We start from the raw sequence: 57,078 nt of genomic DNA, 5'->3' as shown, positions 1-57,078 counted from the left end.
AGCAGCAATGTGTGGATCGAACGCAACAGCGGCAAGAAGTACTAGGCAGACTTCATCGTCCTTGGCAAGGACGGTGTCCACTGGGTCGTCGAAGGCCAGTCGGACCGGAGGAAGCGCTCGACACCGATGGGCTCGAGGACCAGCGCGCAGCCGAAGAGTGGGCCCCGGTTCGTCCGCGACAAAGTCAAGTTCGGGGACCTGGCGATACACGTTCGTCACTGAGACCCATCTCAAGTCAGCCACGAGCCGGGAAGAACTGTTGGTCCGTACCAAAGCCATCCTCCAACTTCAAACTTGTCGGGCGGGGCCCTGCCCGGAGCGACTCGCGGAGCCCACCAACGAAGGCAAGCGAACGCTGCGGCAGCTGCGATCACAACTGCCGCAGCCGCTGCGAACCAAGCCGAGTACGAGGAGGCGAAGAAGGCCGCCGCGGACAAACGCAGCTGGGTCGACGTCGCCATCCAGGTCGGCGGCGACATCCTGCAGGAGATCTTCGGTGTGAAGGGCATCGTCGACAACTGCATCAAGGACTTCTACCTCGCCGCCTGCGGCTGGGAGGTACTGACCGCGCTGCCCTGGGGCAAGATCCTCAAGGGCGGGAAGATCGTCGAGAAGATCGTCACGGCGTTCAAGGACACGCTGTCGTGGATCCGGCGCCGGGACAAAGCGATGGCCGATCTGCGAGCGGTTGAAGCTGCAGAGCGGCGACTGTCGAGCATCCGTGGCTGCAACAGCTTCTCAGCCGGGACCCTTGTTCTCACGGGAGACGGCACCAAAGAGCCGATCGAGGACGTCAAGGTCGGCGACAAGGTCCGCAACGCCGAACCTGACAACCGGAACACCGAGATCCACACGGTCACAGCTCTGCACATCACCGACAACGACCGCGACTTTGTCGATGTCACCATCGCGACCCTGAGCGGCCCAGAGAAGATCACCTCCACGGCGCACCACCCGTGGAGGGACGTCACCACTCACACCTCAACCGATGCCACCGATCTCAAGCCTGGTGACCTGCTCGACACACCCGGTAACGGCAACGTCGCCATCAAGTCTCTCAACCGGTACACCGGCAGCCTCCGCACCTACAACCTGACCATCGGCACTACCCACACGTACTAAGTCTTGCGGGCGTCACGCCGGTACTGGTTCATAATTCCGGAGGTACGTGTGACGCAGGGCACCGAGGTTTCGGGTGGTGGCGGGTTGCGGGGGCACGTTGAGCTGCCGCGCCTGGGCCGGCACAGCCATCAACTGCTGCTCCAACTCGACTTCCTGCTCGAGCGGCTCGGCCGACTCGCTGCGCAGTTGTGCGGTGAGCTCGACCAGCTTTTCGCGTTCCTCGTCGCGCAGTCGGGTCGCGGACGCCACCCGAGCCGACATCGTGCTCATGGACGTGCGCATGCCCGAGATGGATGGCATCGAGGCAACCCGACTGCTGACCGAACGCGCGCCCAAGGTGCGCGTTCTGACTGTGAATCCTCAGCGGCGCCAGTGGCGGACGACGGCAGAGTCTGCCGTGAATCGTGGCCAGGGCGGCTCGGTGGCGGGGGTGCCGGTGCGGATGAAGCCGAGCCAGGCGGCGCGCAGGTGTCGGCCCAGTGTCTCGATGTCGTTCGGGTCCGCGCCGGCGAGCATCGGCGCGGTGGCCCAGTCGGCGTCGGTGCCGAACAGGAAGGGCAGCTCGATGCAATGGGCGGCCCCGAAGGGGGAAGCAGGCGCGGCGTAGTCAAATCGGTAGGCCCAGACGCGTGCCCCGCTGTCGTTGAGGCGGGCAGCCAGACGACGGGTGGGGCGGTTGAACACGGCGTCGCTCGCGAGACGTTCCCAGGTGTTGACGATCATTGGTCCCACGGCGGGGACTCGGCGCAGGCTGCGCAGCGCCGGATTCAAGGTGTAGAAGGCGCTCATCTCGCGTGCGGTGGTGCCGACGATGACGTCCAGCGTGGGCGCGCGGTTGACGAGGCAGGTGGTCCAGTTCGCCTCGTCCGGGAGTGGTCCGACTCCGGCGACGGGGCTGAACGGGGATGCGATCTTCAGCCCGAACCTGCCGGCAGCTGCGCGCGCGACCTCACTCTGGGCATCGAGGATGTCAGGCACCGAAGCGGCTCGCGGGTCCTCGCCGAGCCGGGTGAGGAACCGTTGGGCGGCACGCTGGGCGGTGCGGGCACTAGTGAGGTCGAAACGCGGCGAACTTTGGAGGATAGCCCGGCGAAACAGGTTCTCGGCGGCGGGCATGCCCAGTAGAGACTGCACGGTGTGGCCACCTGCGGACTGGCCCGCCACCGTCACCGCGTCCGGGTCACCGCCGAACGCGGCGATGTTCTCGCGCACCCACCTCAGCGCAGCAAGCTGGTCGGCAAGGCCCAGGTTGCCCTCGGAAATCCCCGGGGCACGCAGATAACCGAGCACGCCCAGCCGGTAGCTGACCGAGACGACGACCACGTCACCTTCCCGGGCCAGCCGATGGCCGCCGTACCACTTCCACGAGCCGGCGCCCGAGATCCAGGCGCCACCGTGGAACCACACCAGCACCGGCCGAGCATGATCGTCGGCCCCAGGGGTGGTGATGGTCAGGTTCAGGCAGTCCTCACCCTGTTCATGGTGCTCCGGGGCACCCATGACGGGCTCCAGCCGGGACGGCCTCTGCGGGGCGATCGGACCGTCGACCGTGGCGTCCCGCTCCCCGCTCCAGGCGGGCACCGTGCGGGGCGGGCCGAACCGCTCGCAGGTGGCATAGCGCACACCCCGGAAAACGGTCAGGCCGTCCTCGACCCGCCCGCGCAGCACGCCATCGGCCGTCTTCGCCATGGTGAGCACAGAAACCTCCTCGGATCAGCCCAACGCAAGTCAACTTGCGTTAATTCCAGTGAAGCGCCCTTCCGGCCAGAACGCAACTAGACTTGCGATGATGAGAGGTATGGCACCACTCCGCCCGGCCCCCTCGCACCGTCGCGGCGCCGCCGTACGCCAAGCCGTCCTCGAAGCCACCACCGAACTCCTGGCCGCCGAGGGCCTGCCAGGTGCTCGCGTCGCCGACATCGCCGCCCGCGCGGGAGTCCACGAGACCTCCGTCTACCGCCGGTGGGGCACCCGCAACGCCCTGATCCTCGAGGCCCTCTCCGATCGTCTGGACGCTGAGCTGCCCCGTCCGGACACCGGCTCCACCCGCGAGGACCTGACGACCTTCTTCACCGACCTGGCAGCCTTTCTCGCCACGCCTACCGGCCGGGCGCTGGCCCGGATCACCCTCGTCCAACCGGACGACACACGGTTCGAGGAACTGCTCGAGCAGTTCTGGACTGCCCGCCTCGACCGCGTCGGCGCAGTCATCCAACGCGGCATCGACCGGGGCGAACTCCCCCGCGAAACCGACGCGGAACTCCTGCTGGAGGCCCTGACTGGCTCGCTTCACCTGCGCATCCTGGAACGCAAACTGCCGGCTGACCTCGACTACGTCCGCCGGCTCGTGGACCTCCTCCTGGCCGGAGTCCGCTCCACTGCACCGCCTGCCGAACGCGCGTAGTTTCGTGGACTCCCCTGGGCGCGCCAGCGTCGTCAACCGAGTGCACCGCCGGCGCCGTGCGCGGCCGGGTGCGCCACACCGTCCAACTCCGAGATCCACTCGGATGCGGCCTGCTCGTTGCCCTGACGTGGTTACGTCCTCCAGCGCCGCACATCGCTCTCCTCGGCGCGGACGAGATACTCCTGTTCGCCGGCGAAGGAGGCCAGCAGCCGCGAGAGGGCGAACGTCGCGGTCCAGACGTGGCCGGTCTCGCCGTCCGGCTGACGGTTGTGGGCGAAGTCCTTGGCGATCGCCAAGTTCTTCGTCCACGACATCCCCAAGCGCTGCTCTCCGGTGGCACCCCGTACAGCCGTTGCCGTCGCCACGGCCGCCGCGCGCGCCGCCCACTGGGATCTCCTGATCGCCAGGCGAAGTAGCCGGCGTGCTCGACCATCTGCCGCCACGCATCGGCACTGGCGAGCGGATCACGCCGCGGTCTGAACCGCCACACCGCGGGAAGCACCGCGGCCATGTCGTCCGTGGTCAGCTCTCCCGCCTGGAAACTCGCGTACAGCGTCTGGGCGTCCCCGACGTAGACGCCGTCGAGGAACATCTCGGGCCGGCGGGCGGCGAAAGAGCTCGGCGAAGGCAGCGCGCGGGAAGGTCGTGCCATCGATCATCTCCTCACCGGGGCGTCCGCCTCGAGTACACCGCCGAGGCCGGTAGCGAGTACTTCGCCGCGCCGCCGACACCTGGTTGATCCACTCGAACGTCGGCAACGCGCGGCCGATGCCCCGTCGGCGGTAGAAAACGTCGTACCCGCGTGTGATCGTTTGGTGACCGCCGCTTGCCCTGGAGGACACCGCTGATGCCCGCAGCCCGACCGACTCCGGAGCAGGAGGCCGCGGTCGACGCGTTTCGCCGCGGCGATCACCTGGCGCTGCAGGCCGGCGCCGGCACGGGAAAGACGACGACGCTGACCATGCTCGGCGCGGCCGCCACCCGCAGGCGGGGTCGGTATCTGGCGTTCAACAAGGCGATCGCGGCCGAGGCCCGGCGAAAGTTCGAAGTTGGTGTCACTGACCGATTAATGGCACACGGTGTTCATCAGGGCGGATCTTTTCGAACTGGCCGCCGGCACGGTGGTGCGATGGCACCCGATCCCGGCGACCCGGCCAAGGGCCACACTGGGAGGCCTCGCATGCGCGTCTTCGTTCGTTCGGTCACCCGGTCTGGGCCGCTGTCGCGCTGGTCGGTGGTGGCATCATCATCACCGGCGGCGTGGCGGAGCCGCGACCTGCCCGCGGTCGTACCTGCCACTGCCTGACCCGGTCTGCACCCCGGGCGTCTACTACTCGTCTGTCACCCAGTCCACCAGCCACAGCACCATCTGCGTGTCCGGCTGGACTGCCACCGTCCGACCCTCCACGTCCTACACGAACGCGCTCAAGGTCCAGGGCATCGCCGACTACGGCTACAGCGACACCAACCTGGCCGACTACGAAGAGGACCACATGGTCCCGCTCGAGCTCGGCGGCTCGCCCAAGGACCCGGGCAACCTCTGGCCCGAGCCCTACTCCGGCACCCAGACCGCCCACACCAAGGACGGCACCGAGACCAAGCTGAAGAACGCCGTCTGCGCCGGCACCATCACCCTCTCCGCCGCCCGCTCGGCGATCAAGAACAACTGGACCACCGCCCTGCAGGTCACCGGCATCGGCTGACCCATCCAGCACCGCAGCAGCAGTCCCTGGCTACCAGCCCCGGCGCAAACGTTTCGCGGCCGCCGCGACGCCGACGCCTCGAATCCGAGGTGTGCTGCGGACGGCGACGGCGTTGGTTGGGGAAGGGCAGGCAACCGGGCGCCGGGTTCGCGCGTGGCAAGAGCATGACGACCAAGGCGCAACACGAGACGGACCACGGCTGGTTGGACTTCATGCCGTGGTCCGTCCGGCGCCGTGACCTTCGCGAACCCGGCGCGAAGCTGCCGTTGCCGGACCCGCCCGCGTGGCAGCGGGGCGGCGCGATCGTGGCCGACCTCGCCATCCACCTGACCATCGCGATCGTCGTCACGATGAACCTCAACTTGCCCGTTCTGCCCACGCTGATCGGGACGTACACCGTGGTGTCGTTCGTCCACCGGGTCCTGCTTCAGCGGTGGTGGGGTGCCACGACCGGCCGGGCGCTGTTCGTCCTGCGCTACCTCATCACAACCACGGGGGCGAAACCGAGCTTCGGTGTGCTCCTCAAAGCGTGGCTCGTCCTGGGGTACTTCGCCCTCTTCGGCGGCCTGGGGTACCTGGCCGAGGTGGCCGGGTACGTTGGCTAGGCCCCCGGACATGGTGATCCGTCGAGGGCCACCCGGCTGTAGTCGCGGCGTTTCGACGTGATCGCAGCTTTCACCGGCCACCCGGTTGCCCGCAGGACCAGCCGCCGCGGCGAGCCGGGAGAGGCATGCCGCGTCTTCCCGTAAGCGGCGGCGCCCCGACGCCGCCGAGCACGAGCTCCGCCGACGGGCCTTCTCCCCCGGCCTGGCGGCGGACACCAACCCCCCGGCAGGGCCCGCTCGCGTACAGCTGCGGTTGACGGCTGCGCCGCTGGTCAGCGGGATCCACTATGGACATGTGCCCGTGCCGGAACCGCCGCTGCGGCTCGCTATCGTCGAGCCGGCCCCGGCGCTCCCATGGGCTGGTACGAGTACTCGCCGAAGCTGGATGGGTGGCGGTGCGTGGTCCACGTGCCCGGCGGGGTGCTGCAATCCCGGACCGGCAGCGACCTAACCGGCCGGCTCCCCGGAGTCCTCGCGTCGGCGGCCGCGCTCGGCCGGGTGGTGCTCGCGAACGCCCGCAACGACCGCGAGTTGCGCATCCTCTGCTGGGCGGCGCACCAGGGTGGTTTCGGTCCGTGGGGGCAGGCCTCCCGCGCCGTCACGCACCTGACCGAGGTCGAACTGGCCCGGTTCACCGAGGAGTACAACGAGCTGGCGCAGCGCTACTACCTGCGCCGATCCGCGCCAACCCCGGGGACCCGGGAGCTCGCGATGCGGTTCTACGCCTTCCCGACCGAGTCCGAACTCGCGCTTCCAACAACCGGCCGGCTGACGGCCGTGATCACAGAAAGCAGAGCGGGCGCGGTGACCGCCCGGCGGGGTCCCGGTGGCCGACTACGACGACATGACCGTGACGTCGGCGCCCGTGCGACGTCCCATGTTCACCGACGTGACGAAGCTCGATGTGCTGGCGACGAAGATCCCGGGCGGGCAGCCGTCTGGCGACGCAACGCACAGCCACCCGCGCGCGACATTGTCCGATGTGACCGAAGATCAGTCGTTCCCGGCACCATCGGCGCCGGCACCAGTAAATCGAAGCTGCCGCTGAGCCCTCTGGCACTGTTCTGGACCATCGCGGGTGTCGTTCTTTGGCGGAGACAGCACGACGGAGGCGACCCTGCTGCACCAACAACAGGTGGCCGCTGAAACCCAACGCCACACGGAGGCGACCCTGGCGCATCAGCAGCAGGTCGCTGCCGAAACCAAACTTCACCAGGAACGTCTCGCCGATGACGCGCGCGTCGATGCCATAGCCCGACGAATCACCGACCTCTACACCAAAGCAGTCGAACAGCTCGGTTCAGAGAAGGCGCCAGTACGTCTGGGCGGGCTCTACGCGCTCGAACGACTGGGCCAGGACAACGCAGACCAGCGTGCAACAATTTTTAACGTACTTTGCGCCTACCTTCGTATGCCATTTCCTGTTCCCGTGGATGATTCTGGGCAGCCCTGCGAGGACGATGGACTTTATCACCAGGAAAAGCAGGTTAGATTGACGGCGCAACGGATTATTGCCAAGCATCGCACCCTTAAATTCAAGCCACGAGAGCCAGACGAGTTCTATTGACGTGGAGTCGACATCGATCTCACGGGCGCAGACTTGTGAGGAGTTCACTGGTCTCGTATCGACCTCACCGGTGCTCGGCTGGATCGAGCGAACCTCGATGGAGCACGTGTGACCAGTTCAAATCTGAGCCGGACTCACTTCAACGGGGCAAGTTGCGTAGGGGCCAACTTGACACGAAACGACTTCTCGATCGCAACTTTACTTGAAGTGGACCTACGCCGGGCAGATCTTATCGGGTCCAAGTTTGACAAGACTTCCAAAGGGGGGAGCAAATTTTACGCACGCGATTATGAATGGTGTGGATCTTCGGGGAGTAAGGACAATTAGACGCCTTGGACTCGAGCCCGATTTCACTAAGGTGAGAGGAAATCCCTCCCTGCCAGAAGGTGTCATGACGCCGGTTGTCAACCCGGACGACTTTGAAGAATCCCTGACGAGGGCGTCTAAGGGATGTCTCGTAACTGCTCTTGTGGTTGGTGGGACTGGTGTTGCGGATCAGTCTGCGAGGAGGATGTTGTGCAGGTGCGCGATGCCGGAGACCGTGTCGTTCAAGGTGCTGGCTGCGCGGCGGTAGTCGCGCAGGATCTTCCAGCACTTCATCCGCGCCAGCACCCGACGTTGGGGCAGGTGCCGCCGTACATCTCCGCCGACCGCTCGTCACGGCCACCCGCTGACCACTACGCCCCATCGTGGCGGCCAGCGTCTTCCCACCTCTGCCGAAACCGATCACGACAAGATCGAAGTGCACGGTGTCCACGTTCGGCATGACTCTCCTCCGAGCTGTCGCGGTCCAGGTCAGGGACCGGCAGAATGTACGTACATTTAATGTAGGACGAGGTCCGCGTGTTTGGTCTTGAGTGTGTTGGGCGTGACAGTTCGGACCCTGGGGAACGCCGGCGGTCGCTGGCGGAGCCGGCATGCGGGAGTCCGGCATCGAACCGGTCGTCGGACATGTCGTCGCCGACCCTTGTGTTCAACCCGGGTCTCGTGGCCCTGATGGTGTAACCGCTCTGCTGCGTGCGGCGTGGGCTGGGTCGGTCACCGGCTGGCTAGGCCAGCAGGCGGGGTCAGCCGGTGAGTCCGGCAGTCTTACGCCTGTGTCTGACGAAGCCAGGTGCTGATGCCGGCCAGAGCGCCCGGGTTGGTGGAGCCGACGTCGCGGGCCAGGTCCGCGATGGACACCGAGCGGAGCGCATCGCGCCACGCCTGTTCGGCGCCGGCCATGGCGCGAGCGATCGCGCAGGGTGCTGTGCAGGCCTCGGGCGGGGTGGCCAGCGGGCCGCGCTGGCGGATCTCCGTGCAGACGAAGGCCGGTGACGGCCCGTCGACGGCCTCGACGACGTCGAGCACGGTGATCGCCCCGGGGGAGCGAGCGAGGATGTAACCACCCGCCTTGCCCTGGACGGAGCGGATCAGCCCGGCGCCGGAGAGGGCCTGGAGCTGCTTGGCGAGGTAACTCGGCGAGACGTCGTGCAGCTGGGCGAGCCGCGCGGCGGGAGCTGGTTCGTCCACCGAGGTCAGCACGACACAGCAGTGCAGTGCCCACTCGACTCCGCCCGACATCTTCACCTCGTCAGTCAATCACACCGTACGACTTGACTCGGATACATGGTGTCCGTGTACTTTCTCGGATACAAAGTGTCCGAGATTGTGGGCATTGGCATTCAGAAGGGTGGGAACAGGTCGTGAAGTTCGCAGTCATCGGCGGGACCGGGCTGATCGGGTCGCAAGTGGTGGAGGACCTGAAGGCGGCAGGGCACGACGCCGTGCCGCACTCGAGGTCCACCGGGGTCGACATCATCACCGGACAGGGCGTGGCGGAGTCGCTGGCCGGCGCCGACGTGGTCGTCAACCTGACCAACTCCCCGACCTTCGACGAGGCCTCGCTCGCGTTCTTCCAAACCTCGATGGACAACCTCTTGGCCGCGGCCGAGAAGGCCGGCATCGGGCACTTCGTCATCCTGTCGATCGTCGGCGTCGATCAGGTTCCGAGGCTTGACTACTATCGTGCCAAGACGCTGCAGGAGGACCTCCTCAAGGCGGGTCCGGTTCCGTACTCCATCGTCCGGGCTACCCAGTTCATGGAGTTCATCGACTCGGTCCTGTCCTGGACCGCCGACGAAGACACCGTCCGCCTGCCCGCAACACTGCTGCAGCCCGTCGCAGCGGCTGACGTTGCCGCCACCGTCGCCCAGGTCGCAGCCGGCGCGCCCCTGAACGGAACCCTCGACCTCGGTGGCCCCGACACCTACCCGCTGAACGAGTTGGGTCGCATCACCCTTGCCGCCAAGGGCGACCGCCGCACGGTCACGGTCGACAACAACGCCGGCATATTCAGCGCCGTAACGGGCGACGTCCTCACCACCAAGGACGGGGCCCGCATCGCTCCCACCCGCTACGCGGACTGGCTGAAGTAGCCCAGCGGCGAGGTGGGGGCGGTGCCGCTGGCGAGATGGCGGCCGTGTTCGAGGTAGGCCTCGGTGATCGCGACGCTGGAGTGGCCGAGCGTCGCGGGAGATTTGGCCGGCCGGGAAAGCCGTGGGCTTCGGCGACGACGGCGTAGAGGTGCCGGGCGAAGTGGGTATGCACGGTATCGGCGATCGCGCGCAGAGCCGTGGCCAGCGGGCGGGGCGATCGGGAATCACTTGCGGTCGGCCTCCAGCTGCACCTTCTCGCTGGCGCCGGTTTCGCCGTCACCGAAAAGAACCTCAAGCTCCAGGGTTGGGAGGTGTGGCACCACGACAAGATCGCAGTACCAGAGACTTTCCCGCACCTCGGGCAGAGGGGTCGCCGACCGTCGTAACGGAGCAAATTCGCGCGGATATGGCTGGTTAGGACGCGATCACCAGTCGGTAGCGGACCACTCCGGCCATACCTCCGGTAAGCCCCATCCGGGACAGCGGTCCTGGATGGGCTTACCCGGTCGGAGGACACAGTCTGTGGTGTCGTGCGCTAGAGCCCGACCGCCTAAGTCCGTCGCGTACTGCGATTCCCACCGCACTAGCTGTGGGGCATGTGACCTTCGGCTTCAGATGAGGCAGTCGGCCGAAAGGGCGTCAATAAGCTCGTGGGCCTCTCTTGCGGCAGGGGTGCCGTTGTCGTTACCGCTGGCCAGCCAAAGCTGAATCTGGAACTTCATTTTTCCCGGATCCCGAGAAATAGTGCAGGCAGGGAAGCCGAGCGCCGATCAACCGTTCTCTATCTCCCTTTTTAAGGTAATTCGATTTCGCCAATAGATCTAGGTGCAATCATGGCGTGTGACCTGCGTCATGACAAGAAACCATTTCTTATGGTGCATATCAAGAGATAGTTCGCGAATTTTGTGCAGACATGTCGAGTAACACCGGGTAACGGAGCCGTGCCACACGGCCGACCTCAACCGGTACGCGCGACCTGCGGGTCGCCGCCGTAACACCCGCGCCCGCGCGACCAGTGAAGAAGGTGTTTCATGGTGGCGCCGGAGACGCGGCGGTTCCTCGCTCCTCGTACATTCGCCAGGCCGGCTGCACCTGGCGGGAGTCGACCTTCGACTCCTGCCCGCCCATGCGGCCGCGCCTCGAGTAGCAGTCAGGCCGTCCATGGGGACCTGTCGGGATACGAGCGAAACGGGCAATTAGCTTCCAAAACCGCTGGTCGGGGCGGATGTGCTTCGAGGTTCTCGGGCAGCATGGTGATCAGTCGAGGTAGCAAAACACGTGATGCGCGACGCCCGCGAGGCCGGGGACAGCTGGGTCGAAGATCGGTAACGCGCTGGGGCATGACCAACCGGCGGTCGACCCCCGCCAGCAGGTCCTGTTGTGCAGGCCTCGGATCGTCCTGCTCAAGGGGGTCCCCGTTGTACCCGCGGAAAATCGGGCGGATATGCCTGGCCGGCAGTGATCAGTTGTTGGTGGCGCGGTGGTCGGCGAGGACGTTGTGGACGGTGCCGACGGACAGCTGGGTGGCGCGGGCGATGGTGCGGATGGACTCGCCATCGGCGTGACGGGCGAGAATGACACGACGTTTCTCGGCGTCGACGACGCGGGGCCGGCCGCCGACCCGGCCGCGTGCCCGCGCGGCGTCCAAGCCGTTGCGGGTTTTGCGGACGATGTCGCGTCGGCGGTCCTCGGCCAACGCCAGCGCCATGTCCAGGATGAGGTTGCGTTCGGTGTGCTCGCCGGCGGCGATGCCCTCGAGGATCTTGACCGCGATACCGCGGGAGAACAGGTCGTTGAGCACGATCAAGCCCTCCAGCAGGTTGCGGCCGAGGCGATCGGCCTCCTGCACGGTGAGCATGTCGCCGGGGCGCATGTAGTCGAGCGCGGCCTGCAGCCCCGGCCTCTCGTCGATCTTCAGCTTCCCGGAACGCCTCTCCTCGAACACCCGCACACAGATCGACCGAGCGCGTCGTGCTGCCGCGCGGTCTCCTGATCCTTCGTGCTGACCCGGACAAGCCCGACCAGCGCCACGTGACCCTCCCCCACGTTCGGAAAACGCGTTCAAAATCCGAGTCTCACCGTGCCGGTAAATGAACGAGTTGATGAACACGACACGCTGGCGCGACGCGGCTCGAGTCGGGTTGTTCAGACCGGTCCGGCAACCGACCGTTTTCTGAACGCACCGATATCACCGGATATCGGTAGTGGTGGCTCGGCGCCCTTCACCGACCCCCCGTCGAGACCGCCTCACTTGCCGGCTGCCGCCCTCAGCGGCCGGAGAGCTGTCGTCATCGAACGCTTGGAGCGGGAGCCGAATACACCGGTGCCTGGTCACGTCGGCTGGTCGTTCTCCCTGCACAGCACCAGCCTCGGCCAACCCCGCTCGCGTAATTGCCGGTAGAAACGGCGCACGAATGGGTCAGGTCGATGCCGTCGCCCAAGCTCACGGCTTCCACCCTGACCAGTGCCGACGGCCTGATGGTGGAACTGGGACGCATCCGTGATGAAGGCTGCGGGTACAACCGCGGAGAATCCCAACCGTCCGCACGAACCGTCGCTGCCCCCGTGTTCAACCACCTCCGTCACGTCGTAGCGGCGGCCTGGGCATCGCGCGCCATCGCGGGTGCTACGCCGACGCGGTCGCCCACTTCAAGGAGACCCTGACCGAGCCGTTGGGCGTCAACGAGCACATGGGGGATGCGCGTCAGCCGCCTGCCCGCCGGCGCGGACGATCTCGAGCGCTGGGGACCATGGCCAAACGCCTGGTACCAGCAGCGCCGGCGGCGCCCCAGTGACCCCCCAAGAGGACCACCCGGTGACCGGCGGCATGACCCGGCTGCACCCACACCTGGAGCTGAGGGGACTGCAGGCGCGCCAATACGCGCTGATGTCCCCGCACATCGTGCCGCCGGCCAAGAAGATCCCGCCGATCACCGAACGCGAATTGGTGCTGTGGAACGCTGGTGCACCGGCTCGTCGGTGAGTGCAGGTTCGCGACCGGTGCAGACGCCTCCGTGAGCGCCCGTTGGGGCGGGTCAGCGGACGAGGGCGCGGGTGAGGAGCTGCTGCAGGACGTCCTTCTCTTCGGCGGACAGGGGGGTCAGGGGGGAGCCCTCGGAGAGCAGGTCGAGGAGGCGTCCGCGGAGTTCGGTGCCTTTGGGGGTCAGGACGAGCTGCTTGGCGCGGCGGTCGTCGGGGTGGGGATGGCGTTCGAGGTAGCCCTGCTCTTCGAGGCGATCAGCGACGAAGGTGACGTTGGAGGGCTCGCAGCTCATCCGTTCGGCGAGTTCGCGCAGGGTCAGCGGGCGGGTCAGCTCGGCAAGCGCGGTGCCTTGTGAGGCGGTCAGGCCGAGGGTGGCCGCCCGGACCCGAACGTGGGCTTCGATGTTATTGGCCAGACCGTTGACCAGCCCGCACAGCAGGCGGTCGGCTTGGACTCGGGTCTCGCGCTTGGTAGCCACGACACAAGTTTACTACCACTTGCATGATTGCAAGTAAAACTGTTCCAGTTGTAACTTTATACATATCCGCCCGGCAGCACCCGTGACCACGAGCAGTGGCGCCTGCTCGGCCTTCTGCTCGTGGTCACGGGTACCGCCGCTCCGGATAGCCGGGGCTGGGGTCAACGCTCCAGCAGGCGCAGGGCGGCTTCGTCGTGGGTTTCGCCGACGGCTGGGGGAAGGTTGTCGAGCTTCTCGATTTGTTCCGCGGTCAATTCGATGGCGTCGGCGGCGGTGTTCTCCTCAACGCGTGCCACGCGTTTGGTGCCGGGGATGGGTGCGACGTTATCGCCCCGGCTCAGCAGCCAGGCCAGTGCGATTTGTGCCGGGGTGACACTCGCTTCGGCGGCAATGGCTTGGACCTCGTCTGCGATACGCAGGTTGCGCTGGAAGTTCTCGCCGGTGAAGCGCGGGTTGTTCTTGCGCAGGTCGGTGTCGTCGAAGTGGCCGGTCGAGCGGATCTGCCCGGTGAGGAAGCCGCGTCCCAGGGGTGAGTAGGGAACGAAGCCGATGTTGAGCTCGCGCAGCAGCGGCAGCACCCGTTCCTCTGGGTGCCGGGCCCATAGGGAGTACTCCGACTGGACGGCAGCGATGGGGTGCACGGCGTGGGCGCGGCGGATCGTCTCCAGTCCGGCCTCGGACAGTCCGATGTGGCGGATCTTGCCCGCGGAGACCAGTTCGCCCAGCGTCCCGACGGTGTCCTCGATGGGGGTGTTCGGGTCGACGCGGTGCTGGTAGTACAGGTCGATGTAGTCGGTGCCCAGCCGCTTGAGCGAGCCCTCGACGGCGGTGCGGATGTTGGTCGGGCTGCTGTCGAGTTCTCCTGCTCCGCCGCGCGCATGCGAGATCATGCCGAACTTCGTCGCCACCACGGCCTGGTCCCGGCGGCCCTGGAGCGCTGTGCCCAGGAGCTCCTCATTGATGTACGGGCCGTAGACCTCAGCGGTGTCGAGGAAAGTGACGCCCAGGTCCAGGGCCCGATGGATGGCGCGGATCGACTCGGCGTCGTCCGTGCCGGCCCCCGTGTAGGCGTAAGACATCGATAACACGCCCAGACCGATACGGGAGACGTCCAAGTCCCCGAGCTTGATGTGCTTCATCGCAGTTCTCCGTTTCTGGCATTTGTCGGACTTACTGGGAGTGTCGAGCAACAGCGGCCGGCCCTGGGGGGCGACGACGGGATAGCCCTTCCCGCGCCGCAGGAGGGACTGCGCACCCCAAGGACGCGACCGACCCAGCCTTTGGGCCAGGCAGTTGACCAGCCCATACAGCTTTGACCATAACTCAGATTATTGCAACTAGTACTGTTCTAGTTGTAACTTTATCTCGTACCGCCGGCTGGCGGCACCTTTCCGAGCACGAGGCAGGACCATGGCCACGACGACCGAGTTCGACCGCGCACGGCTGACCAGCGCACCGCGCGTTCGTTCGCTCCAACTGGGCGAACTGAAGATCACCTATGTCCCGGATGGGCTGTGCCTGTGCAAACCGCGCGGCTGGCTGACCGGCACCACCGACGCGGACTGGGCGGCCAACCGCGATCACCTCGACGATGGCGGCTTCCTGCCCGCAGCTATTGGCGGGCTGCTGGTCGAGCAGGGTGACCGGGCGCTGCTCATCGACACCGGGTTCGGCCCCGAGTCCTACCCCGACGACCCGGCCAACCCGGCGATCGGCGGCATCCACGGCGGTGCGCTGCTGGACGGGCTGCGGCGGCTGGGCCGCGAGCCGAGCCAGATCGAGGCCGTCGCCATCACCCACCTGCACCTCGACCACCTGGGCTGGGCCTGGAGCACCGAGCCCGGCACCGATGCGCCGCCGTTCGCGAACGCCACCCACTTCATCGCGGCCCCCGAGTGGGACCGGCGCGACCTGGCCGCCGAGGCCGGGGCGACCGAGGAACGTCTGGCCGCCTTCGCGCCCCGCGTCCGCACGGTCGAGGACGGCGAGGAGATCTTCCCCGGCGTGCGGGCATCGTTCTCGGTCGGACACACCTTCGGCCACGCCACGTACACCATCACCGGCGGCGGCCAGCGGCTCATCGCGTTCGGCGACGCAATGCACGCGCCGATCCAGGTCACCCACCCCGAATGGGGCTGCACGCTCGACCACGACCCCGCCGAAGCCACCGAGCAGCGCCGCCGCCTGGTCGACGAGCTGAGCCGCCCCGACACCATCGGCTACGGCAACCACTTCGGCGACGTGGTCTTCGGACGCGCCGAACGCCGACCCGATGGCCGGTTCACCTGGGTCCCCGTCGCCTGACCGTCCGCTCACCGGTGGCACGATGGCCCGCCGGACACGGCGGGCCATCGTCGTTTCAGTAGCGCGGGAATGTGCCAGCGTCCGACTTGCTGCAGCCCGCGCTCTCCACCCCGCCTCGCATCCACGACGACGTACAGAAGCTGCTGTACTACGAGGACGTCCTCCAGCGCCGCCGCGACTACCTCCTCGCCGCCGCCGAGGACGCCGCCCGGCGAGCCCGCGAGGCGAAGCCGCCTGTCGACGACCGGCTCGTCGCCGGCGGGGCCTTCGCCGTGATTCGCCTGATCGTCAGCTACCTCACGTGGGGATCCCGGTGTTCGTCATCGGCATCGTGCTGCTTGATCATGGGCGCGATCAACCTGGTCGACGGGGTGCAGAAGACCTTAGGGAAGGACCGGTAATCCGGTTCGGCCGACCAACTGAAGCCTGGTGCGCGCGGTCGGCGGTCCGAAAATGTCGTACCTATAGCTGGCCTTGCAGGCCGATGATGCGGGCGGCGGCGGTGAGGGTGTGGCCTTCGTCGAGTTGTCCGCGCAGCCAGACCACGAGGGTGAGCTGGCGGCGGGAGTAGCGGCGATGGCCGCCGTCCGAGCGCTGTGGGCGCACCAGGTCCGCCGCGTCCAGGCTACGCAGGAACGCTTCCTGCACACTCAGCATCTTCGGGGCCTGCCCGGTGGTGAAGGACGGGTAGTCCGGGTCGTCGAGGTTGCCCAGATCAGCCCCCAAACCTCCGTGACGAGTCGTCACGCAGGCCCGCCACTCCAGATTATCTATAGCTCGCACTTGACACAACTTGCAGTGCGAGCTATAGAAATGGATGGGCGGTACATGACCTGGTGTCGAACACGACGATGTTGCCGGGGAGTGATCGATGATGCCGGACACTACCCACCGCGAGGCCGTGACCAGCGGGTTCGCCGATCTGGTTTGCGCCGATCCGGCCTGGCTGCGCGCAGAGTTCGACGCGATCATGACCGCCAGTTTCGACGTTCTTCCTCCGTATCCAGCGAGGTCCCGGCCTGGATCCACAGGTCCGCAGCGATCCGGCCGCCCGACCCGCACCGTCACCACCGGCGGCCCGCTGGTCGGCGTGGTGCCGGCCACACGAGGTGGGCATCGACAGCGTTCCCCTCCGCTGATCGGCGCGCTCATGTGGTCAGCGAACGCGATGGTGACCTCGAAAGGCAGGTGATGCCTGCATACCTGGAGCCCGCCCGGCTGTAGTTCTCTCACCCGGCGGGGATGCCTGCTTCGACAGACGGCCGAGAGACCTGGCAGTGGTCCCGGCCCGGCGTCTCGTGGCGCACCCCTCGCGACACCCCGGCCCGGGGTTACGGCAGCCGGGACGGGCCCCAGGTAATCGAAGTCGAAGTATCGATCGCACACCCAGCAGTCTCGACACGTGGTTTCCAACCGAACAGGTTGACGAGCCGCCTGCGGTCCCAGCGCGCCGGTGGCGGCGTACAGGGAAGGAGCAAAGGAGGGATGGTCATGTTGATGCGGACCGACCCGTTCCGGGAGCTGGACCGGCTGACCCAACAGTTCTTCGGCGCCAACGGCACCACGTCGCACCCGGCGGTGATGCCGATGGATGCCTACCGGTCCGGCAACGAGTATGTGGTGCAGTTCGACCTGCCCGGTGTCGCACCGGACGCCATCGACTTGGACGTGGAGCGCAACGTGCTCACCGTCAAAGCCGAACGCACGCCGGCCTACGACGAGGGCACCGAGGTCCAGGTGTCCGAGCGGCCACGCGGGGTGTTCTCCCGCCAGCTGTTCCTGGGTGACACCCTCGACGCGAACAGCATCGCAGCGCACTACGACGCGGGAGTGTTGACGCTGCGTATGCCGATCGCCGAACAGGCCAAGCCGCGCAAGATCGCCATCAGCGGCGAGAGCGAGTCCAAGCAGATCAACGTCTGAGCGCCCGGAACCCTGGCTCGGCCTTTTGGCCCCGCCCGCGCCGCATCGAACGCTGCCGGGCGGGGCCAGCGACTACCACGCCCACCCCGTGCCGGGTCGAGCACAGCATGAAGGAAAGCGGAAGCGATGGGTACCACCCAACGCCGACCGGTCACGATCGCCATCGCGCTGGCCACGACGGCCCGCGACCTTCGGCGCGCGGTCCGCGCGGCCGACCCGGCCAAGACGCCTGGCCTGGCACAGCTGTGTGACGCCGGCTGGCAGCTGACCCAGCTCACCGGCGAGCTGACCGATCTGGTGACCCTCCTGGCCGAACACACCGGCCACCACACCCAACGTCCCGAGCAGCTTCGCCGGGTCGACGGCGCGCCGGGCACCGCACATCTGGCCTCCGCATGCCGGGAACTGGCCACCCTGCGACGCGCCCTCGACACCGCCCACATCGCGGCGCGCGATTACTACACCAAGATCAGCCAGCTCAACCCAGCTGCGCCCGGTTCGCTCCGGTCCTCGCCATGAACCCCGCTCACCCCGCAGACCTGCCCGACCCCTACGCGGTGCTCGGCGTGGCTCCCGGCGCCAGCGCCACCGAGATCACCGCCGCCTACCGGCGCGCAGTCCGTGACTGCCACCCCGACGCACCGCACCCGGACCGCGAACGACTCGCCGCCGTGATCACCGCCTACCGCCACCTCCGCGACCACCTCACGAGGCAACCCACCAAACCTCACCGGCGCTCCACGCCGGGCCGCGACATCCACGTGCGCGTGCACCCCCACACCACTCCGCCAGAACCAGACGTGCGCGCCGGCCCCGTCCACCACCACCCTGACCGAAAAAGCTGGTGACCCGGCGAATCTGGCCGGCGCGGTGGAGTGCCGGGCCCGGTCAGCTCACCGATGGATCGTTAGACCTGACCGGCTTCCAGTAGCAGCGCCGAAAAAACAACGGTTGGTCGTGATGCTCCTGGTCAGGGCCGTCCCATCATCTGTGTGTCATCGCGTTTGCCGTGGGGCCCGGGGTTGGCTGGCGGGAGAGCTTGGTGAGGATGTGCCCGATGCGGAGATCGGGCGGTTGCGGTCGTGGCCGGAGGAGCTGGGTCGGGGCGAGTTGATCCGGTTCTTCACGTTCGGCGCGGATGCTGGACGAGTTGCTGGCCGCGCGGGCGAAGGCCTCGGAGCACAAGCTGGAGTTGCTGGAGCGGACCTCGTCGCCGGCGGAGCCGCGGGTGAACTGCGCGAGGAACTCATCTGCGCTCGCCTGCTCCGGCATCGTGGGTTTGCGCACGGGGCGGAAACCGACTCGGTGGAGCGGTTTCACGACAAGCTGAGCTTGATGATCGTGCGGTCGGTGCCGACGGACTCAATGCGGATGGTCAACTCGTTGACCGTCACCACCGAACCGGGGCCGCCGATCACCCTGAAGAAGCCGTTCTGGGTGGCTTGGCATGGCGGGTTTCCGCCCGTGCAAGCGAGGTGGAAGTCGGAGAACCCGCTGACCGAGTTGATCTACAGCTCGACCTCCCTGTCGGACATCGCCGTGGGCGTCACCACGGCGATGGTCGGCGGCGGCGAGGAGGTTCCGGGCAGCAGCGACAGCCGCCGCCCGGTCTGGACCTCCACCTCCCAGTTGCCGTCGAGGCAGGCGTAGATGTCGGCACCGGCGGGTGGCAGCGTCACCGACACCGAGCTTCTGACCGGGGGTTACCGACGTGGTGGCCGGCGGCGCGGAGCCCGGGACCGGTGAGGTAGGCGTAACCCTGTTACAGCCCGCCATCCCCAGCGCGACGACCACCACACCGCACCACCGCGCTCGCCGATTCACGGGCCCAATCCCCTCCTGATCGCCGGATGCGGACCCTACGGGCAACCGCCGGGAGGGGTCCCGCTGAGACGGCCGGGATCCGGCCACAGCCCCGACCGCCGCACCGCCTTGGTGAGCAGTTGCCGTTAGCGCCGCCGCGACCCGCGCCGAGCGCCTGCTCGGCCCACAAGCAGCGGGCTGGCCACCGCGGAGGGGATCACTTTCTCAACCTGGAGGACGAAACCAGCATCGCCAATGCAGCTGAAGAAACGACACGACAACTGAGACTGACCATGGCGACATCTGCATGAGACAGCTCAGAAACACCCAGGTCGCAGAAGATCGAGACGTCACACCCCGCGAGAACCTACACTTGTTCGTGATAACCCCTGCTCGGGTCGGCCTACGACGACGGCGCCGCCGGCGCCGGCGCCCGCGAGGTCCCGCAGGCTCCGCCGGTGACCTGGGCCCGCGTGCCACGCGGGTCGTTGGCGAGAACCTCGAGGACGTGCTCAGGCAGGCTGCTGCTCGAGGGTGCGCAGGTGCGCCATGATGCGGTGCAGTTCGACGGGAAGATCGCCAGGCTTGCGGGCGGTGAAGATGGCGCCGTCCTGGACAACCGGCTCGTCGATCCACGTGCCGCCGGCAGCCTCGATCTCGGAGCGTACCCCGTACCACGCGGCGAGCCGGCGTCCTTCTGCCAGCCCCGCGGAGATCAGAACCTGGGGACCGTGGCAGACCAGGCCCATCGGTTTGTCCGCGGCGGCGAAGGCCCGGATGAACTCGAGGGCCTGAGGGCTGCCCCCCAGCTCGACCGGCGCGTAGCCGCCGGGCACGTACAGCAGGAGGTAGTCGGAGGCGGCGACGTCGGCCACGGCCAGAGTCTGCGCGATTCCGAGGCCTGCTGCTCCGGTGAGGGCACCGCCCGAGGGCGTGATGACGTCGACGTCGTATCCGGCCTCGACGAAGCGGTAGTAGGGGTAGAAGAACTCGATGTCCTCCACCTTGTCGGCAGTGAGGATGGCGATACGGCCCTTGCGGGGCTCGTTGGTCGGCACGGCGACACGGATGTCGGCGACGGGCACGGTCTCGGGCACGGGATACCTCCTGGGGTGCTGCTTCTGTGGATCTCTTACAACCTCTAACCTAGGTCGAGGAAAGGAGACGGAAAATAGTGGACAGTCCAGATAATGAAATAGATCGTCTAGGACCGCTGGACCCTCTCGAAAACATCCTGTCGTTGACCGGCGCTCGGGCCCGGCTCACGGCGAGGCTCGCCGGTCACGGCGACTGGGCAGTGCTGTTCCCGGCGCCGCCGGGGGCGAAGTTCAACGCCGTGCTGGAAGGCACCTGCACGCTCACGGTCGACGGGCAGGCGCCGCTCACGCTCCGGGCCGGGGACGTCTTCCTGCTGACGCGACCGGCCGAGTACGTGCTGGCCACCTCGCCCACGGTCGGCGTGCAGCCGGCCGCACCGTACTTCCACTCCACGCCGGCCGAGGCGGCTCTCGTCGGATCACCGACGGAGCCGGTCACCGCCCGCCTCGTCGGCGGCAGCTTCGAGTTCGACGGCCGGGCCAGGCAACTGCTGCTGGACGGGCTGCCCCCGGTCATCCACCTCCCCGGTCACGCCGAAGGCGCCCTGACGACCCAGCAGATGCTCACCCGGATCGATCGCGAACTCCGCCAGGACCGGCTCGGCTCCCGTATCGTCGCCGAGCAACTCGCCCTCGTGATGCTCATCGATCTCCTGCGCCACCACATCCGCGACGCAACTGCGGGCCGAGGCTGGATATACGGTCTCGCGGAGCCCGTCACCGCGACCGCGCTGCGCGCGATGCACGCCGACCCCGCCCGCCACTGGACGGTGCAGCAACTCGCCGACACCGCCCACGTCTCCCGCTCCACCCTCGCTGCCCGGTTCAAACAGGCCGTCGGCCAGGGTCCCCTGGAGTACCTGACCCGCTGGCGCCTGGAACTGGGAGCCGACCGGCTGGCCAGGACCGATCAGGGCATCGCGGCCATTGCCCGCTCCGTCGGTTACGGCTCGGAGACAGCATTCAGCCTGGCGTTCAAGCGGATGACCGGCCAAGCACCGGGCGCCTACCGCCGCCGGACCCGCGGCCACACCGACGAAGCCGCCTGAGCGGTGTGCCGGTGAACGAGCCGTCCGGCGTGCCGGCGATGGTGCCCCGGAGAGTGCTCGGGCTGTCGCGGCTTGATCAGGCAGGCCGTTCGCGGGGCGCGCGCCGGCGGCCTGACCGAGGTCGGATCGTAGGACTAGGCGCCGTACCACCAGATCCGGGCGAGTTCGCGGGCAAAGGGTGGCGTCGCCGCTGCCGTCGTCGGCGCGAATGTGGTGAGCGATCGCCTGGGGGCCTCCCCAGATGATGCTCCGGCTCGCGGCGACCGCGTCGACGTCGGCCGGGGTCGAGCCGCGGGCGATCTGGAGCAGCAGTTTGCACCGGAGGTGCGGCTGCCGAACAGGTCGATGCCGTCATGGGCCCAGCATGCGGGTAGATCGACAGTGTCCTCGTCACGACAGCCGGCCCGCCCAGCCTCGACCGGCACCGGCCGAGTGACCGATCCGGGCCCCCAGCGGCATAGATCTTATGGATAACTCCATCCTCGACCGCAGCCGGACGCGGCGGCAGGGATAGCGCCCGTAGAAATTCTCCTGGTAATGCAGTTCATCCTAAGGAGAAAGCCTGATGACACACCCTGAACTCCGCCGCGGAGCCCGCCGGGCAGGAATACTGGTCTCGGTCTCAGCAGCCCTGCTCACCGGTTTGGCCTCTGCCGCATCCGCGATTTCGCACGGCACCGACGCTCCCTCCGGCGAGGCACCCTGGATGGCGACGCTGGCCATCCCTGGCACTGGTCCGCTCACCGAACGCGGCTACTGCGGGGGAACGCTCATCGCCCCGGATCGCGTATTGACGGCCGGGCACTGCGTGTTGGACAAGTCCCCGGCCGACTTCGAGGTCTATTTCGGCGCCGACCAGCTCTCCCAGACCCACGAGGCACCGCACCAGGTCCGCGGCTGGTTCTGGCATCCGGGCTGGCGCGAGATCGACACCGACGACGAATCGTTCGCGGCCCATGACCTGGCTGTGGTCGTGCTCGACCGGCCGGTACTCGACGTTCGACCAGCACAGTTCGCGACGCCCGCCAAGGTCGCTGCCGCCGTGAAGCGAGGGGCCACCGGACAGGTCTACGGCCATGGCCGCACAGAGCACACCGACCCGGCAAAGGGCGGGGAGACGGACCGCCTTCAACAGGCCGCGATGAAACTGCTCCCGCCCGGGCAATGCGCACCGGACATCCCGCAGGATTCCGTGGGCAGCTCCGGATTCTGTGTCACCGGAGTGCCCGCCGGTCCGGCCGATCCGGCACCGAGCGTCTGCGCAGGCGATTCGGGCGGACCGCTCATGCTGTCCACGGCGGACGGCCCCGAACTTGCGGGAGTGCTCAGCGCGGAAAGCGGCAACGAGTGCGACGGCGACGCGCACCAGGGCGAGCTCATGAACCCCAGCGACTGGCGAGAGGAAGCCCTGCGCCCGAATCCCGAACTGGCACCGACCGGGACGCTGCGGATCGCGGGAACCCCGGCCGTCGGTCAACGGCTGGACGCCACGGTCGACGGGCTCACACCCCGCTCCGCCGCCGTACGCTACGACTGGTATCAGGAAAAGGTCACTGACACCGGCTTCAAGTACTTCGTCGCTGTCGAGGGAGCCACAACCCCGGCCTTGACCGTTTCCCAGGACCTCCTCGGCAAACAGCTGAAATGTGTCGCAACACTGACCACCTCGGCAGGCGAAGTGCGGCTGGAAGCACTCGTGCCTCAGCCCAGGGAATTTCAGCGGTGACACCCGAAAACGCCCGAAACGATGGCTGGCCGAAGGTGCCGGACGAGGTCACCGGCGCCCGGCCCGTCGAAGCCTTCGGCGACCAGGGCGTTGCGCAATTAGCTGAGCACCTGCGCCGCCGTGATCTTCCTGCTCGCCATCCTGGGCGGCTGCACGGTGGCCGCATTGACCTACCTCGCCAGCGACACCGTGCCGGGCGCGAACCTGGCCGGGCTCACCATCGTCGGCGGCGTGATTCCCGCACTCCACAAACTCCTCGGCTGACCAACCGCTGAGTCCCCCAGCTGACGTTGCGACCCCTACGACCACGACCTCGACTCCCGCAGCGGCCGAACGGGTAAGCAACCGATTACTCACCGAGGTGAAACTGATGCTGCTGGGCCGTAGATCCGCGCACGTTCGAAGCACGACGCTCAGCCCAGCTCGAACAGCACAGCCTGCTCCTGGCGGGCAATGTCCACACCGACGATGCGTCGACACTTACGGCAGGTGACCTCGCGCGCGCTCGCCTGCAGCTCCCCCGCCGCCCCGAGTCCGGACCAGCCCTGTCGGCAGGCCGGCGCGGGCAACGTCAGGCCGTTGATCCAGTCACGCCAGATCACACCATGCACGGTCTCCGACGTGCCGATCCGCAGGTTCATCCCCGCGAACATGCGGTGCTGCGCCGCGGCGAACCCGGGCGGGTCCACCCGGTGCACCGGGAACAACGGGATCGGCTCTGCGCTCACCAGACCAGTATGCAGCGACCACCGACGTTCTCGAGCGGTGCGAGCATCGCGGCCAGGCCAGGGGATCGACGCGGCGAGTTATCCACAACCCGCACGAAGCGATCGCCTATCGTGCGCGCCGGACTCGCCATGCGGGCGTTGAGCCTCGAACATGAGTGCGAGTCTAACCACGGGGTTTGCGGCTGCGCCGCTGGTCAGCGGGGTTGACGATGGACAGGTGCCCGTGCCGTCACTGCCGTTGCGGCTCGCTGTCGCCGAGCCGGCCGCCATGCTGCCCGAGGCCGGCCACGGGTACGAACCCCAGCTCGACGGCTGGAGGTGCCTGATCCACGTGCCTGCCAGGGCGGTGCAGTCCCGCGCCGGCAGCGACCTGACCGACCGGTTCCCCGGCGTCCTCGAGGCGGCGGCCACACTGGGCCGGGTGGTGCTCGACGGCGAGATCGTCGCCTACCGGCCGGAGGGGCGCCTGGACTTCGCGGCGCTGGCTACGGGCCGGTGCGGCACCGCGCCGAGGGCGTCACGGTGGTGTTCGTAGCGTTCGACCTGCTCGGCAGCCGCGGCCACGACCTGCGGACGTTGCCGTACTCGCGCCGGCGGGAACGGCTTGAAGCGGTGATCGGCGCGGGCAACGCCGGCGTGCAGCTGATGCGCTCGACGTCGAGCTGGCGCGCGTGGATCAGCGCGGAGCAGGCCGCTGTCGGGGTCGCGGGGTCCGTCGCGAAGCCGCTGGGCAGCCGGTACCCGCTGCGCGGTGGCCGCGCGGGCTGGGTGAAGGTGCGCCACTTCGACGACGTCGACGCCCTGGTCCTCGGCGTGACCGGCTCCCCCACCCGACCGACGGCGCTGGTCCTCGGCCAGACCGACCGGCGGGCAGGTGCGGGCGGTGGGGCTCTCGACCACGCTGTCGCGGCCGGCGCTCGCGTCCCTCGCGGGCAGACTCCGGCTCGCGCCCGGCGGCTCCGTGCGAGCCTCAGGAGTCGTGGCCGGCCTGCCCGGCAACGAAGACTTCACCTACTGGCCGGTCGAACCCGGCGTCATCGTCGAGGCACGCGCGGACTCCGCATTCGAGCTCGGCCGCCACCGACATCGGCTCCCCGTGGTCAGGGCGAAACCCTTCACCACCAGGCCATGAGCCCCAGGTCAGGGGTTCGTCGGCGCCTCACCGCGTTTCAGGGCGGCAATGGTGGCCCGGATTCGCTCTTCTTCTTCGTCAGCGGCTGAGCCCATGCCGGTGACCCGGTCCATGTGGACGACCAGGAGGGCTTCGAGCCGATTCAGCCATTGGGCGTTCGACTCGCCGGGTCTCTGCTGTACCTGGTCAACCATGCCCTCAGAGTACGGCTTCGCCCTGACCCGCGAAGCCGCTTGGAAGCCGATCGTGACTACGAAAATGGGATATTTGTTACGGAGATTTCGCACGAAAGCGCACGCCCAGTTTGCCGGGTTTCCGCAACGGTCTCGTGGGCCGTCCTTGCAGGAGTAGCACGAGTGATACCGGTGCTACAGATGAGAGGTCGCTTGGTCAGGGGCATGGATCAGCGCCCGTGACTGCAAGGATCTTGGTCGTGCCTCCCACACCGACACCAGCCATGATCGGGGCAGCACTCGGGCCTGCGGTGGACCCTCACCCGGCGGACACCGGAAATTTTCCTTGACGTGCCGGTCTGACCGAATTCCGGTGTGGGAGGCTGCGAACATGTGGGGGCAGTGAGGCTGCGCTTTCGAAACGAGAGCGGCACGGAAGTGGGGCGGCTGCGCCGGCAGGTACGGCGGCGGTATTGGCGTGGGATGCGCCGACTCATCCAGTTCGTGGTGAGCGACGACCCCGACGGAGCCGAGAGCCTCCTCCGGCTGGCGCGAAAGCGGGCAAGCCGCTCCGCCAACGACCAGCTGGTGTTGGTGAGGTTGCTGATCGACGTGGCCGATTCGAGACACGAGACCGGGCACACAGAGGAAGCGATCACCGCACTGTGGGAGGCCGCCGAAACGGGCCGGCGGGGACTCCTCACGTGTCAATGCTGCGGTAGCCGGCGTCGAGCGCGGTCTTGACCGCGGCCTTCGTCTCGGCGGCCGGCACCTGGAAGACGCCGAAGCCGAGCTGCGGCATTTCGACGCCGTTGTTCAACTTGGTGACAGGAACGCTGGTCAACGCAACAAACCCTTCTGTATGAATGAAGAACTCACGGAACGAGCGGCCTGCTCAGAGACGACGGAGGTGCCGCACGATCAACTGTCGGAGTTGCGTTCCCTCTCCTCCGCCTTTTCCTCGACCACTACAGCGTCGTGGAAGCTGCGTAGTTCCGCCTCGTAGATTTCCCGCTCCGGGACGTCGTCGCCGTCCGGGTCGGCGCTGCCGGCGACCTCGGCGAGTTCGAGATCGACCACTTCGTGGAGCTCGCGGATCACTGGTTTGGGCTTCTCGGTCATCGTTGCTCCTGTGTGTCATCGACGTGGCGCTTGACCCGGCGACTCCGCGACCAAGGTCGGCGCGGGGCCTTTGACCCGAACTCGGTGTGAAGGGGTCACAGTGCCGAGATCGGTCACCTGCCCGCAACCGGCTCCAGTACGAACACGGGAATCTCCCGGTCGGTCCGTCCCTGGTATTCCGCGTACGGCGGGTACACCGCGACTGCGCGCTCCCACCACTCGGCCTTCTCCGCGCCGGTGACCTCACGCGCCCACATATCGCGGCGGACTGGGCCATCCTGCAGTTCCACGTGCGGATCGCCCTTGACGTTGAAGTACCACACCGGGTGCTTCGGCGCGCCACCCTGAGAGGCAACCGCCACGTACGTACCCTCGTGCGCCACCCGCATCAGCGGCGTCTTGCGGATCTTCCCGCTTTTCGCGCCCCGCGTCGTCAGGATGATGACCGGCAACCCGACGTCGGGTGAGACGGTCCCCTCCGTCCCACCGGAACTCTCGTACAACGCCACGTGATCGCGCACGTACTCCACCGGACTCGGCTCGTACTCGCCCTCGAGAGGCACGGTTCCATCCCTTCGTCGCCGTCACACATCTTCGGACCCTGGGAAACAGCGGCAGCGGAACGCCTCGTCCTTACCGGCCTTCTCGCCACCTCGTGCTCACGCACCGAGTTCCTGCAGAATGCCGATCACCGCACTCACTGCGGGAGGGAGGTCTCGGCCGGGTCGGAGAGCTCCGGCAGATCGATCCCGTCCCGGCCGGCGAGCGGATGCTCGGTCCGGACCACCAGCGACACGACCTCGTCGTGGAGCGGCACTCGGATGAAGTGTTCGTCGGTCGGCTGGGCCAGCCGACCGACGACGAGGTCGAGGCGTCCCGACGCCAGCTCCGAGAGCAGCCTGCGGGGCCACGCCTCGTTCAGCTGGACGGTCAAGCGCGGGTGTCGGGTCTTCAGCGCCTCGACCGCCCGCGGCACCAGGGCGTTCGAACCGGTGAGGTGAACACCGATCGACACTGTTCCCAGATCGGCGTTCCGGAGCTGAGCCACGTGCGTCCCGGCCTGGCGAATCTGGGACACAACAGCCTGGGCGTGCGCGGCGAACGCTTCACCGAACAGCGTCGGCGACAAGCCTCTCGAATGCCGGTCGTACAACGAGACTCCGAGGACTTCTTCGAGTTCGCGCAGTGCACGAGTCGTAGCCGGCTGCGTGACGCTCAGGTCGTCGGCGGCCGCGACGAGGGTGCCGCGACGCGCGATCGCGTCGATCAGCAGTACATGCCGAATCTTCAGACGCCCGGCGAGGAGGTTGGGCGGCATCACAGCGCTCGGCATATCGAGGTACGTAGCTCTGGCCCTCATCGGCAACGTGGAAACACCCCCTCAATCCGCCTGCGAATGGACGCGTGACGGGTGGGTGCCCGGGTCGCCCGGCCCGGAGATCGGCTAGACCCCCTGAGCGCTTCCGCGTACAGGTCGTTAGGTGCCGATCCATCGCGCCGTCTTACCGGCAATCTTGCGATTGTTCCTCGGTTCACGTTCCCGAGGCACCATCGCTGGTCACCGGCGGACCACGGAGCAATGTCGCCATTCCGCTTGGGCGACGAGCGGCAGGGTCAGCCTGTCCTCGCTCAGCAGTGCACACAGCGTCGCGAGCTGGGTGGAGTCCGGGCGCACGTGGACGTCGGCGACGCTGACCACGCCCGGCCGGCTGCGGGTCGCCGGTGATCGTCGCCATCCGGCCGCCTTCCCGCACTGCCAGGATGGTCTCGGCGCTGGCTCCGGGCACAGCGTTCGGGGCCGTGTCAACGCCGACGCCACCGGCCAGCTCGCGGACCCGATCCGGCCAGCTTGTGCCGTGGTAGTCGACGGCTTCAACCGCGCCGGCCTGCCTCACCCGAGCCGCGCTCAAGGGCCCGGCAGTGGCGATCACCCGGGCTCCCCGCATGGCGGCGAGCTGCACTACCAACCCTGCGGTCGTCCCGCCGGCACCGTGGACAAGCAGTGTCTCGTTCTCGGCAACCTCGAGCGATTCAGAGACCACCTGCTCCGCAGTCAAAGCAGGCACCGGGACCGCCGCTGCCGTTTCCCATGCCACACCACGAGGCTTCGACACGACCAGATCGGCGTCGACAACCACCCGCTGGGCCCAGCAGCCCTGGTGGCGCAGCGGAAACGGATGGCCGAGAACCTCGTCGCCCGGCCGCAGTCCCGCAACCTTCGAACCGACTGCGGCAACCGTTCCGGCCACCTCCACACCAAGCGCCATCGGCGGTGTCAGGCCGACGGACCACAACCCAGAACGGACGATGTCATCCCAGCCGCCGACGCCCGCCGCTTCAACTTCGATCACCACTTCACCGGACCGGGGCCATCAGGCTCCAGGAGGTCCAACAACCAGACCCGGCCACCGATTTCACGCACTCCGGCGGCAAACACCACGCTTTCTCCAACCCACTGGCAAAGCCCGAATCCATCTCGCGACGACACGCAGGGCGCACCTGGCGTGATCTGCACGACTCACCAACCGGCCAGACCCGCGAGTCCCGCCACTTCGAAAAGACTCGTTGGGCTTGTGGTCGTCCCATAACTGGCCGACGAGAGTCGTCTCGTCTGCCGCCGGGTAGGCTGTCCGAGCATCAATGGGTGCACCCCTGTGAGTAGCAACGCACCAAAACTCGCCTACCGTATAACTGGAGTGTCTACAGTGGTGGCCTGTTCATGACGACTCACACCTCGAGAGTACGAATGTAGCTGATGGCCATGTCGAGTGCGATGCGCATGGACTTGACGTCTCCCTCGGTCCGGGCGAGCAGATACCCGCCCCCGAACGCGCCTATCAAGCCGATGGCCAGCCGCTCCGGGTCGGCGTCACAACGCAGTTTCCCTGCTCTGCGCATCCGCCGCAGACCGTCCGCAATGAGGCCACGCCAAGTTTCAACGTGGCCGGCCAGGATGGACCGAGTTCGTTGATTCTGATCAGACAGATCGCCCGCCAGAGAACCGAGCTGGTATCCGTAAGTCCCCTCGCGCAGGCCGATCCACTCGATGATCGAATCGCACCAACGCTCGAGCCCGTCCACCGAGTTCAGCCGGCGCAGGTGCGCCCCGTGCACGGCGAGCAGATCTTCTGAATGATGTTCGATCACATCTTGGACCAGTGAGTCCTTGTCCGCATAGTGCCGGTAGAGCTGCGACTTGCTCGTACTGCTCGCTGCGCGAACATCGTCGAGCGTGGTGGCGGCTATCCCTTTGACCGTCAGTACATTCGCCGCAGCGCGGACGATCCGAGCCCGGGTCGCTTCCCCCCGCGCCGTCAGCCGGACAGGCTCCATCGTGCTCTCCGCCTCCACCACCTCGACAGCCTGTGTTGCCAGATGACGACGATCACCCGGGACGCGGTGACCACGGCAACCGTCGAAGCTCCTGCCACCTTCCTAACAAAAGAGGACCAGAAAGTCCAGAAGCCGTCCGCCGAACGAGGAGGGACGCGGCCTCGACAACGCTGTGCAGACTTCTTGCCTATTCGTCCCTTGCCCGCCCCTCGGGGCGACGCACGATGGCGAACGAGGGTTCGTCAGCCGCGAGATCGATGCCCAGGGCCGAACGCGGGCGGAACCGACGCCAGCGCGGAGCGCCACATTGGCCGCCCGGAGCTCCGAGTTGCCGCTGCGCGGAGCTCCGGGCACCCGAACCCGGCCGCGACACGTTGCTGGGCCCAACACGGGTTCTGTCCTCGCACGCAATGGCAGCCGCTCCTTTTCGGCCCACCCGCGGCGGTAAGACTCGGCCGATCGCCGCCTCCAACACTCCGGCACGCCCGAAAGACACGGCATCGCCCTCGAAAACACGAATACCCGACTCGGTGACGAACAGGAGCACTTCTCGGTGGCACGACGGACTCTGTTGAGCTTCACCTCGCAAGGACCCGAGGCGGAAACGACGATCGTCCTCGTGCACGGGCTCGGCGGACGGCGGGCGCAAACCGCTGCGCTGGCCGACGACCTGAGTCGCGACTCGCACGTCGTCTCGGTCGACCTCCTCGGACACGGCTCATCGCCTGCCGGGCAAGGCGCGGACGGTATGAGGGCACAGATCGAGGCACTCCGGCAGCTCATCGAAGACCTCGCGCTGGCGCGCGTAGCGCTTGTCGGCCACAGCGCAGGCGGAACAACAGCATTGCGCATGACGAACGAGGTGCAGGAGATCGAGACCGCCATCCTCCTCGATTCCTCGCTCATCATCAGTGACGCCGTCGAAGACTGGGCAGATCACCTGGCGAGCTCACTCGACCGCGACGGCTTTCACAAGACTGTGACGGACCTTCTCCGTGCCAATCTCGGCGACAAGTCCATGGCGACGATCTCCGACGAGGTCAACGAAGCCGTCAAACACACCAATCCCGAGGTCGGCGCCGCGCTCCTGCTCGACGCCGTAACTTTCGACGCGCCAGGTGAGATCCGACGAAGCCCATCGCGGCTCTGCTACGTCAGGTCCTCCCGGCCGATCACCGCCGCGCAACTTCACGCAGTGCGCTCGGACGTGACCTTCCACCGCGTGGAGCACGCCGGCCACTGGGTCCAGATGGAACAACCATCGAAGGTCGCCGACATCATCCGCCGCCACGTATCCGCTCCGACAGGCGTGCCAACGCACGTTACGGGGTCACAGCCGAGCGAGGCGTTGCCCTAGGCAATTTTGTTGCAGACCGTCCACCGGCACACTTTCACTGAACAGTGCCGACAACTCCTTGATGAGGGACCGTGGTGGCACCTGACCGAACCTCCCACACACTGCCCGGGCTGACGGCGCCCGCGGAGATCGTGGTCGACCGCTGGGGTGCACGCAAGGCCGATTCGGTCGCGCGAAGCGGTGGCGGTGTCCCGCGGTGGCCGGCCACTGGAGTCCGTCATGGCCTGATTATCGGGTATGCCGCGGGCGGTCTTCACCGACCTCGAACGTTACAGCTATTGACCGTAACGTTCGGGGTGTCTTACCTTCGTTGAGCCCGGGGCCCCAGGCGAAGGCGTGTCACGAAGGCCGCGTCCGAAGCGGCCTGGGTTCCCCGCGCGTCGCGGCGTATGGACGCCGCGGTACGACTCGACGCTTTCGACCCGGTGACGTCGTGGAAACTCAGACAGGTCGGCCGTGGTCGGCTGACCGGTAATGTTGATCGCCGCGGCGACGCTGTCGAAGGTGAACATTCATGAGCCGACCGTGGCCGCGGAGGATCTCACCGAAGGCCAGTGGTTCTGGCACGAACCGGTGCGTGGACTGCGGGCATGGTCTTTGCAAGTCGCCGAGATCCTGGTCGGCGTGACCACGGTGCGGATTGTCACCACCGACAACATTCGAGAAGTTGTGTCCTACCGGCGCGATCGGCGTGTGCGGCTGAGCAACGGCCACGGCGACCCCTGCGGCGCCAGTCCTGGAGAAACGCCACCCCTCGCCGCCCGGGCACGCTGACCGTTGCCGGCTCAAGGTGAGCGGGCATCAACACCCCGATCAGCAACGAAGAGGGCGCGGCAGCCTACGACGAGCTCAACGCCCTGGTCCGCAAGCTCCTGCTCGAGTGCATTTTCGGAAAAGGAATACTGTGTTCTCTGGTCGCGCATGGCGTGTGGTGAAGTTCGGCGAACCGGACGAGGCGGTTGAACTCCAGGAGATGACCTGGGCCGAGCCGTCGTCCGGGCAGGTGCTCATCCGGGTCCGGGCGGCGGGGGCGGGGTTTCCTGACCTGATGATGACGGCCGGCGCTTTCCCGCTGCTGAGTGCTCCGCCTTTCGGTGTCGGGGAGGAAGCCGCGGGTGAGGTCGTCGCCGTACCGCCGGGCTCTTCTTTCTCCGTCGGTGAACAGGTGAGCGGCATCACTGATTTCACAGAAGGGTGGGGAGGTTATGCGGACTACGTGTACCTGCGCGAGCGCTCCACGATCCGGATTCCTCGGGGGATGACGGACGAACAGGCGGCCGGTTTCCCGATCGGCTTCCGCACGGCGTACGCGGGGCTGGTCGAGCGCGCGCCGGTCGAACCGGGTCAGAGCCTGCTCGTTCTCGGTGCCGCCGGAAGCAGCGGGGCCGCCGCTGTGCAACTCGGCAAGGTGCTCGGCGCGACGGTGATCGCCGTCGCGGGAAGCCCGGAGAAGGTGGACTTCTGCGCGCGGCTGGGCGCCGACCACGTCCTCAACCACCGGACGGACGACTTGACGGCGCGAATCGCGGAAATCACCGACGGCCGTGGCCTCGACCTCATCTACGATCCGGTGGGCGGCGACACGGCTGCCACGGTGGTGAAGAGCATCGCGCGCAACGGGCGTATCGCCATGATCGGCCTGGCGAGCGGCGCGCCGGTGCCTCTCGACCCCCTGGACATACTGCTGCGCAACTACACGGTGGTCGGTGTGCTGGCGAGCCCGTCCGACGCGCAGACGGAGGCAGCCGCGTGGCAGCGCCTGACCGAACTGGCGGCGCAGGGCGCGATCGCGACGCCTGTGGGCGCGGTGTACGCGTTCGATGAGGTGCCGCGGATGATCGCACGACAAAGTGCCCCGCCGGCCGGCAAGTCCATTGTGCGAGTGGTCGGGTGAGGACCGGCGCTCACCGCATGTGCTGCCACCCCGGCCGCCTCGGTGGGCGCCCCCGCGGGCCTGCGGGCCCGGCTGCAGCGACACATATTCGCGGGTCTTTCCGTGCACGTGCGGCCGCGCATTGTCGAGCGAGGGTCGACTTCACCCGTCCCAACCCCGAGTACCGCTGGAAGGCGGTCGGGTACTTCGTCCCGGCCGACAGTGGCCTGCACGCCGACAAGATCGAGGTAAAGAAGGCCAACGACCCGGCCGGCGAGGAACGGGAGGGGTCAGCCCGCTGACGGACGCGCACACGCTCGCGATCCTCGTGTCGGGCGGCGCGTTCCACGTCGAGGTCGGCGGGCAGAGCGTGCTGTTGTCCGAGCTTGGACGCTACGCCCTCTTCGGGCCGGCGCACGCGCATCGGTTGCAGGCTCCGGGCGGGGCCACGATGCTCACCGTCCGGTGGTCGTTCTCCCGGTAGGGAAGGACGCCGCGAAGCTCGGGTTACTGCGCCCGCGCCCTGTCGGCGTCGGGGGACGTCGCGAAGGTCTCCACGTAGTCGACCGCGGCGTACAAGGCGTCGCGCAGCGGCGCGATGTCCCGGGCGATCTGCGCGAGGAGCATGCCACCCTGATACGCGGCGAGGAGCGCGTGCGCGAGGCGGGCGGGATCGGCCGCGGCGTCGAGGCGGCCGAGGTGCTGCATCCGCTCGAGTCCATCGCGGAAGATGTCCCGCCACTGCTCGAACGTGGCGGCGAGCTGCTGGTGAACGTCGAGGTCGGTCTTGACGATCTCGCTCGCGAGCGATCCGAGGCTGCAGCCGTCCTCGAACGGACGGCCATGGGCGACGTAGAAGTCCGCCCACTCCCGGAACGCGTCGATGGTGTCGAAGCCGTCGAACTTGTCGCTGCGGTGGAAGTCGAGGACACCGCGGGCCTGCCAGTCGATGACGGCGAGGACGAGGCTCTCCTTGTTCGGGAAGTAGTGGTTGAGCTGGGAGCCGCTCACGTCCGCGAGTCGGCGAAGCTGTTCGTTGTTCGCCGCGTGAACGCCTTTGGTGTAGATGAGATCGGCCGCGTGTTCGAGGATGCGGGCGCGCGTCGCCTGCCCCTTGTCGGTGAGCTTGTGGGGCGGCCGAGGTCCCGTGTCCGTCTTCATGGTCTCCACCCTACCAAAAAATTGGGCTTGACAGCCCATTCCCGGATGGTGTTCACTTCCAGAAGTGGGCTAGACAGCCCAAAAAATTGGGGGTGGCACTCGCGGCCCCTCGAGGATCACCGCCCACGAATCAACGGAGGCCGACGCCATGTCCCGACTGACCACCCCCTCCCCCGACGAGGTTCCCGCGGGAGCGCAGGCCACCCTCGACGGTATCCGCGCCCAGTTCGGCTTCGTGCCGAACATGTTCGCGACCCTGGCAGCGAACCCGGCCGTCCTGGACATCGTGATGACCCTGCAGGGCAAGATCGGCCGGGTTCTGGATGCGAAGACCCGGCACACGATCGCGCTGGCAGTCTCCCAAGCCAACGGCTGCAACTACTGCCAGGCCATGCACGCCTACGTATCCTCCGAACTCGGCGGTATGTCGCATGACGACATCGAGCTGGCTCGCGCAGGGAGCTCCACCGACCCCCGGCGCGCCGCGGTCGCTCGCTTCGCGCAGCGGGTCGTCGAAAGCCGTGGGCAAGTGAGCGACGCCGACATCGCGGCGGTGCGGGGCGCCGGCTACACCGACGGGCAGATCCAAGCGATCGTCACGGTCGCGGTGGTGTTCCTGCTCACCAACTTCCTCAACAACGTCAACCAGACCGACGTCGACATCCCCGCCATCGGGGCGGCGAACACCGCCGCCTGACCACGCACCCAGCTACTCACCCATACATTTTTCACAACGTCGCAAGAAGAAAGCAGATCGACATGGACCTCGACAAGCTGATGACCAAGCACCTCACCCGATACTTCGACGGCAGCAGGGCCATCCCGGAAGAAACACTTCAGCAGCTGCTCAAGTTCCTGCGCTCGGCGCCGACGTCGGTGAACGTGCAGCCGAACCACTTCTACGTCCTCGGCACGGACGAAGGAAAGAGGCAGCTCGCGGACAATCTGGGCGAACGCTTCGCCGACAACGGTGAGAAGATCATGAACGCTTCGCACGCGATCATCATGACCACCCGCGTGGACGTGCCCGACGAGCACCTCGAGGCCGTATTCGACAAGGAGAGGGCGGATGGCCGTTTCCCCGACCCCGCGAAGCAGTCGCTCTGGGAATCAATGACCCGCGACTTCCTCACCATCCGCAACTACGGCTACAAAGACCTGAACCACTGGATGGAGAAGCAGACCTACATGGCGCTCGGGATGACGATGATGGCGGCGGCCGAGCTCGGGGTCGAAGCCATGCCGCTGGAAGGGTTCGACCCGACCACCGTCGACAAGGCGTTCAACATCCGCGAGACCGGGCACACCACCACGGTGCTGCTCGCACTCGGCTACCCCGACACCGCCAAGGCCTACAGCACCCCGATCTCACGTTTCGAGCCCGAGCGGCTCTTCACCTTCGCCTGAACGACCCTGGCTTCGTCCGTATCGCGCTTTGCCGTAATACGGCACCGCGAACCGGCACTGATCAAGTGCACGGCGAAGACCCAGGCGCGCATCGAACGACCGTCGAACCGCAGAAAGAAGTAAGAGCATCACCATGCCTGAAACGACGCAACACGCTCACTACGAACAGTTCCTCGAACTCCATCGCGGCACCGGCACGTTCATCATGCCCAACGCCTGGGACGCCCCGTCGGCCCTGCTCTTCAAGGAAGCCGGGTTCAAGTCCATCGCGACCTCTTCAGCGGCTTTCGCGGCGACACTGGGCCGGCTCGACGGCGTCCACGCCATCAGCCGCGACACGCACCTGGATCATGCCGCGCTCCTCACGTCGGTGAGCGACCTGCCGATCAACGGCGACTTCGAGGACGGCTACGGCGAAACTCCCGAGGACGTCCGGGCCACCGCCAATGCCGCCATCGCCCGTGGCCTGGCCGGCATCGGAATCGAGGACACCACCGGTGACCCCGCCAACCCGATTCGCAGCTTCGACGACGCGGTCCGCCGCATCGAGGCTGCCGCCGCGGCCGCGCACGGACGGATCGTTCTGACCGGCCGTACAGACAACTTCTTGTGGGGGATTTCCGACGTCGACGACACCATCCGCCGCCTCACGGCCTTCGCGGAAGCAGGAGCTGACGTCCTCTACGCACCGAACCTTCCCGATCTCGCCGCCGTGAGTGCGGTCGTCAACGCGGTCGCGCCCAAACCAGTCAACCTCCTCGTCGGCCCGTCAGACGGGATGAGCCTGGAGGAGCTGCAGAAGATCGGTGTGCGTCGGATCAGCCTCGGAGTCGACCCGTACACGCACGCTCTGGGAGCCATTCGGACAGCTGCAGCGAATCTCGTGACGGGTGACCTGACGGCACTCGCATCAGATCTCACCTTCAGCCACATCATCAGCCTCATCAGGAGCTGACACGACTGCGCGGCGCCGCTCTCAGAGGCATCGGCCGCGCAGAATCCGCCACCACTCCCCTGGACCGTGTGGCCGGCGGCGGTGGTCCTGTCTGCTCTCCGCGAGCAGCCCGAACGTCAGGGTCACCGTCGACGACCTCACCCGAGACCATGGCCGGGCACAGGCCATAATTTGCGAAGGCGAGTGAAACCGGCCCCGGTAACGGACCCTCAGGCGGCAAACCACCTCAGGAACAGGCTGAGCGAGGCGGAGGGGCGACCTACGCTCGTGGCCGCACTGGGTCGTCCTCCGTGCGGCGCCAACCAAAGCGTTTCGCTCCCGTCGCTTCATTCCCTGCGGGCGAGTGTCACGAACCGCATCGCCACCGCTGCGAGGACGGCGGAGGCCAGGATGATGAAGCCGGCCGTGAGGAACACTGTCGGCAAGCTCGTCGACGTGACCAGGACCGCGCCGAGGCCAGACCCGACTGCCAGGGCGATCTGAAGGTTCGTCACATTGACCGCGGACGCGGCCTCCGGGGTATCCGCCGCGGCATCGAGTAGCCAGACCAGCGTTCCAGGGTTCACGACTCCCCAGAACAAGCCCCACAGCACGAACAAGAGGCCGGCCAGCCAGGGTAAAGACCCCACGATCGCGAGCCCGATGATCAATGCGGCGACTACCGTCGCGGCCCCGGCGAAGCTGCCGATCACCCCGCGTTTGAACAGAGATCCGGCGATGAGTGAGCCGACGATGCCACCACAGCCGTAGATGATGTAGAGCAGAGAGATCATGCCGCCAGACAGATGTGTGTGGTCCGTCAGGAACGGTGTGATGTACGTCCAGGCGGTGAACTGTCCGATGAACACCACGGCGCCCGCCGCCATCCCCAGCTGTGCCGCCCGCCGGGTCACGACTCCCACGAGATCACGCAGGTGCGTGCGCCCGTCCGGCGGAATACCCGGCAGTACGATCGTCTGCGCGGCCACCACAAGCAGCGTCGCCGCCGCGGCGGCAGCGAAGGTAAGACGCCAGCCCACGAGGTTGCCGAGGAACTGTCCCGCCGGCAGCCCTACCACTGTGCCCCCCGAAATGCCCGCTGCGATGATGGTGATGGCGCGAGTGCCACCGGAGGGTCCGACCAACTTGGGCCCGACCGGTGAGACCACGGTCCAGAAGGCTCCGAGAGTGGCGCCGAAGAACATGCGGGCGATCAGCACCAAGGCGAAGTTCGGCGCCACCGCGACGACCGCGTTCGACGCAAGCACTGTCAAGCCGAGGACGAGAATGACCGAGCGCCGGTTGAATCGGCCGGAGCCGAGGAAGAACAGCGGCGCCGATACCGCGGCGCTGAAACCCGGCACGAGCACCATCAACCCCGCAAGGCCCAGCGAAATATGCAATCCGTCGGCGATGCGCGGTAGCAGTCCCACCGGCATCGTCTCTGTCATTACGATGATGAACGCGCCGAGTGCAATGGCGCCGACTGCCGCCCAGCCTCGTTTGCTCCCCGGCTGTACAGCGGTGACGGCAGCGCGCTCGGCCCCAGACTGGATCGGGACTGCCGCCGCGCACGACGACGTCGAGACCACACGCACCTGCGTTGCGCGACGCGTCGGCGTACCCCCCTCGGTTTCCGTCATGAAGTTCTCCATTCTCGTCACGTACCCCTCAATAGCTTCAGCGCAGCTCGACGCCCCATCCGCAATCCCGCCGGCGAAGCGCCGACACAACTCGGTCAGACCTATGCCCCCCATGCTGCGCCGCGGCGCCGCGGCGCGGTCCAGGTATACGGCGACGGGCGCCCCACGGTCGCCTTCCGTGGCCGGATGTGACGTGCACAGAAGCCATCGTGCTGACTCGATGCCGGGGTGCGAGTGCCATTGCCGGGCCTGCGGAGTGTCGATGCGAGAGAATTAGCCGCGCCCGTGGGCCCAGCACCGCGGGATCGCCGAGAACCGGCTTGGCCCACACAAGTCATGCACGTTCGTTGTCGACGTTGCCGCACAGGCGATCAGCGTCGAGCCCAAGTCGGGTCTTACCGCCTCGATGGAGTTCTTCCCGCCGCGGGCGTTGAACACCGATGCCTTCGTGGGTTCACCGGTCCGTCGCCTGCCCCGTCACCACTTGGTTACTGGGCTGGCAAGCCCAATCCGGGGTAGCGTGTGAAAGCATGGAATGCACATCAACGGGAGCGCGGGAGCCTCACAAGTCACGGACAAGGGACAGGTGACAAGCGTTCGTGTTCTAGAGCACGCTGCGGACCGTCATCTACGCCAAGGGTGTCCACGCGACGAACAACCAGCAGATCCGCCACGCCGCCTGTGTCAGCGGATCGCAGCTCAACGATTACTTCCCGAACAACTAAAGTCTCGTCTTGGCCGTTATCGCGTGGCTAGCCGAGCGCGGCCTCGCATTCCATCACACCGAGCAGTTCCCTGTTTCACCAGCCTCGACGCGGGTTCCGCGAGTGAGCGGATTTCCAAAATTAGTTATGAGCACGCCTACCAGGGTGGCATGCTCCTCGCCAGGTCGCTCGCAGCATCACTCCAGTCCGCGAAAGAACCCGGACGTTACGAGCTTCCTTGCTCACGGTGCGGGTGGACCTCAAGCAGCAAAAGGAACCAGGCGGACTCCCTCGAGGGGAGTCCGCCCGGTTCGTCGTCCGCTGTCGACCGGGCTCACACGAGGTCGAACGTGTCCGGGTCCGGACCGGTGCGCCCGTCGCGGTCGAGGGCCGACAGGGCGGCGACGTCGGCGTCGGTGAGGGTGAAGCCGAAGACGTCGAGGTTCTCCGCGACGCGCGAGGGTGTGACCGACTTCGGGATGACCACGTTGCCGAGCTGCAGGTGCCAGCGCAGCACCACTTGAGCGGGTGTGCGGCCGAGGCGTTCGGCCGTCTGCGTCACCACGGGCTCGCTCAGCAGTTCGCCGCCCTTGGCGAGGGGGCTCCAGGCTTCCGTGGCGATGCCGTGGTCGGCGTCGAAGGCGCGGACGTCGGTCTGGACGAGGTACGGGTGCAGTTCCACCTGGTTCACGGCCGGCACCACGGCGCCCTCGTCGAGCACGCGGCGCAGGTGCGAAGGCTGGAAGTTGGACACGCCGATGGCGCGCACGCGGCCGTCGGCGTAGAGCTTCTCCAGCGCCTTCCACGTGTCGAGGTACTTGTCGCGCGCGGGCAGCGGCCAGTGGATCAGGTAGAGGTCGAGCTGCTCGAGCCCGAGCGCCGTCAAGCTGGAGTCGAACGCGCGCAGCGTCTGGTCGTAGCCCTGGTCGCTGTTCCACAGCTTGGTGGTGATGAACAGCTCGTCGGCCGCGACGCCCGACTCGGCGAGCGCCTCGCCGACGGCCGCTTCGTTGCCGTACGCCGTGGCGGTGTCGATGCTGCGGTAGCCGGCGTCGAGCGCGGTCTTGACCGCGGCCTTCGTCTCGGCGGGCGGCACCTGGAAGACGCCGAAGCCGAGCTGCGGCATTTCGACACCGTTGTTCAACTTCACTACGGGAACGTTGGTCAATTCAAAAACCTTTCTGTGCTAACGAAAGAGTTACGGAACGATCGACTTCGCGACCCGCCGTCCACACGCGGAGCGCCGATGGCGGGTCGCGGCCGACGTAGGAGATCAGGTTCGCCGCCTTCTCCGTGCGGATCAGCACACGGTCGGAGGTCGTCGACCAGGAACCTCTGCTCCGCCGTGGCGAAGTAAGTCCGGTTGCACGCCCGCACGAACTCATGCACGCCTTACGTCAAGGAGGCGCCCGGGCGCCGCGCGGTCCAAGGTGAAGCCGTGCTCGTCACCTCCGGCGTCCCGCTGCGCACCCGTGCGTTGAACCATTTCGTACGAGGTACCGCCGAACGCGACGTCAGCCGCTGGTTGGCGTTGGTGGCGCTGCAGCCGCCACCAACGCGAACCTACCGACGTAGATGCTTTTTGCGAGTTGCCGAGATCGTTGTGATCCGCCTCTCGACGGCGAAAGTTACTTCTTCAGGAAGGACTGCAGCAAAGCCGTCACTTCCTCTGGCCTCTCCTGCGTCACGAAGTGGCCCGAACCCTTCAGGACGTGTCCCTCGACGTTCACGGCGTACTCACGCCACTGGTCGGGGATGAGTGAACCGAAGGAAAGCTCGCCACCGATCGCGAGGATGGGCATCTTCAACTTTCCCTGAGCCAGGAATTCCTTGTTCTGCTGAACATCCGTGCGGATCCCACGGTATATACTCAGGAAGGCCGTCAGGCGGCCGGGCTGCTTCAGGAAGTGGGCATAGTACTCAAAGTCCGACTCCGTGAACGGCGACTTATCGCCCGCCACGTATTCCAGCATCAAGTCGTGGACAAGGTCGCGCTCCTTGCCGGCGATGAGCTTTTCGGCGAGGGGCAGCTGGAAGAAACCGAAGTGCCACGCCGCCGGCTGGGCCGGGTCGGCGTTGAGCACGGGGTATTTGTACCAGCTCTCGTCTGGGATGGTGGCTTCCATCACGGCCATGCTTCGCACTTCCGACCGAAATTGCGCCCCGTATGCGTAGGCGACCCACTCGCCAAGGTCGTGGGCGATAACCTGGACGCCCTTGTTGAGGCCGAGCTGCTTCAGCAGCTCATGCACGTCCCTCGCCAGCTGTGCTGTATCGTAACCACTCTTGGTGACCTCGGACTCACCAGCACCACGCATGTCGACGGCGATCACGGTGTGGTTCTTGGATAGCGGCACCATCTGCTGCCGCCACTCGGACCACTCCTCGGGGAACCCGTGGATCATTACCAGAGGCGAACCTTTGCCGCCCCGCACGTAGTGCATGCGAAAGCCGTTCACTTCCGCGAACTCGGACTGAAAACCAGCGGGCAGTTGAGATTGTGGGTAGGCCGATGGTGACTGCGCCGTCGCGGAGACATGCTCGTCATTCTCGCTCCGTGCTGCAGAGCTAGAATTCGCGAAAATCACGAGCAGGAAGGCTGCAAGAGCCGCAATGAAGGTGAAAGGTCTGTTGACCTTTCCTATTTTGATACCCACCGTTCTCCTACTTGGGGTCGGTACTCGTTATGCGTCACCCGACGCATGGGAGGTTGAAGCGATTCAGGTGGGGTGTCGTCGTCGAGCCATTCCCCCGTCCCCCGTTCGTTCGCCTGAAGGCCGGAGCCGGCCGCTAGTCGATACCCGACGTCAACCCGATCGAGCTACAAGACTTCAACCCGATCGAGTGGATCGCTTCAGAGAGTAAGCGCCTGGGGGTAGCAACTTCTTACCCTCCCTGCCTCGTTCAGCCGAGCCTGACCGCCCCAACCGCCACGTGGGACCCACGCCGCCTCACCTCAAGTAGAGCGCGGGAGGTCCAAAAAGTCGCTGCCCACCGCCCCAGGCGGTCAGGCAACTCGTTGGCCGGTTCCGCACGACGCGATGTTCCTGTCGACCTGCCGCGCACCCCGGGAAGGCATGGCGCTCGGAGCATCGACAACGGCAGTCTGCGGTGCGGTGCCGGATGGCCTGCGGCACCGCCGATCGCCACCGCGCCACCGCTACCAACTGGCGTGATCCGCACGATCTAATACTGCAACGGCACTCGGGTGGCGTGTGGTAGATCATCGTGGTGGTGGTCGATGTGGTGATGGATCAGCTGGACCGGGTGCTTGGGCGGATTGGGGGCCGGTTCACGCGGTCGGAACCGCGGGCGCGGGCGCGGGAGTACGTGTGCGGGCTGGTCGCGGGTTTGGAGCGGAAGAACGGGTGGACGCTGGCCGAGCAGGCCGGCGAGGTGTCACCGGATGGCATGCAGCGGCTGCTGCGCTGGGCGGACTGGGACATCGACGGAGTCCGCGACGACGTGCGGGACTATGTGGTGGAGCACCTGGGTGAGCCGGATGGCGTGCTGATCGTGGACGACACCGGGTTCCTGAAGAAAGGTGTGCGGTCGGCGGGAGTGCAGCGGCAGCATTCCGGAACGGCGGGGCGGATCGAGAACTGTCAGATCGGCACGTTCCTGGCCTATGCCGGTGCTGGCGGGCATGCACTAATCGACCGGGAGCTGTATCTGCCCGAGCCGTGGATCGCCGACCGGGAGCGCTGCCGGCGGGCTGGGATTCCTGATGACGTCGAGTTCGAGACGAAGCCGCGCCAAGCGATGGCGATGCTGGCGCGGGCGTTCGAGGTGGGGCTGCCGCATGCGTGGATCACCGCGGATGAGGCCTATGGGCAGGTCAAATACTTGCGCGCGTGGCTGGAGGAGCGCGACGCAGCGCATGTGCTGGCCACCAAGGTCAACGACCTGTTGACCACCGCCGACGGATCCGAAGTCCGTGCCGATGGGCTGGTCGAGGACCTGCCGGAACGGGCGTGGCGGCGGTTGTCGGTCGGGGCCGGCGCGCACGGACCGCGCGAGTACGACTGGGCGCGGGTGCCGATCCGCTCCGGCTGCCGGGCCGGTCGCGGGCATTGGCTGCTCGCGCGGCGCTCGATCAGTGATCCGACCGAGATTGCCTACTACGTTTGCTACGGGCCCCGTCGCTCGACGTTGCTGAACTTGGCCTGGATCGCCGGGACCCGGTGGCGGATCGAGGAATGCTTCCAGCAGGCTAAAAACGAAGCCGGGCTGGACCAGTACCAGGTCCGGTCGTGGCGAGCATGGTATGCCCACATCACCCTGTCGATGCTGGCTCACGCCTGGCTCGCCGTCTCCAAGACCCTTGTTGCAAAAGGGGAACTGGCGTCAGCGAGCCGGACATGATCGCGTTCACGCTACCGGAGATCCGGCGGTTGCTCGTCAAACTGGTGTTGCGTGTCATCGACGCCACCAACCACGTCTGGGCCTGGTCACGCTTCCGCCGCCGACGACAACACCAAGCCCGCCTCAGCCACTACAAACGCCGCGGCTACCCACTCACCTGACTGCCGTTGCAGTACTAAGCCATTACTCACTCACCCACACCGTCCCCGGCTCGCCCACACCGGCGAATCGACAGCCCGGCCAACGTCCACATTGACGCCCAAGTGCGACATCGCCATGGGCGGCATCTCAGGTGCTCGACGGTCGAGCTCAGCGCATACCCGCGTCCGCGTGGGTTGGAATTCCCGCAGATTGTTGGGCACATTCCTGAAGACTTCTTCAGGTCGTTTCAGCGTTCGTTCAGCCGCGCGCCTCTATGCTCGGAAGGAGACCTCGGTGAGGCAACGAACCATGGCGGCATGCCTGGCCATCAGCGCCACGGCGGCAGTCGGGCTCGCCACGCCGGCGAGTGCAGGTACATCAATCGTCGGTGGCACGAACGCAACCGAGACCTACACCTTCATGGCGTCCATACAGGACAAGAGCGGCAAACAAGTTTGTGGCGCCAGCCTGATCTCCTCCCAATGGCTCGTCACCGCCGGGCACTGCGTGAGTGATCCTCGCACGCTCGACGTGGCGGACCCGGCGCAGTACCAATTCCGCGTCGGATCGATCGATCGCACACGCGGCGGGGAGTTGGTTGGGGCGGACCGGTTCATCCGGCACGAGAACTGGGACACGAAGTTGAACGATGACATCGGCTTGGTGCACCTCGCCGAACCGGTCGTCGCGACTCCGGTCGCCATCGGCTCCACGCCAGTGGTCGGGACACCGATTCGCGAGCTCGGCTCGGGCACCACATGTGTGACCCACGGCTGCGATGCGCCCGTGATCCTGCAGCAACTGGACACTTCCATAGCCGACACGTCGGCCTGCGACGACCCGCTGTTCGACCCGGCAAGCCAGCTCTGCACGGACAACAACGGAGGCACCGCCAACGCGTGCCATGGAGACTCAGGCGGCCCTGCGATGGTCAATCGCTACGGTCGTTGGCTACTTGTCGGCGCAACCAGCCACGGGCAAACTGACGTGTGCACGGAAAAGGCTGGCATCTACACCGACGCGACATTCTACCGAGACTGGATCAGCCAGCACATCCACTCGTAGGATTCATTAACGAATGGCCTCACCTCCAGCCCAGTTTCTGTTTCCGGCGATGGCCGCGCCGTCTTCGCCGGGGCGACGCGCTTGGGCAGGGGCCGTCACGACCGGTTTCTCATCGATATTCCCACCGTTCCAGCCGTGCACCCCCGGAATGAACAGTCAGTCACGGGGGTGCAGGACCGACGCCAAGAGCGCGAGGTTGGCAGACGTGAACTCGCCGGGTGCGGACACGCGGATGCCGAGCATCGCGGTGAACGCGGTCAGAGCGTGGAGGGCGATCAAATCTCCTGGCGCACCGTCGCCGAACGAGGCAGCGGCCGCAGGGAACCGCCCCTCGAAGAGCGCGTCCAACGCGGTCGACACGGCCAGCTCGTGGTGCGGTGGCACCGTCGCGGCCAGCCGCGACAGAACCCCGGCCCGGATCTGCGCGGCCCTCAGCCGGACACCCGCGGCGCGGGCCTCGGCGGTGAGGTACGCGGCGAACCGGGTTGCCTCGGCGAGTACCTCGCCCACACGCCCGCTTGCGCCCACCTGACGGATGACCCGAGCGATCCGGCCGACATCGCCCTCGACGTAGCCGCCCATCAGGTCGAACACCAGCGCCCCGCACCGGCTGCGGCGCGCCTGCTCGCCGATCCTGGCGCCGCTCCCCCGCTCGTCGGCTTCGCCCGGCACGGCGTTCGCTCCAAGCCGAACCTCGACGGCGGCGTTCAGCCGCGCCGATGACTCGTCCACACGCCCACTCCTCTGCAGGTCGGCTCAATACTGGCGTCAAGCGACGTTCAGTTCTTACCGGCGGACGACGCCGACGTACCAACGCCGCGACGAGCCGCCAAGCGGTCCAACCTTCCGCCTATCAGGCGCGGAAACCGTGGTGACGCTGCTCGATGCGCCCACTCGGCGACAGGTCCGGCAGCCGCGACATGGCGCCTTCCGGTGTCATGTCCTCGCCCACTCGGTTCGCGGGCGAGGCGCGATCACTGCCCGTTCCGGACGAGGAGGCTTTCCAGGCCGTGCATGAGCGTGCTGTCACGCCAGCGGAGCTCGTCCGGCGCGACGGCGAGGCGCAGGTGCGGCAACCGCGTGGTGAAGGCGGCCACGGCGAGGTGGCCCTCCATCCGCGCCAGTGGCGCACCCGGGCAATAGTGGATGCCGTGCCTGAAGGCCAGGTGCCCGGCGACCGGCCGGGTGATGTCGAACCGGTCCGGGTCCGGGAACACCGACCCGTCACGATTGGCCGACAGCAGCACCATCTCCCCCTCCGGAATGGTCCCGCCCACCAGCTCGATCGCCGAACCGGCAAAACGGGCCGGCAAGACGTTCACCGGGGACTCGTACCGCAGCACCTCTTCCACGACGTTGTCCACCAACGAAAGATCGGCGCGCAACGCGGCGAGCTGGTCCGGCGAGGTCAGCAGGCACAGCACGGCGTTGGCGATCAGGTGCACCGACGTGTCGTGCCCGGCGATCAACAGCAGCAGCGCAGTAGCGACCAGCTCGTCCGCGCTCAGCCGGTCAACGTCCTCATCGGACACCGCGATGAGGACGGGTGAACAAGCCCACCACTGGAGCCTTCCGGTAGCAGGCACCGAAAAAGCAACGCTTAGCCCCGAACGTGCTGTTCCGAGGGCCGATTAGCGCTCCGGACATCGTGTTGTCCCTGGTGAGCCTGGCGTGATGCGGTGGGTGCGGTTGCTTTGGATTTGCCCGTCGGTGATCGTTTGGGACGGGGCGGTGTCTGAGATGTCCACGAGGTTCTTCTCCGAAGTGGAGATCCAGGCGGCTGCGGTCGTGGACGGAGGAGCTCGAGGACGAGCTGGTGATCGCACGCTTGTCCTGGATGTCGTCGGCGGGCCGGGTTCGGGTGGCGAGCGCCTCGTCGGAGTAGACCGTCGTGAACCAGTCTGGGTCACCGACCTGCAGCGGTGTCGTACCGGCGAGGATGCGGGGGACGAACGGGTGTCGCGCAGTGGCGGCGAACGCGGCGCGCCAGGGCTCGTTGCGCAGGACGCCCGCGGCAACCAGCTCGGCGGCGAGGCCGGCGGCCAGGACTTCCCAGGCGGCGTTGTCGGGGGCAATCCTCGGTCAGGTCGTTCTCGGCGCTCCGGGCGATCATCGACGCGTCATAGCATTTCCCAAACACGGCTAAGCTCCTCTCCCGCCCGCGAATGGTGGGCGGGTCCTTGGCGGACATTGCTGGTTCAAAGCTGTGGTGGCCACAGATACGACCGTTGCCCGGTCGAGCCGGGCTACCCATAACGCATCCCCGCCGGTAGCCACTACCCCCTACGGGGACTGCGGCGCAGGGGTCACGCGGCGACGACGGGCCGCCCGGTTCGACGTCACCGACGGTGCACTTCTGACGTGAAAGCGTCCCAGTCCACGTGAAGGGTCTCCTCTCCCGGCGGAACCAGCTCGTGAGTTTTCTCGAGCCACATCGTCAATTCATCAAGATCGACTTCGTAGACCGCGGTGACTCCATTTGCCGCCAGTCGCAGGCGCAGCACGTGCCGGCCGGCGACCAGACCGAAGCCGGCCACCAAGCGTCACGCTACGATCAACCCTTCGAGCCTGCCCGGGCTCGGTGACAGACAACGAGACCTGCACCAGACCCGGGGCGCATCACTCCGCGTTCAGAGGGAGCCGCAACGGGCGTTCCACCAACCGGTAGAAATGGAGCGAGTGCGGAGTCGCATGGCCCGGAGTCGGCGGGATGCGCATCGAGATGCGCAAGACGCGGTCGATGCGCAGCGCCAGCGGATTGACGCCACTCGCCGCCGGCTCACCATTGCGTCGGTCAGGCTCTTCGTTGGTCACAGTGACCCCCTTCCCAGTGCGCGGGCCAATCGAAGCGGAATATTTGGTGTGGCCTCCTGCGCTGGTGCCCGCAGCGGAGCAGTGGCCCTTGGTGCGGAACTGGGGCGAGCGCTGGATCGTCGACCGGCAGCCCGTCTGGTGCAGATATCTGCACGCCGGTCGCGAGATGGTTCGCCAGTTCGCCGTCAAGCTGTGACCGTGAACTGACGACTCCAGGAGACCTCACCAGCGCCCCAACGCGGACCCGCAGCACCCCCTAGCGGTTTAGACCAGTAGGTGTCGTGACTCCCGGGAAACGGACATGTGATCACAGCACATCCCCGCACGTCGGCGAGGCGCGATGCTCGGCCCGCGCTCACCGGCGTCCAGCCGAACGCACTGGTCCGGATGGAGAAAGAAGCATTCACCGCGGGCGCGTGAACACGTGACCAGTGCGAACCAGTGTTCAGGAACGGTCAGGGTCCACGGCACCGGTCGTCCATGGACTCGGACGTGGCACGCCTCTGCAGCGGATGATCCACGGCAGTCCCGTGGGGCAAGGCTCACGGGCTTCTAGGGCCGACAGGCCGACCGACTTCACGCCTGCCGAGGCAGCGGACGTCCTCGACGCGGACCCTGCGCGCCTTGCTCGGTGACCAGGTCGCAGCCAGGTGTGTTCGATTGACCAGGCAGCCCTCAAACACCGGCAATCGGATCACCGCTACACCTGCCAGCCAGCCACTCGTCACCGTGCCGGCGCTGCGGTTCCAACGAGAACCGCGACAGCGTGGGCCTGGGCGCCCGGCGCCATCGGCTGTCCCCACTGACCCTCGACACGTGCAATGGCCTGGGTATCGAATTCAGGGCTTCCGCTCGCCCAGCCGACACGGATGCTTGCCGAGACCGGGGTGAGCGTTCTGGTCCACAGAGCCGACCTCACCGAACGTGCCCTGAACTGGCCGCGCGGATTGCCTCGCACCGCGTGAGGAAGAGGGGACGCCTCGCTCGCGCCTCATGACAGGCCCAGGCATCCGTTGTGGTCCGCGAGCGCGGCCTTCAGGTGCCTTCTCGAAGGGATACCAAGCTTTCCGAAGATCTTGCCCATGTGCCATTCGACTGTGCGTGAGCTGAGAAACAGCTGCGCGGCGATGTCCGAGTTGGTGCGTCCTTCGGCCCCCAGTCGCGCGATGGTGGTTTCCTGTCCGGTCAGCTGTTCCACCAACGGTGCAGGGGGTGCTTCCACGACCACCCCAGCGGCGACGAGCTCGCGCCGGGCGCGTTCGGCGAACCCATCAGCGCGCACGCGCCGGAAGGTATCGCGGGCCTGCCTCAGCTGATTGGCTGCTTCGCCAGAGCGGCGTTCCCGGCGCAGCCATTCGCCGTAGAGCAGCTGAGCCCTTGCGTGCAGCACGTCAACTCTGCTGCGCTCGAGGTGCTCGATGGCAATGCGGTAGAGCTGGTCGGCTTCAGCTCCCTCGGCCAGCAAGGCACGCGAGCGCGCCGCAACGCCGAGGGCCATCTCGGTCCCCGCTGCCTCGGCGCGCGCCACCAGTTCCTCCATGGCCTCGGTGGCGATGGCGGTCTCCCAACAGCGAGCGGCGGCTTCGACGCGTTCGAGCAGCCCGTAGCCGTACATGCCGATGTCGTCGTGCTCGATGGCCTGGTCCGTGGCGGCCAGCGCTTCGCGGTACTGCCCAAGGCTGTTGTGCAGCACGGCCGCGGCGTACTGCACGATCGGGATCACGCGGCCCTCGCCGCGCACGCTGGCGCTGTGCAGACTGGTCCGCACCAAGTGGAGCGTGTGCTCCTCCTGGCCGCGGTAGGCGGCGAGCACCGGCTCGATGTACAGCGGCGGCGGTGCTCCCGTGGCCTGGCTGATCGCGTCGGACTCTTCGAGCAGCGCGGCCGCTTCCTCGAACCGGCCCGCGTGCACGCTCACGCCGGCGCGGTAAGCGAGCGCGACCGGCAACAGCGTCAGCACACCCTGCTCGCGCAGGATCTGCACCTGCGCGGCGGCGAGATCGTCCCACGACTGCTGGTCCCACAGGTCCAGCGCGATCCGGCCGACGAGTCCGTACCAGCGCAGCCCCGCCACCCCGACGTCGGCGTCGCGCCGGAACTGCCGCACGGCCCGCATGAGCGTAGGCGCCGCGGCCGCGTAACCCTCGGTGAACCGCAGCACCAGCCCATCGAGCAGCAGATCGACGGCCCGCGGCGGATCAGGTGCCGCCGGCGCCGAGCGCGCGGCCCGGGCCATGCCGGCGGGCCCGCTGTCCTCGGCCCACACAAGGCGGCCGGCGAACACCGCCGCCATCAGCGCTTCGAGGTAGGTTTCGCGCGAGAGCAACGGGTCGAGGTCACGCAGGTGCTCGGCGGCCGCGAGCAGAAGAGCGGGGGCGTCGCGGCCGCGGTGCATCGCGAACGCGATCTGCGCCCGCAGCAGCTCAGTCTGAGCCTGCCGCATGAGGTCCGGCGGCGCAGCCCGCGTGTACGCCAGCAGCGCCAGCGCTGCGTCCGAAGCTCCGGCGGCGAGCTTCGCCCGCGCGGCGGCCAGAGCGCGCCGGGCGCGCTCGACGGGATCCGGGGTCAGCTCGGTCGCATCAGCCAGGAACGCCGACGCCGCGGCGACTCCGCCGCGGGCTCGTGCGCGCTCGGCCATTCGTTCCAGCTCGGCCGCGATCACCTCATCGGGACCTGTCGCCGCCCGACCACGCTGCCACGCACGGTGCTCCACGTCGACGGGCTCGATCGCGTCGGCAAGCGCCCCGTGCACGCGCCGGCGATCAGTGCGGCCGCCCGCCTCGTAGACAGCGGACCGGATCAGCGGATGGCGGAACCGCACCCAACGCCCGATGGTGATCAGCTCGGCCGTTTCCGCCGGTTCCGCAGCGGATTCCGGTACACCGAGGAGTGCGGCGGCACGCCAGAGCACCGCCGCGTCCCCCACCGGGTCGGCGGCAACGATGAGCAGTAGAAGCCGAGTATCCGCCGGCAGTTTCGACACCCGGGCGGCGAAGCTGCGTTCAATGCGTCGCGACAGCGCCCGTCCGTGGCCAGGCAGCTCCAAGCCCCCGGTGAACGCGGGCAGGTTCGCCGCGCGCGGCAATTCCCGCAATGCCAGCGGGTTGCCCCGCGCCTCGGCGAGGATCCGTTCCCGCACCCGCTCCTCCATCGGGCCGGGCATCGTCGCTGCCAGCAGCGTCCGCGAATCCCCGTCATCAAGCCCGGTGAGGCTCAGCTCGGGCAGCCGCTCCAGACCCGCCGCATCCGTATTCTGCTCGCCCTCGCGGACAGCGAAGACCATCGCCACAGGGTCCGCCCGCAGCCGGCGCGCAACGATCGACAGCGTCCGCATCGACGCGCTGTCGAGCCACTGCGCGTCGTCGATCACGCACACCAGCGGCTGCGTGGCAGCAGCATCGGTGAGCAAGGTCAGCACGGCCAGCCCGACGAGAAACCGGTCCGGTGGACTGCCTTCCGCCAGCCCGAGCGCCGTTTTCAGCGCCGCAGATTGCGGAGCCGGCAAACGATCGAGCCCATCCAGGAGCGGCGCACACACCTGATGCACGCCGGCGAAGGCCAACTCCGCTTCCGATTCCGCGCCGGAGACAGAGATGACCTGCAGATCGCCGGCCCGCGCGACCGCGTGATCCAGCAACGCGGTCTTGCCGATCCCCGCCTCGCCGCGCACCACCAGCACCGCACTGCGTCCCTGCCGTGTCCCGCCCAGCACATCGCCCAGCACGTCAAGCTCACGACGCCGACCGAACAGGACCGGAACGGCATCGTCACCGCCGCTCACCGCGTCCCCCATCGGCCGAGGCTGTGACACAACGCGGGTCGAATCTTGTCTCTGCCCCCATGCGAGCGCACGCACCAAACAGCATTTCCCGACCCAGACAAAGACAGCCAAATATTCACAGATAACCCACGAAGTTGCGTTGTGAGACACAGCATGCACAGGGATAGAACACCGAGCGCAAGGTGAGCGAAGCCTTTCGACCCTGATATCGCTCCAAGATTCAACATCTGAGCGTTGAGTCAGGCCTTGGTCAGTACCAGCGCGCAGAGGTTCGTCTCCTCAAAACTTGCCTCTCCTAGCTGACCAGCGTGGTCCCTATGGTCCAGTTTGTCCTCGAGTCGCAGCCCCATGCCCCAGCCATGCGAGGTCGACGCTGTACGCAGGGTGATTGCCGTCGTCACGGCCAGCCCAGCGCAGCTCCGGAGCGCCCCAGACGTGTATCCCTTCTCGTTACCCGACATGCCAGAAGGCTAGCTGCTGCTAACGCAGAGCGCACCAGGGCTCGATGTGAGAATGGACTATTTCGTCCACAACCTCGGCTGGGCTACCGCACTGCTCAACTTGTCCGGAGCAGCGTGAGCGGCTGTCCCCCTGACCATCGACACACCGTGCCACCGGTATCACGAGGCGGTTGTGCCCGCCGGATTCCCAGCCGGACAGCCCCCACGCGGCCCCGGCGGCGCGGACAAGATGTCAACGACTCAGCGCACTCCTGCCCCGACCCTTGGCCCCTTCCGACGGCGCGAGCGTGGGCGTGCCGTGAGGGAGTCACTGTGTCAAAACCGGACCGCGCCCGCACCCGCGTTATCCGCGACTACATGTTCGAGACCGGCAACCGGTACGCCGACGCTGCTCGTGAGATGGAAAGACGTGACCGCACTGGAGTGCCGTTCCGGCTGTGAGGACGCGGTCCTCGGTGCCGGCCGTTCGGGAGCTGCGAATCCCGGCGGATGGTGACCGGGGATGACAACGACGGCGCCACAAGCATCTGTCATCACTGCGGCTGCTTCGTGTGCATGGCGTGCCATAGCCATCCCATGGGGCTACGGCGCCGTCGACGACGTAGACGATCGGCTTGAGCCGTGGCCAGCGGGCGGGGGCAATCGGGAACCATTTGCGGTCGGCCTCCAGCTGCACCTTCTCACTCGCGCCGATCTCGCCGTAACGGCGACTGGTGTCGGCGTCGATCTTGCGGGTGCGGGTGTTGCGGTAGACGACCAGCGCGCAATCGCCGGCGTCCTTGTGGGCGTGCAGCTGTCGGTAGAGGGTGGTGCGCCCGACGCGGAAGGTCTCGGCGATCTCGGCGACGGTGTGCTCCCCCGAGTCATACATCCGCTGCGCCTGATCCAGCTGCCGCCGCGTCAGCACTGGGGGCCGGCCCCCGACGCGGCCCCGGGACCGGGCGGCGGCCAGGCCGTCCATCGTGCCCTCGACGATCATCTCCCGGTCGTACTCGAAATAAGAAGACCCGCGGCTTCCTCGTCAACGAAAGCCACTCCCAGAAACCCACCTTGCTCGCGCTGTTCGACGCCCGAATCCTGCACGTCGTCAGGCACGGCTACTCCGCGCAAGATCAGCCCGGCGAGCGCTTCGACGTATGGGTGATCGACTACGGCGCGTAGGTCGACCTCATCAGCACCGTGAACGCTTTCAGTGCTTACTCCCCTTCGACGGCGAGGACGGCACCGAAGGACACACCGATATCGATGTTCCGGTTCAAGACCTGCGCGCGATCCGGCGAGCGAGCTTCTAGCACCACGGGTTGGGGCCTGCCGCGTCGGCGGCGACGCGGTCGCGCACGCCTTTGGACCGTCCCGGTTAGCTATCACCGCTGATAGCCGACGCGCTAGCGAGTACTGCGCGCTCCCTCAGCGACGAGTTTCTTCGCCAGGTCGATCAACGCCTCGGGACACGCGAGGGGCACCTGGCGGGGCCGACCCTCTGCCCGGGCGCTGGGCACGAGGTCGAGCAGACCGCCATCGGCTCGCCATTCGACGTCGGTCAGGTCGCGCCACGGCGTGCGCAGCCACGCTCCCGGTCGGTCGCCAGCCGGGTGGTAAAGCGCCGCCGATGTTGCGACCGCAGCGACCGGGACGACGGTCCCCTCCCCGACGAGAAGGACGCGTTCTCCTTCTTCGAACATGGCTCGTACAGGTGCCAATGCGGTGCGAACCGGAATACCGCCGACGTACCACCGGATCGCGTATGCCACCGCACTGGCTGCGAACATGACCGCGACCAACAGGAGCCAACGAGCGAGGTACGGTTCTTGCGTTTGACCGGTGGCCGCCTGGTAGGCGATGGCGCCCTGCTGGATGATGCCCGGCAGAAACAGCAGAAACGTGAGCGCGGTGCCGAGAACAGGGATGCGGATGTAGTTCAGCGCGGGCACACGAGGCGGCGCTGAACTGCGGCGATGTCTGCCCACAGCGCCCAGCACGGAGGTGGACGAAATGTCCAGCAGGGCGTAGACGGGGAACAAAATGAGGTCGTGCGCCACGACGGCCGCGAGGAACCAGGTCAGAGCCAACGGCCACAGGCGGTCGGTCACCTCGTGCGTTGCGGCGAATCCGGCCAGAGCGAAACAGACGATCAGCACCAGCAGATGCAAGGGGTTGTCGCCGTAGAATCCGCGGACGCGGGAAAGGACGGTACGCATCGTCAGCGGCTCCGGAACTCGATGGACCGAACCCATTTCGTGCAGTGCACCCCGGGCAGGGCCGGCACGATGACCCGTGCCGGGAAGCCGTGGTCCAGCGACAAGTCGGTGCCGTTGACCCGCAAGGCCAGCAATGCGTCGGGATCCAGCACCTGGTTGGCCTGCAGCGTGGCACGGCCAAACGAGCCAGTGTCGATGGACTCGACCATTGCCCGCTCCGGATCCGGTACGCCGGCCGCTGCGGCCAGGTCCCGAAGCCGGACCCCCGACCAGTCCTGCGTCGCGGACCAGCCTTCCACACAGGCGATCGGCAGAGTGGCGGCGTGCTGGGGCATCGCGAGGAGCTGAGTACGGTCGAGCTGAACCGGCCGTGGACCGCCCAACAGCGACAGCCGCCACGCCGGGCCTGTGTCCCTGGCCGTGATCTGCGCGGCGACAGCGGTTTTGTTGACCTGGAAGTCGTTGGGCCCGTCGCCATAGGACCGCCCGCGAGGCAACAGCAGCGCCCAGCTACGGGTGAATCCCCCGATGGTCTGCCCGGCGGTGAGCACAGCGACCAACAGCACTCCCCCGCCCACCAGCCCGATCGCTCCCCTGCGGCTGATCGTCGCCGGCGCAGGGGCGATGGCAACCAGGTCGCTGTCGACAGGCTCGGGCCGAGTGTCGGCGCGAGTCGTCCGCAGTTCCACTCGCAGGGACCTCGAACGCAGCGCCCTGACCATCTTCGGCAACTTGATCACGACGTGGGAGACGAATGCCCCGATGAACACCCAAGCCCCGACATAGTGCGCGCGGTAGAAGCTGAACCCGAAGATGTAGTCGTACTGGATGTTCAGCACGCCCGTGGCGATCTCGAACAGGATGCCACCTACGAGCAGCAGCAGTGACAGTCGCTCCAGCAGCTGGGCGATCGAGCGTGACGCCGGCCAGGCGAACAGCTTCGGTACCACCGACCAAAGCTTGGCCAGCACCACCGGGATCATCACGAGGCCGAGTCCGACATGCAGGCCCTCAGTCAGCCGGAACAACCACGATGGCCGAGTCGGCCAGTCGAAGAACGGCAGGTGCATCCAGCCGACGTCGACGGGGAACGCTTGCCTGAACTGGGGGCCGTAGGCGATGTAGTCCAGCAGTCCGGTGAGGATCACGAGCGGTAGCATCGCCAGCAGCACAGCACCGAAGATCGACGTCAGCCATGGCCCGCGCAGTGGACTGCGCCAGGCGCGGGTCCGGCCGAGACCAGGTGGCCGGCGCTTTCCGACGGCCCGCCACAAGGCCGCGGGAAAGCCGTACTCGACGTCCTCGCCAGGCGGCTCGGGCGCGAAGTGGTCAACCTCGCGAGAGCTGGAAGGCCGAAGTGGACTGTTTGGCATAGACGACAGGCGGGGCCGTCGCAGCGCCGCCTGCACCTCCCTCGTTGAATTAAGCTGAAAAACTGGGTTTCGACATCGATGACGCTCAGCGGGCTTGGTGCTGCCCCCGTGGTTCCGACACCGAAACCTCACCGATCGGGCACGACCCGCGGGTCGGGATGCCTTGTCGATTTCGTGCCGCAGTCCCTGGGCGAGCTTGTACTGCTCATCTGCGTTGTCCGCAGCCCTCAAAGGCACCCGTCGAACACGCCGCACCATCCGTCCGCCTACTCGGTGAACTCATACCAACTTGGCGGCGCAGAACCAACGCGTCTTACTCCGTGTGCGCAGCTCTGACCCTGACCGAAGCCTTGGGAAAGCACCACCGCTTCCGCGCCTCCTGCACCTCGGCGTTTCGGTTCGCCGGGCCGAGCTGGTCGGGCCCGTGCTCAAGCCTGTCTTCGGCGAGCTTGCGGCAGGGAAAGCAGACGGGACGATGACGGATAGGCTCCGAACGGGAGGCCCGCCCAATCCGACCGCCTGATCCGCCTCTGCGGCCGACCGAGCCGCTGGATCAACCCAGCTGCGCCAGCGGTGTGTCACAACCACACGCCGTCCAACAAGCTGAGCAGAAACCCTGTAGGCCGGGAAGATCATCGGTACCGTGCAGGTCAGTGAAGGGCTGCCGGTCGTCTGCTTCGCGGAGAGCACCAAGGCGTACAGGACGTGACTGTTGGCGTCACAGGCTGGGCGTCGCGGGGCGTGTTTCCATCCGCAGAACATCTGCGACGCAGACGCGGCCCCGCGTGGCCCGCCCCAGAGCAACCCGGACAGGACGGCCGCGCTGGTCGCGCTCGTCGAGCAACGGTGCTGCGGCCCCAGCACTTCGTACGCCGGCGCCCGGTCGCCGACCTCTCGGCCAACAGCACCGACAACCTGATCGCGGACTTCGAACTCCTCCGGTCGCGACTCGGCGTCGAGAGGTGATCGCACTTCAGCGACTCCTTGAGCACGGTGCTCGGCCTGACCTACACACAGCACCACACCGTGCGGATCAGCGCGATAGTCGTGATGGGACTGGCGACCGTTCACGGCCGAGGGCACCACGCCCCACGCCCGCACATCCGTGCCAACCGGCTGGGGTCTGCACCAATCGGGGGGTGAGCTGCCGCCGACGTCTACGGATGCACGACCCGTTAGTGACGCTCAGAGCCGCGGCCGCGGTTACCTCGACGTTGCAGCTGAGCAACCGGCGTCGCACTGTGCGCGCAGCGCGATGCCGGTTGCTCAGCGCCACGATCACTCGGTGCGCGAGTGTGGTCTTCGCGGTGGGCAACTGGCGCCTGATCAGCCGAGATACCGCCGCGTGGATACCTGCGCCAGCTCATTTCCTCTTTCGGGCGTATTCGGCGGGCCCGCGCATCTCGCGAGAACCTCGACAAAATAGCTGCTGAGCAGCGTGAACGCGACTGTTGGGTCCGTGCAACCGGCCCGACGTAAGGCAGCGCTCATCTCGCAGTTGGCGACGTTGTCGTGGATCAGCCAGTGGCTTGCGCTGCACCAGCTGGCCCGCTACCCGTTCGTCTCGATGAGCTACGTCGAGGTCGCACACGAACGAAGGGGCCCAGGCCCGCATCGAATGCGGTCTCCAGGCATCACCGACCGGATCACGGGCCGCCAGGCACCCGGTGCGAGCAGTTACGCCGCAAGGACGCCTGCCGAACGGGGATCTCAAGAAAATTTTCGCCGATCTCTCGAAAGATTCCCCGTTTGGCCTACACCAATCAAGTCGCGACAGCGGCGGCAGCCGAGGTCGAGGAATCCCGTCCCGTCACCGAGCCCGTGCACGCGCTCGGTCGAACATCCGGAGGAAATGTCATGAGCATGCAGAATCAGAAGGTCGCCGTCATCACCGGGGCCTCGCAGGGTTTCGGCGCTGGCTTGGTCGAGGCCTACCGCAAGCTCGGCCACGCGGTCGTCGCCACCTCGCGCACGATCGCGCCCTCCGCCGACACGGGCGTTGTCACTGTCCAGGGCGACATCGCCGACCCGGCCACCGCCGAGCGGGTGATCTCCGCGGCCGTCGAGCAGTTCGGCCGCGTCGACACCCTGATCAACAACGCGGGAGTCTTCGTCGCCAAGCCGTTCACCGA

The 57,078-nt window shown here is 67.0% G+C and carries 59 protein-coding genes and 5 pseudogenes; 35 read left to right on the top strand and 29 right to left on the bottom strand.

Annotation, left to right across the window (positions count from 1 at the left end; genetic code table 11):
* The first annotated feature begins 294 nt into the window (after positions 1–294).
* Positions 295–1,122, top strand: coding sequence for a Hint domain-containing protein (locus tag AB0383_RS08595; protein ID WP_366186100.1), 828 nt, complete (start codon positions 295–297; stop codon positions 1,120–1,122).
* Positions 1,123–1,134: 12 nt separating this feature from the next.
* On the opposite strand, the gene AB0383_RS08590 is transcribed toward AB0383_RS08595, so the two are convergent.
* Positions 1,135–1,422, bottom strand: a complete 288-nt coding sequence (locus AB0383_RS08590; RefSeq protein ID WP_366186541.1) for a hypothetical protein — start codon at positions 1,420–1,422, stop codon at positions 1,135–1,137.
* Between AB0383_RS08590 and AB0383_RS08585 the strand changes: the two are divergent.
* Positions 1,373–1,474, top strand: a pseudogene (locus AB0383_RS08585) (response regulator); the annotation flags it as partial. The gene AB0383_RS08590 and the pseudogene AB0383_RS08585 overlap by 50 nt on opposite strands.
* An 8-nt stretch (positions 1,475–1,482) precedes the next feature.
* Here the strand turns inward: AB0383_RS08585 and AB0383_RS08580 are convergent.
* Positions 1,483–2,811 (bottom strand): carboxylesterase family protein, encoded by a 1,329-nt coding sequence (locus tag AB0383_RS08580; protein WP_364189503.1) that lies wholly within the window; start codon positions 2,809–2,811, stop codon positions 1,483–1,485.
* A gap of 109 nt (positions 2,812–2,920) precedes the next feature.
* Between AB0383_RS08580 and AB0383_RS08575 the strand changes: the two genes are divergently transcribed.
* Positions 2,921–3,526, top strand: coding sequence for a TetR/AcrR family transcriptional regulator (locus AB0383_RS08575; protein ID WP_364189488.1), 606 nt, complete (start codon positions 2,921–2,923; stop codon positions 3,524–3,526).
* A gap of 131 nt (positions 3,527–3,657) precedes the next feature.
* On the opposite strand, the gene AB0383_RS08570 is transcribed toward AB0383_RS08575, so the two are convergent.
* On the bottom strand, positions 3,658–3,840 hold the full coding sequence (locus AB0383_RS08570; RefSeq protein ID WP_364189486.1) for a hypothetical protein: 183 nt from the start codon (positions 3,838–3,840) through the stop codon (positions 3,658–3,660).
* Between the two features lie 533 nt (positions 3,841–4,373).
* Between AB0383_RS08570 and AB0383_RS08565 the strand changes: the two genes are divergently transcribed.
* From AB0383_RS08565 to AB0383_RS08535, 7 genes and pseudogenes are all read left to right on the top strand, one after another.
* A complete protein-coding gene (locus AB0383_RS08565; protein WP_364189483.1) occupies positions 4,374–4,832 on the top strand; it encodes a hypothetical protein in 459 nt (152 codons plus the stop codon).
* A 67-nt stretch (positions 4,833–4,899) separates the two neighbouring features.
* The gene (locus AB0383_RS08560; protein ID WP_364189480.1) at positions 4,900–5,229 is read left to right on the top strand and encodes a hypothetical protein; all 330 of its coding nucleotides are present in this window, start codon (positions 4,900–4,902) and stop codon (positions 5,227–5,229) included.
* 164 nt (positions 5,230–5,393) lie between these two features.
* Positions 5,394–5,834: a hypothetical protein gene (locus tag AB0383_RS08555; RefSeq protein ID WP_364189477.1), complete on the top strand. Its 441-nt coding sequence runs from the start codon at positions 5,394–5,396 to the stop codon at positions 5,832–5,834.
* Between the two features lie 354 nt (positions 5,835–6,188).
* Complete coding sequence (locus AB0383_RS08550; RefSeq protein ID WP_366186096.1) at positions 6,189–6,980, top strand: hypothetical protein; 792 nt, start codon at positions 6,189–6,191, stop codon at positions 6,978–6,980.
* Between the two features lie 109 nt (positions 6,981–7,089).
* Positions 7,090–7,254: pseudogene (locus AB0383_RS08545) on the top strand (pentapeptide repeat-containing protein); the annotation flags it as partial.
* 201 nt (positions 7,255–7,455) lie between these two features.
* Positions 7,456–7,521, top strand: a pseudogene (locus AB0383_RS08540) (hypothetical protein); the annotation flags it as partial.
* A complete protein-coding gene (locus tag AB0383_RS08535; RefSeq protein ID WP_364189471.1) occupies positions 7,510–7,728 on the top strand; it encodes a pentapeptide repeat-containing protein in 219 nt (72 codons plus the stop codon). The pseudogene AB0383_RS08540 and the gene AB0383_RS08535, both read left to right, overlap by 12 nt.
* Positions 7,729–7,896: 168 nt before the next feature.
* Here the strand turns inward: AB0383_RS08535 and AB0383_RS08530 are convergent.
* A pseudogene (locus AB0383_RS08530) lies at positions 7,897–8,010 on the bottom strand (IS5/IS1182 family transposase); the annotation flags it as partial.
* Between the two features lie 480 nt (positions 8,011–8,490).
* On the bottom strand, positions 8,491–8,982 hold the full coding sequence (locus tag AB0383_RS08525) for an Rrf2 family transcriptional regulator (protein ID WP_364189468.1): 492 nt from the start codon (positions 8,980–8,982) through the stop codon (positions 8,491–8,493).
* Between the two features lie 104 nt (positions 8,983–9,086).
* Here AB0383_RS08525 and AB0383_RS08520 point away from each other — a divergent pair, with 104 nt between their 5' ends.
* Positions 9,087–9,818: an NAD(P)H-binding protein gene (locus AB0383_RS08520; protein WP_364189465.1), complete on the top strand. Its 732-nt coding sequence runs from the start codon at positions 9,087–9,089 to the stop codon at positions 9,816–9,818.
* Between the two features lie 1,462 nt (positions 9,819–11,280).
* Here AB0383_RS08520 and AB0383_RS08515 read toward each other — a convergent pair.
* Entirely contained in the window at positions 11,281–11,769 is a 489-nt protein-coding gene (locus AB0383_RS08515) for a recombinase family protein (protein WP_364189462.1), read from the bottom strand.
* 440 nt (positions 11,770–12,209) lie between these two features.
* Between AB0383_RS08515 and AB0383_RS08510 the strand changes: the two genes are divergently transcribed.
* Entirely contained in the window at positions 12,210–12,482 is a 273-nt protein-coding gene (locus AB0383_RS08510) for an IclR family transcriptional regulator C-terminal domain-containing protein (RefSeq protein WP_364189459.1), read from the top strand.
* Between the two features lie 127 nt (positions 12,483–12,609).
* Complete coding sequence (locus AB0383_RS08505) at positions 12,610–12,801, top strand: hypothetical protein (protein WP_364189456.1); 192 nt, start codon at positions 12,610–12,612, stop codon at positions 12,799–12,801.
* 52 nt (positions 12,802–12,853) lie between these two features.
* Here the strand turns inward: AB0383_RS08505 and AB0383_RS08500 are convergent, their stop codons facing one another.
* Both AB0383_RS08500 and AB0383_RS08495 read right to left on the bottom strand, forming a co-directional pair.
* A complete protein-coding gene (locus AB0383_RS08500; protein WP_364189453.1) occupies positions 12,854–13,279 on the bottom strand; it encodes a MarR family transcriptional regulator in 426 nt (141 codons plus the stop codon).
* Between the two features lie 161 nt (positions 13,280–13,440).
* The gene (locus AB0383_RS08495) at positions 13,441–14,469 is read right to left on the bottom strand and encodes an aldo/keto reductase (RefSeq protein WP_366186092.1); all 1,029 of its coding nucleotides are present in this window, start codon (positions 14,467–14,469) and stop codon (positions 13,441–13,443) included.
* 220 nt (positions 14,470–14,689) lie between these two features.
* On the opposite strand from AB0383_RS08495, the gene AB0383_RS08490 reads away from it, so the two are divergent.
* Both AB0383_RS08490 and AB0383_RS08485 read left to right on the top strand, forming a co-directional pair.
* Positions 14,690–15,583, top strand: a complete 894-nt coding sequence (locus AB0383_RS08490; protein ID WP_366186090.1) for an MBL fold metallo-hydrolase — start codon at positions 14,690–14,692, stop codon at positions 15,581–15,583.
* A 71-nt stretch (positions 15,584–15,654) separates the two neighbouring features.
* Positions 15,655–15,984, top strand: coding sequence for a hypothetical protein (locus AB0383_RS08485; RefSeq protein WP_364189443.1), 330 nt, complete (start codon positions 15,655–15,657; stop codon positions 15,982–15,984).
* A gap of 61 nt (positions 15,985–16,045) precedes the next feature.
* Here the strand turns inward: AB0383_RS08485 and AB0383_RS08480 are convergent, their stop codons facing one another.
* A complete protein-coding gene (locus tag AB0383_RS08480) occupies positions 16,046–16,309 on the bottom strand; it encodes a MerR family transcriptional regulator (protein ID WP_364189440.1) in 264 nt (87 codons plus the stop codon).
* A gap of 175 nt (positions 16,310–16,484) precedes the next feature.
* Between AB0383_RS08480 and AB0383_RS08475 the strand changes: the two genes are divergently transcribed.
* From AB0383_RS08475 to AB0383_RS08455, 5 genes are all read left to right on the top strand, one after another.
* On the top strand, positions 16,485–16,775 hold the full coding sequence (locus AB0383_RS08475) for a hypothetical protein (RefSeq protein ID WP_364189437.1): 291 nt from the start codon (positions 16,485–16,487) through the stop codon (positions 16,773–16,775).
* Positions 16,776–17,074: 299 nt separating this feature from the next.
* Positions 17,075–17,506, top strand: a complete 432-nt coding sequence (locus AB0383_RS08470; RefSeq protein ID WP_364189434.1) for an Hsp20/alpha crystallin family protein — start codon at positions 17,075–17,077, stop codon at positions 17,504–17,506.
* 126 nt (positions 17,507–17,632) lie between these two features.
* A complete protein-coding gene (locus AB0383_RS08465; RefSeq protein ID WP_364189431.1) occupies positions 17,633–18,025 on the top strand; it encodes a hypothetical protein in 393 nt (130 codons plus the stop codon).
* Positions 18,022–18,354, top strand: coding sequence for a J domain-containing protein (locus tag AB0383_RS08460; RefSeq protein ID WP_364189428.1), 333 nt, complete (start codon positions 18,022–18,024; stop codon positions 18,352–18,354). The genes AB0383_RS08465 and AB0383_RS08460 overlap by 4 nt, the downstream gene beginning before the upstream one ends.
* Positions 18,355–18,556: 202 nt before the next feature.
* Positions 18,557–19,156 (top strand): hypothetical protein, encoded by a 600-nt coding sequence (locus tag AB0383_RS08455; RefSeq protein ID WP_366186086.1) that lies wholly within the window; start codon positions 18,557–18,559, stop codon positions 19,154–19,156.
* Between the two features lie 665 nt (positions 19,157–19,821).
* On the opposite strand, the gene AB0383_RS08450 is transcribed toward AB0383_RS08455, so the two are convergent.
* Positions 19,822–20,406 carry a DJ-1/PfpI family protein gene (locus tag AB0383_RS08450; protein ID WP_366186084.1) on the bottom strand — a complete coding sequence of 195 codons (585 nt, stop codon included), beginning with the start codon at positions 20,404–20,406 and terminating at the stop codon, positions 19,822–19,824.
* 77 nt (positions 20,407–20,483) lie between these two features.
* Between AB0383_RS08450 and AB0383_RS08445 the strand changes: the two genes are divergently transcribed.
* The 3 genes from AB0383_RS08445 to AB0383_RS08435 all read left to right on the top strand — a co-directional run bounded on the left by AB0383_RS08445 (position 20,484) and on the right by AB0383_RS08435 (position 23,445).
* Positions 20,484–21,455: an AraC family transcriptional regulator gene (locus tag AB0383_RS08445; RefSeq protein WP_366186082.1), complete on the top strand. Its 972-nt coding sequence runs from the start codon at positions 20,484–20,486 to the stop codon at positions 21,453–21,455.
* Between the two features lie 565 nt (positions 21,456–22,020).
* Positions 22,021–23,181, top strand: a complete 1,161-nt coding sequence (locus AB0383_RS08440; protein WP_366186080.1) for a serine protease — start codon at positions 22,021–22,023, stop codon at positions 23,179–23,181.
* Positions 23,182–23,301: 120 nt separating this feature from the next.
* Positions 23,302–23,445, top strand: coding sequence for a hypothetical protein (locus tag AB0383_RS08435; protein WP_366186078.1), 144 nt, complete (start codon positions 23,302–23,304; stop codon positions 23,443–23,445).
* 149 nt (positions 23,446–23,594) lie between these two features.
* On the opposite strand, the gene AB0383_RS08430 is transcribed toward AB0383_RS08435, so the two are convergent.
* Complete coding sequence (locus AB0383_RS08430) at positions 23,595–23,909, bottom strand: hypothetical protein (RefSeq protein ID WP_366186076.1); 315 nt, start codon at positions 23,907–23,909, stop codon at positions 23,595–23,597.
* Positions 23,910–24,126: 217 nt separating this feature from the next.
* Between AB0383_RS08430 and AB0383_RS08425 the strand changes: the two genes are divergently transcribed.
* Positions 24,127–24,444, top strand: coding sequence for a hypothetical protein (locus AB0383_RS08425; protein WP_366186074.1), 318 nt, complete (start codon positions 24,127–24,129; stop codon positions 24,442–24,444).
* Entirely contained in the window at positions 24,432–25,130 is a 699-nt protein-coding gene (locus AB0383_RS08420) for a hypothetical protein (RefSeq protein ID WP_366186072.1), read from the top strand. Before AB0383_RS08425 ends, AB0383_RS08420 begins: the two co-directional genes overlap by 13 nt.
* 787 nt (positions 25,131–25,917) lie before the next feature.
* Here AB0383_RS08420 and AB0383_RS08415 read toward each other — a convergent pair.
* The 6 genes and pseudogenes from AB0383_RS08415 to AB0383_RS08390 all read right to left on the bottom strand — a co-directional run.
* Positions 25,918–26,058, bottom strand: a pseudogene (locus tag AB0383_RS08415) (aldo/keto reductase); the annotation flags it as partial.
* Positions 26,059–26,135: 77 nt separating this feature from the next.
* Positions 26,136–26,336, bottom strand: a complete 201-nt coding sequence (locus AB0383_RS08410) for a hypothetical protein (protein WP_366186070.1) — start codon at positions 26,334–26,336, stop codon at positions 26,136–26,138.
* Between the two features lie 113 nt (positions 26,337–26,449).
* Positions 26,450–26,899, bottom strand: a complete 450-nt coding sequence (locus AB0383_RS08405) for a nitroreductase family deazaflavin-dependent oxidoreductase (RefSeq protein ID WP_366186068.1) — start codon at positions 26,897–26,899, stop codon at positions 26,450–26,452.
* A gap of 134 nt (positions 26,900–27,033) precedes the next feature.
* A complete protein-coding gene (locus AB0383_RS08400) occupies positions 27,034–27,654 on the bottom strand; it encodes a LysR substrate-binding domain-containing protein (protein ID WP_366186521.1) in 621 nt (206 codons plus the stop codon).
* Between the two features lie 214 nt (positions 27,655–27,868).
* Positions 27,869–28,687 (bottom strand): zinc-binding dehydrogenase, encoded by an 819-nt coding sequence (locus AB0383_RS08395; protein ID WP_364189392.1) that lies wholly within the window; start codon positions 28,685–28,687, stop codon positions 27,869–27,871.
* Positions 28,688–29,063: 376 nt separating this feature from the next.
* Positions 29,064–29,690, bottom strand: coding sequence for a TetR/AcrR family transcriptional regulator (locus AB0383_RS08390; protein WP_364189389.1), 627 nt, complete (start codon positions 29,688–29,690; stop codon positions 29,064–29,066).
* Positions 29,691–30,240: 550 nt separating this feature from the next.
* Between AB0383_RS08390 and AB0383_RS08385 the strand changes: the two genes are divergently transcribed.
* From AB0383_RS08385 to AB0383_RS08375, 3 genes are all read left to right on the top strand, one after another.
* On the top strand, positions 30,241–31,026 hold the full coding sequence (locus AB0383_RS08385; RefSeq protein ID WP_366186065.1) for an alpha/beta fold hydrolase: 786 nt from the start codon (positions 30,241–30,243) through the stop codon (positions 31,024–31,026).
* Positions 31,027–31,500: 474 nt separating this feature from the next.
* Positions 31,501–31,800 carry a hypothetical protein gene (locus AB0383_RS08380; RefSeq protein ID WP_364189383.1) on the top strand — a complete coding sequence of 100 codons (300 nt, stop codon included), beginning with the start codon at positions 31,501–31,503 and terminating at the stop codon, positions 31,798–31,800.
* Positions 31,801–31,816: 16 nt separating this feature from the next.
* Positions 31,817–32,920: an NADPH:quinone oxidoreductase family protein gene (locus AB0383_RS08375; RefSeq protein ID WP_366186063.1), complete on the top strand. Its 1,104-nt coding sequence runs from the start codon at positions 31,817–31,819 to the stop codon at positions 32,918–32,920.
* Between the two features lie 486 nt (positions 32,921–33,406).
* Here AB0383_RS08375 and AB0383_RS08370 read toward each other — a convergent pair whose 3' ends face one another.
* Entirely contained in the window at positions 33,407–34,060 is a 654-nt protein-coding gene (locus AB0383_RS08370; protein WP_364189377.1) for a TetR/AcrR family transcriptional regulator, read from the bottom strand.
* 148 nt (positions 34,061–34,208) lie between these two features.
* On the opposite strand from AB0383_RS08370, the gene AB0383_RS08365 reads away from it, so the two are divergent.
* The 3 genes from AB0383_RS08365 to AB0383_RS08355 all read left to right on the top strand — a co-directional run bounded on the left by AB0383_RS08365 (position 34,209) and on the right by AB0383_RS08355 (position 36,422).
* A complete protein-coding gene (locus AB0383_RS08365; protein WP_364189374.1) occupies positions 34,209–34,757 on the top strand; it encodes a peroxidase-related enzyme in 549 nt (182 codons plus the stop codon).
* A gap of 62 nt (positions 34,758–34,819) precedes the next feature.
* On the top strand, positions 34,820–35,467 hold the full coding sequence (locus AB0383_RS08360; RefSeq protein ID WP_364189371.1) for a nitroreductase family protein: 648 nt from the start codon (positions 34,820–34,822) through the stop codon (positions 35,465–35,467).
* Positions 35,468–35,600: 133 nt separating this feature from the next.
* Positions 35,601–36,422 (top strand): isocitrate lyase/phosphoenolpyruvate mutase family protein, encoded by an 822-nt coding sequence (locus AB0383_RS08355; protein ID WP_364189368.1) that lies wholly within the window; start codon positions 35,601–35,603, stop codon positions 36,420–36,422.
* 326 nt (positions 36,423–36,748) lie between these two features.
* On the opposite strand, the gene AB0383_RS08350 is transcribed toward AB0383_RS08355, so the two are convergent.
* The 3 genes from AB0383_RS08350 to AB0383_RS08340 form a co-directional block, all read right to left on the bottom strand.
* Entirely contained in the window at positions 36,749–38,044 is a 1,296-nt protein-coding gene (locus AB0383_RS08350; protein WP_364189365.1) for an MFS transporter, read from the bottom strand.
* Between the two features lie 1,038 nt (positions 38,045–39,082).
* Entirely contained in the window at positions 39,083–39,916 is an 834-nt protein-coding gene (locus AB0383_RS08345) for an aldo/keto reductase (RefSeq protein ID WP_366186059.1), read from the bottom strand.
* A gap of 460 nt (positions 39,917–40,376) precedes the next feature.
* Complete coding sequence (locus tag AB0383_RS08340; protein WP_364189356.1) at positions 40,377–41,405, bottom strand: alpha/beta hydrolase; 1,029 nt, start codon at positions 41,403–41,405, stop codon at positions 40,377–40,379.
* A gap of 574 nt (positions 41,406–41,979) precedes the next feature.
* On the opposite strand from AB0383_RS08340, the gene AB0383_RS08335 reads away from it, so the two are divergent.
* From AB0383_RS08335 to AB0383_RS08325, 3 genes are all read left to right on the top strand, one after another.
* Positions 41,980–43,113, top strand: coding sequence for an IS701 family transposase (locus AB0383_RS08335; RefSeq protein WP_366186519.1), 1,134 nt, complete (start codon positions 41,980–41,982; stop codon positions 43,111–43,113).
* On the top strand, positions 43,110–43,274 hold the full coding sequence (locus tag AB0383_RS08330; RefSeq protein ID WP_366186057.1) for a hypothetical protein: 165 nt from the start codon (positions 43,110–43,112) through the stop codon (positions 43,272–43,274). Before AB0383_RS08335 ends, AB0383_RS08330 begins: the two co-directional genes overlap by 4 nt.
* 274 nt (positions 43,275–43,548) lie before the next feature.
* Complete coding sequence (locus AB0383_RS08325) at positions 43,549–44,319, top strand: serine protease (protein ID WP_366186055.1); 771 nt, start codon at positions 43,549–43,551, stop codon at positions 44,317–44,319.
* A 156-nt stretch (positions 44,320–44,475) separates the two neighbouring features.
* Here the strand turns inward: AB0383_RS08325 and AB0383_RS08320 are convergent, their stop codons facing one another.
* The 8 genes from AB0383_RS08320 to AB0383_RS08285 all read right to left on the bottom strand — a co-directional run bounded on the left by AB0383_RS08320 (position 44,476) and on the right by AB0383_RS08285 (position 54,745).
* The gene (locus AB0383_RS08320; protein WP_366186053.1) at positions 44,476–45,051 is read right to left on the bottom strand and encodes a hypothetical protein; all 576 of its coding nucleotides are present in this window, start codon (positions 45,049–45,051) and stop codon (positions 44,476–44,478) included.
* 242 nt (positions 45,052–45,293) lie between these two features.
* Positions 45,294–45,851, bottom strand: a complete 558-nt coding sequence (locus AB0383_RS08315; protein WP_366186051.1) for a cytochrome P450 — start codon at positions 45,849–45,851, stop codon at positions 45,294–45,296.
* Positions 45,852–46,658: 807 nt separating this feature from the next.
* Positions 46,659–46,856, bottom strand: a complete 198-nt coding sequence (locus tag AB0383_RS08310) for a hypothetical protein (protein WP_366186049.1) — start codon at positions 46,854–46,856, stop codon at positions 46,659–46,661.
* Between the two features lie 82 nt (positions 46,857–46,938).
* Positions 46,939–47,133, bottom strand: coding sequence for a hypothetical protein (locus AB0383_RS08305; RefSeq protein ID WP_366186047.1), 195 nt, complete (start codon positions 47,131–47,133; stop codon positions 46,939–46,941).
* A gap of 991 nt (positions 47,134–48,124) precedes the next feature.
* A complete protein-coding gene (locus AB0383_RS08300) occupies positions 48,125–50,926 on the bottom strand; it encodes an AAA family ATPase (protein WP_366186045.1) in 2,802 nt (933 codons plus the stop codon).
* A gap of 792 nt (positions 50,927–51,718) precedes the next feature.
* Positions 51,719–52,354, bottom strand: a complete 636-nt coding sequence (locus tag AB0383_RS08295) for a helix-turn-helix domain-containing protein (protein ID WP_366186043.1) — start codon at positions 52,352–52,354, stop codon at positions 51,719–51,721.
* 406 nt (positions 52,355–52,760) lie between these two features.
* Positions 52,761–53,573 (bottom strand): hypothetical protein, encoded by an 813-nt coding sequence (locus AB0383_RS08290; protein ID WP_366186041.1) that lies wholly within the window; start codon positions 53,571–53,573, stop codon positions 52,761–52,763.
* A 2-nt stretch (positions 53,574–53,575) separates the two neighbouring features.
* Complete coding sequence (locus AB0383_RS08285) at positions 53,576–54,745, bottom strand: molybdopterin-dependent oxidoreductase (RefSeq protein ID WP_366186039.1); 1,170 nt, start codon at positions 54,743–54,745, stop codon at positions 53,576–53,578.
* A 2,058-nt stretch (positions 54,746–56,803) separates the two neighbouring features.
* Between AB0383_RS08285 and AB0383_RS08280 the strand changes: the two genes are divergently transcribed.
* Positions 56,804–57,078: SDR family NAD(P)-dependent oxidoreductase (locus AB0383_RS08280; RefSeq protein WP_366186037.1), on the top strand; the 275-nt coding region annotated here is incomplete at its 3' end.

The sequence above is a fragment of the Amycolatopsis sp. NPDC051373 genome, from assembly GCF_040689465.1.
GTDB lineage: Bacteria > Actinomycetota > Actinomycetes > Mycobacteriales > Pseudonocardiaceae > Amycolatopsis.
The sequence above is the reverse complement of the archived record's forward strand: the minus strand, read 5'-3'. Positions and strand labels throughout refer to the sequence as shown.

Bases quoted from the DNA above. Each gene is read 5' to 3' on its own strand.
- AB0383_RS08590 (WP_366186541.1), bottom strand. From the start codon at position 1,422: ATGCCATCCATCTCGGGCATGCGCACGTCCATGAGCACGATGTCGGCT.
- AB0383_RS08580 (WP_364189503.1), bottom strand. From the start codon at position 2,811: ATGGCGAAGACGGCCGATGGCGTGCTGCGCGGGCGGGTCGAGGACGGC.
- AB0383_RS08575 (WP_364189488.1), top strand. From the start codon at position 2,921: ATGGCACCACTCCGCCCGGCCCCCTCGCACCGTCGCGGCGCCGCCGTA.
- AB0383_RS08570 (WP_364189486.1), bottom strand. From the start codon at position 3,840: ATGTCGTGGACGAAGAACTTGGCGATCGCCAAGGACTTCGCCCACAAC.
- AB0383_RS08565 (WP_364189483.1), top strand. From the start codon at position 4,374: ATGCCCGCAGCCCGACCGACTCCGGAGCAGGAGGCCGCGGTCGACGCG.
- AB0383_RS08555 (WP_364189477.1), top strand. From the start codon at position 5,394: ATGACGACCAAGGCGCAACACGAGACGGACCACGGCTGGTTGGACTTC.
- AB0383_RS08550 (WP_366186096.1), top strand. From the start codon at position 6,189: ATGGGCTGGTACGAGTACTCGCCGAAGCTGGATGGGTGGCGGTGCGTG.
- AB0383_RS08490 (WP_366186090.1), top strand. From the start codon at position 14,690: ATGGCCACGACGACCGAGTTCGACCGCGCACGGCTGACCAGCGCACCG.
- AB0383_RS08470 (WP_364189434.1), top strand. From the start codon at position 17,075: ATGTTGATGCGGACCGACCCGTTCCGGGAGCTGGACCGGCTGACCCAA.
- AB0383_RS08465 (WP_364189431.1), top strand. From the start codon at position 17,633: ATGGGTACCACCCAACGCCGACCGGTCACGATCGCCATCGCGCTGGCC.
- AB0383_RS08460 (WP_364189428.1), top strand. From the start codon at position 18,022: ATGAACCCCGCTCACCCCGCAGACCTGCCCGACCCCTACGCGGTGCTC.
- AB0383_RS08440 (WP_366186080.1), top strand. From the start codon at position 22,021: ATGACACACCCTGAACTCCGCCGCGGAGCCCGCCGGGCAGGAATACTG.
- AB0383_RS08410 (WP_366186070.1), bottom strand. From the start codon at position 26,336: ATGACCGAGAAGCCCAAACCAGTGATCCGCGAGCTCCACGAAGTGGTC.
- AB0383_RS08400 (WP_366186521.1), bottom strand. From the start codon at position 27,654: ATGCCGCCCAACCTCCTCGCCGGGCGTCTGAAGATTCGGCATGTACTG.
- AB0383_RS08380 (WP_364189383.1), top strand. From the start codon at position 31,501: ATGTTGATCGCCGCGGCGACGCTGTCGAAGGTGAACATTCATGAGCCG.
- AB0383_RS08370 (WP_364189377.1), bottom strand. From the start codon at position 34,060: ATGAAGACGGACACGGGACCTCGGCCGCCCCACAAGCTCACCGACAAG.
- AB0383_RS08365 (WP_364189374.1), top strand. From the start codon at position 34,209: ATGTCCCGACTGACCACCCCCTCCCCCGACGAGGTTCCCGCGGGAGCG.
- AB0383_RS08360 (WP_364189371.1), top strand. From the start codon at position 34,820: ATGGACCTCGACAAGCTGATGACCAAGCACCTCACCCGATACTTCGAC.
- AB0383_RS08355 (WP_364189368.1), top strand. From the start codon at position 35,601: ATGCCTGAAACGACGCAACACGCTCACTACGAACAGTTCCTCGAACTC.
- AB0383_RS08350 (WP_364189365.1), bottom strand. From the start codon at position 38,044: ATGACGGAAACCGAGGGGGGTACGCCGACGCGTCGCGCAACGCAGGTG.
- AB0383_RS08330 (WP_366186057.1), top strand. From the start codon at position 43,110: ATGATCGCGTTCACGCTACCGGAGATCCGGCGGTTGCTCGTCAAACTG.
- AB0383_RS08300 (WP_366186045.1), bottom strand. From the start codon at position 50,926: ATGGGGGACGCGGTGAGCGGCGGTGACGATGCCGTTCCGGTCCTGTTC.
- AB0383_RS08295 (WP_366186043.1), bottom strand. From the start codon at position 52,354: ATGATCGTCGAGGGCACGATGGACGGCCTGGCCGCCGCCCGGTCCCGG.
- AB0383_RS08290 (WP_366186041.1), bottom strand. From the start codon at position 53,573: ATGCGTACCGTCCTTTCCCGCGTCCGCGGATTCTACGGCGACAACCCC.